Consider the following 55,873-nt stretch of genomic DNA (forward strand, 5'->3'; position numbering starts at 1 on the left):
TGTGGGGGGGGCTTGTTTTTTTTTAAATTACAATTTATTACATGGGGGGCCCCGCGGCGCGCTACCCCCCCCCGGCGTGGGGCGGCCGGCATGCCGGGCCCCACCTTTTTGTCCGAGCATCGGATTGCCAAAACCGCTTTGGACTTGGGTCAGCTGGAAATAACCGGAGACGATCATGTCGCGCATCGGAATCCACTCATTCGTCTGGTCGGCGAGCTCGGCGCAGGGCGACCTCGAGCGGACGCTGGCCAACACCAGGGAAGCCGGCTTCGACCTGATCGAATTCTCCTATCTCGACCCCGCCAATGTCGACATTGACGGCTTGGCCAAGCGGATCGCCGATCTCGGCCTCGGCGTTGCGATCAGCATTGGACTGCCGGCCGACGGCGATATTTCGAGCGCCGACAAAACGATTGCCGCGTACGGCGTCGAAATCCTGGAACGTACGATCGCGCTGACCCGCGATCTCGGCGGCCAGAAGGTTGCCGGCATCCTCAGCACCAGCCACGGCTTGCAGAGCGAGGCGCCGACGCGTGACCAGTGGAACCGCAGCGCCGGCACGCTGGCCGAGGTGGCGGATACGGCAAAATCAGCCGGCGTCACCCTCAACCTCGAAATCGTCAACCGCTTCGAAAGCAATCTGCTCAACACCGCCGCGCAAGGCATGGCCTTCATCGCGGACAGCGGCTCCGACAATATCTTCCTGCATCTCGACAGCTTCCACATGAACATCGAGGAGGCCGATGTCGGCTTGGCCATTCGCAATGCGGTTGGGAAGATCGGCTATGTCCATATCGGCGAGAGCCATCGCGGTTTCCTCGGCACCGGCAATATCGATTTTGCCGCGATATTCGATGCGCTGACCGCCATCGGCTACAGCGACGACCTCAGCTTCGAATCCTTCTCCTCGGAAATCGTCGACGAGAACCTGTCGCGGAAAACCGCGATCTGGCGCAATCTGTGGACCGACAACATCGAGCTGGCCAAACATGCGCGCCGCTTCATTGCGCTCGGACTGGAGACGGCACGGCGCAAGGCCGAGCTTGTTTCCGCAACGCACCGGCCCTGAGCCCTCGCAGTTCCGAAATCGATCTGGTTAGGCCAGAGGCGCTATATTAGCCGGCAAAACGCGGCCCAAGTTCCTCGATGCGGCGGATCATCGCCTGGAAATCCTCCAAGATGCGCTGGTGCAGGTGAACCGCCAGTTCCGGGTATTCCTCGAGGATGCGGCGGAACATCTTGCGGCTGAGCCGCAGCACTTCCGAATCGATTTCGGCGGAGGCGCTGGTCAGCCGGTTGGTGTCGGCGATCAGCGCCAGTTCGCTGAGTATGGTGCCGGGGCCGGCGGTGCCGATCGGGATGCGCTCGCCGTCGTGCTCGCGGTAGAGCACGATGCGGCCGCTGACCACGATGTAGGCTGAATCAGCCTCGTCGTCCTCGCGGTAAAGCTTGTGGTCGGCTTTCAACATGGTGGTTTCGGCGCCGAAGGCGAGCAGACGCAGCTGTTCCTGCGTAAAGCCCTCGAAGAGCCTCACGGTGGACAGGATGCGGATGTCGTCATCCAGCGCCATCTAGCTATGTCCCCGAACCGTCAGTCCGACTCCTCCCCTACGAGGCCGATCCAAAACCACCTCCAGCCTCAGGACCGTACCCGAAAAGCGCCCCGCCCGGATCGCTTATTTGAATAATGAAATGTTTAAGGAACCAGCTTGTAGCCGCCGCTTTCTGTCACGAGAATTTCCGCGTTGGAAGGATCGCGCTCGATCTTCTGGCGCAGCCGGTAGACGTGAGTTTCGAGCGTATGCGTGGTGACGCCGGAATTGTAGCCCCAGACTTCCTCCAGCAGCACGTCGCGGGTCACCACCTTCTGGTCGGCACGGTAGAGATATTTGATGATCGAGGCTTCCTTTTCGGTCAACCGCACCTTGGCGCCGCGCGGGTCGATCAGAAGCTTCTGGCTGGGCTTGAACGTGTAGGGGCCGACCGAGAAAGTGGCGTCCTCGCTCTGTTCGTGCTGGCGCAACTGCGCGCGGATGCGGGCCAGCAGCACGGCAAAACGGAACGGCTTCGTCACATAGTCGTTGGCGCCGGCCTCGAGGCCAAGGATGGTGTCGGAATCGGTATCATGGCCGGTCAGCATGATGATCGGCGCCTTGTAGCCGCCCTTGCGCAATATCTTTACCGCCTCGCGGCCATCCATGTCGGGCAGGCCGACATCCATGATGAGCAGGTCGATGAGCCCGCCACGCGCCGTGGCGACGCCTTTGGCGGCGGTCGCTTCCTGCAGGACATCGAATTCCTCATAAAGCGACAATTGCTCGACAAGGGTGCCGCGCAGGTCGTCATCGTCGTCGACGATCAGAATGGTGCGTGAAGTCATGGATCAATCCGTTGTTTTGAAAAGAGATTTCAGTTGACCGCTGCCTGTATTATGCGGAAGCTGACCGGCACAACAGCCGTTCACAGTGATTTGTTCCGTGCCACGATCATACAAGAAAAAACACGATCGCAATGCAGTCGGCGCAATTTTGCCGAAAGGGCTCACCGTGCTCACCGTGCGCGCGCGCCCCGGCCAACCCAGCCAGGGCTTTCTGCAGGCCGGCAAACTGGTGTTTCCATGTGCGCTGGGGCATGGCGGCATCTCGGCCGGCAAGCGCGAGGGCGACGGCGCCACGCCGCTTGCCTCGATGCGGATATTGTCGGGATATTTTCGCGGCGACCGTTTTGCCGGCGGCCGCCGGACGCGGCTGGCGATGACGCCGATCGGCCGCGACCTCGGCTGGTGCGAAGTGCCTGGGGACCGCAACTACAACCGCCCGGTCAAAATCCCCTATAGCGCCAGCCATGAGCGGATGCTGCGCACCGACGATCTCTATGACGCCTGCCTGGTGCTGGACTGGAACATTGTGCCGCGCCGGCGCGGGCGCGGCAGCGCCATCTTCTTCCACCTGGCGCGCCCCGGCTTAACGCCGACGCAAGGCTGCGTCGCGGTAACGGCCCGCACCATGGCACGGCTGCTGCCGCTGCTGTCGGAGCGGACGGTGGTAAGGGTGGTAAGGTAAGGGAGTAGGGGAATAAGGGAATAGGGGAATAGGGCAGTAAGGGTAAGACAGGCGCGGGCGCGCCGCTTAGCTTTTCCTACTGCCCTACTGCCCTACTGCCCTACTGCCCTACTGCCCTACTGCCCTACTGCCCTACTGCCCTACTCCTTTGCCACCCTATGTCGAGAAGGCCGAGCCGGCCGAGTTCGCGGTCCATGGCGCGTGCGATGTCCTTGCGTTCGCCGCCGATGTCGCGCAGCTGGCGATCGGAGAGATCCTCGACATTCTCGCAGGGGAGATTGAGGGCGATTTTTGCATGGCGAAACCAGTCAAGCACGGCGCGCAGCCAGGCCGGGCGGAGGGTTACCGAGCGCAAGGTGATGTCAGACATGGTGCAATCCGCTTCTCCGGACATCAAATCCGGTTTGATGTTTCTTCGATGCTCAGAGCATGGCGGATTGAAATTCAAACGAGAAACGAGTAGTTTTTTCTGCATCTTCAAGTTTTGTTTGAGGATTGGAATGCTCGACCGAACCCTCCTCGTCTGGCATTAATGGCGCGCCTGCTGCCTGGAACCCGTGCGCTGCGGACGCTGGAGGCAGCGGCGCGGCACCTCAATTTCACCCGCGCCGCCGACGAGCTCGGCCTGACGCCGGCAGCGGTCAGCCATCAGATCAAGGAAATCGAGGATCAGCTCGGCATCGTGCTGTTCACACGCACCAGCCGCACGATCCGGCTGACCGAGGCGGGCGCGGTGCTGTTCGAAGCTTCGACCGATGCGCTCGACCTGCTTGGCCGGGCCGTCTCACGGGCGCAGAAGACGGCGCGCGGATCGGCGCTGCTGAAGGTCACCCTCGATGCGCAATTCGCGACGAAGTGGCTGATGAGGCGCGTCGACGATTTTCGCAAGCTGCATCCGGCAATCGAGCTGCGTTTCGACATCAGTTACGAGGTGCGCGACTTCGATCGCGACGACGTCGATCTCGGCATCCGTTTCGGCACCGGCAAATATCTGGGGCTTCGCTCGCACCGGCTGTTCGAAAACGTCATCATCCCTGTCTGCAGCCCGGCCTTGCTGCGGTCAGGGCCGCCGCTCAAGGAGCCGCGCGACCTGTTCCATCATACGCTGGCCCATATCGAGTGGTCGCGCCAGGGCGTCACCTGGCCGAACTGGAGCATGTGGATGGCGGCGGCGGGCGTCGACGATTTCGACGACAGCCGGACCATCGTGTTCGGCAATTCGACGGATGCCGTCCAGGCCGCGCTCGACGGCAACGCGGTCGCGCTCGCCGATTTCGCCATGGTGGCAAACGACCTTTCGGAAGGTAGGCTGATCCGGCCGTTCGAACTCGGCATCAAGGTCGCGCCCGAATTCGCCTATTTCCTGGTCTATCCCGAAACCGCGGCGAACGATGCGCGCATCGTCGCCTTTCGCGCTTGGCTCCTCGAGGAAGTCGCCAAGACGCCGAGCTGACGGTCAGCCCGCCGCCGCGCCGAACCAGCCGATCACCGCGCCGATGAGAAGCAGCACGCCGAGCCAGTGACCAACATCGATGAGCGTCAGATCCCAGCCGAAACCTTCGTAGCGATGGTTGACCGAAAGCGTGGTGGCGACGAACCCCAGCCAGAGAACGAAGCCGAAGATCACCCCGGCAAGCAGGCTCGGCTCGCCGCCGGTCACGGCGCCGATGATCAGCGACATGACCAGCGCCATGACGATCTCCGCGACGAAGGAGACGACGAAGGGTAGCATCGATTTGCTCATCGTCGCCGGATCAAGCTTGGCGGCCTTCAGCCACGGCTTGCTCAAGCCCATGTACCAGGCCCCGCCGAACAGCCAAGCCACGACGGCGGCGATGATTACCGCCAGCCAATTGATTGCTGAAAAATCCATGGTTCCCTCCGGTCGATTGCGCGATGGAACGCCTGTTCGGCGATGCCGTCAAGCAAGGCGCCAGACGGTGGTGCGCTTGACCTCGGCGTCTTCCAGCGCCCGGGTCACCGCCACTTCATAGACGGCAAGCGGTTCCAGTCCCGCCCTCGGCAGATAGGAACGGCCGGGATCGCCGACGAGGATGTCGCCGCCGCGCACCTTCAGCGCGACGAACCATGGCATCAGCCTGTCGGCGAAATTTTTGTCGTAGAAGACGTCGCCGGCCAGCACCACGTCCCAGCCGGCATCGCTGCCGATGCAGTCGCCGATGAGGAATTTTATCTCGGTCCCATTTGCCTCGGCATTGAGGCGGATCGCGGTCGCGCAGAATGGGTCGATATCGGCGGCGATCACCTCGGCAGCTCCGGCCTTCACCGCGGCAATGGCGACAAGGCCGGAGCCGGAGGCGAAGTCCAGCACGCGCTTGCCGCGCACCGCCGCCGGATTGTCGAGGATGTAGCGGGCAAGGCCTTGGCCGCCGGCCCAGGCAAAAGCCCAGAAGGGCGGCGGCAGGCCGATTTCGGTCAGCTCGTCCTCGGTCCGCCGCCATAGTTCATGTGCCTCGTCGGCCAGGTGCAGGCGGATCTCCGGCACATGCGGCGGCGCCATCAGCGCCGTGTTGTCGAGGATGAATTTCCTGGCGCTGTCCGGCGTCAGCGCCGTCATGGCGCCGGCGTCAGGCCGCCCATGCGGCAAACCTCTTGCCATTCGGCCGGCGTCACCGGCTGCACAGACAGCCGCCCGAGCCGCACCAGCGCCATGTCGGCCAGCTTTGGATTGGCCTTGGCTTGCTCCAGCGTCACCGGCTTCGGCATGGCCTTGAAGGCGCGGATGTCGACGCACTCCCAGCGGGGATCGTCGGTGGTGCTGTCCTGATGGGCCAGAGCGCAGACTTCGGCGATGCCGACGATGTCCAGCCCGTCATTGGAATGGTAGAAGAAGCCGAGATCGCCGATCTGCATCGCCTTCATGTTGTTGCGCGCCGCATAATTGCGCACGCCGTCCCATTGCGTGCCGGCCTTGCCCTTGGCCTTGAGGTCCTCGAAGGAGAAGACCGAAGGTTCGGATTTGAACAGCCAGTAGTTCATTGTGTTGCTCCTCCTCAGGGTGCCGCCGCGACTAAAAGCGCGTCGCGTTCGACCGGCCTCATGCGACGCGCTTTAGGTTCTTGTTGTATGCATGTCGTTATCACAAAACCGCTGCACACTTTTGCGCGACATGCATCAGATATCCGCCGGCTTGTTGAAGCTCCAGTTCCACTGCCGGATTTCGACGCTTTCGAACAGCCCTGCCTTGGTATAGGGATCGGACGCCGACAGGGCTCTTGCCGCAGCCAGATCGGGCGCCTCGACAACGGCGAGAGTGCCGTTCGGCTTGCCGTCGGCGTCGAGGAACGGGCCGGCGAAGGCCAATTTCTTGTCGCCGTTCAGCCCTTCCAGGAAGGCAAGGTGCTTGGGCCGCGTATCGAGCCGCACCTGCAGCCTTCCTGGCTTGTCCTTGCAAATCAACGCAAACAGCATCTTTCCATCTCCGCAATCGTTCGCGATTACATGTCGGTTTCGGTCTTGAGTGGCCTTGTCATCAACGCCGACACAGCCTGGTCTATGGTTATGGTGCCGTCCAGTATGGCGGCGACGGCGGCGATGATCGGCGCGTCGATCCGGCGCTCGCCGGCGATGCGGGCGGCGATTGCCGCCGTCGGCACGCCTTCGGCCAAAGGCAGGCCGGCAAGCGGCTTGCCTTGCCCCAGCGCCAGCCCATAGGCGAAATTGCGCGACTGCGCGGACGAGCAGGTGAGCAGCAGGTCGCCGAGGCCGGAAAGCCCCATCAGCGTCTCCGGCTTGGCGCCAAAGGCGGCGCCGATGCGGCGCAATTCGACGAAGCCGCGCGTCACCATCGCCGCCTGGGCGCTGGCACCGAGCCCGGCGCCGGTGACGGCACCCGCGGCAATGGCAAAGACGTTCTTCAGCGCGCCGCCGATCTCGACGCCGATTAGATCGTCGCTCGAATAACAGCGCAGATTTTCCGCCGAAAAGCGGGCGGCAAGGTCGGTGGCCAGAGCCTCGTCGCGGGCGGCGACCACGACGGCCGTCGGCAGGCCCCTGGCGACGTCGGTGGCAAAGCTTGGGCCGGACAAAGCGGCGACCGGATTTGCCGGCAGTATTTCCTCGGTGATGGACGATAGCAGCGCGCCGGTGTCGCGCTCGATGCCCTTGGCGCAGAGGACCAGCGGGATGCCTTTCGGCATATGGCTGGACGCGGCCGTCAGCATAATCCGCAACGATTGCGCCGGCGCTACCGCCAGAACGCAGTCGGCACCGTCGAGCGCCGCCTCGATGTCGCTCGTCGCCACGATGCCGGGATCGAGCGCGATGCCCGGCAGATAGCGCGGATTTTCGCCACGGTCGACCGCCGCGACGGTCTCCGGGTCGCGCGCGTAGAGGCGGACGAAATGACCGGCGCGCAGCGTGGCCAGCGCCAGCGCCGTGCCCCAGGCGCCGCCGCCGAGCACGGCGACGCGCCAGCCGCTTGGCGCCTTGTGCCCGCTGCCGGTCATGCCTTGGCCCCACGCCGGCCCGAGCCGACCATCGGGGCCGAGACGCTGTCCAGCGGCCAGCGCGAGCGCGGCACGAAATCGGCGGCGTTTTCACCTGATATGCCGGCGCGCAAGCGCTCGATGCCGGCCCAGGCGATCATCGCCGCATTGTCGGTGCAGAGGTTGAGCGGCGGCGCGACGAAGCTGAACCCGGCCTGCTCGCACAGGCCCTGCAATGTCGCCTTGATGGTCCGATTGGCGGCCACGCCGCCGGCGACAACCAATGCAGGCTCGGCCTTGTCCGGGAATTGCTGACGGAACCGGGTCAGCGCCCGCGCAACACGGTCGCCCAGCGCATCCGCCACCGCCGCCTGGAACGAGGCGCAGATATCGGCAACATCCTGGTCGCTCAGCGGGGCGATCGCGGTGGCTGCCTGGCGGACCGCGGTCTTGAGGCCGGAGAAGGAAAAATCGGGCTGCACCGAGCCCTTCATCGGGCGCGGAAAGGCAAAACGGGCCGCATCGCCATTTGCCGCCGCCTTCTCGACATTCGGTCCGCCCGGATAGGGCAGGCCGAGCATCTTGGCCGTCTTGTCGAAGGCCTCGCCAAGCGCGTCATCGATCGTCGTCGCCCAGCGCTGGTAGTCGCCGACGCCGCGTACGGCGACGATCTGGGTATGGCCGCCGGAGACCAGCAGCAAGAGGTAGGGAAAGTCGAGCCCATCGGTCAATCTGGCCGTCAGCGCGTGGCCTTCGAGATGGTTGATGGCGATCAGCGGTTTTTTGGCTGCCGCGGCGATTGCTTTTGCCGTCATCAGGCCGACGATCAGCCCGCCGACAAGACCGGGACCGGCGGTGGCGGCAATCGCATCGATGTCGGCGAGGTCGACGCCGGAATCGGCGAGCGCTGCCTCGATGATGCCGTCGAGCGCCTCGACATGGGCGCGCGCGGCGATCTCCGGCACGACGCCGCCGAAAGCAGCATGCTCCTCGATCTGGCTGAGCACGATGTTCGACAGGATTTGCGGCGTGCTGCGACCGTCCAGCGTCACCACGCTGGCGGCGGTCTCGTCGCAACTCGTCTCGATGCCCAGAACGCGGATCAATTCGTCGCTGTCCAAAAATCGTACAGATTGTACTGTCGGCCTTTCCCCGATAGGAGAAAACCCGAAAACCTGCCGGGGGTTATCACGGACGGCGCGTCATGCAAACAACCTTGAAAATCGGAACACGCGGCAGCCCGCTGGCGCTGGCGCAGGCGCATGAAACGCAGGCGCGACTGATGGCGGCGCATGGCATGCCGGCGGAAGCTTTCGAGGTGGTCGTCATCTCGACCAGCGGCGACCGCATCCAGGACCGACCGCTGTCGGAAGCCGGCGGCAAGGGCCTGTTCACCAAGGAGATCGAGGAGGCGCTGCTGGCGCGCCGCATCGACATCGCCGTGCATTCGTCGAAGGACATGCCGACGCTGTTGCCCGAGGGGCTGGAACTGTCCGCGTTCCTGCCGCGCGAGGACGCGCGCGATGCCTTCATCGGCAAGGCGGCGCGAACGATTGCCGGCCTGCCGCAAGGCGCCAGGATCGGTTCGTCGTCGCTGCGGCGCCAGGCGCTGATCCGGCGGATGCGGCCGGACGTCGAAGTGGTGATGTTTCGCGGCAATGTGCAGACGCGGCTGCGCAAGCTCGACGACGGCATCGCCGACGGCACCATCCTCGCCTATGCCGGGCTGAAGCGGCTCGGGCTCGAAGACGTCGTCACCGACCTGATGCCGCTCGAGGTCTTTCCGCCGGCGCCGGGGCAAGGCGCGATCTGCATCGAAAGCCGCATCGGAGACCGCGACGTGGAACAGATGCTGGCAGCGATCCACGACGGGCCGACCGGCGAGGCGCTGGCCTGCGAGCGCGCCTTCCTGGCGGCGCTCGACGGGTCCTGCCGCACGCCGATCGCCGGACATGCGACGATATCGGGCGGAACGGTTTCCTTTGCCGGGCTGATCATCTCGCCCGATGGCACGCAGTCGCATGAAGTCAGGCTGCAAGGGCCGGCGCAGGAGGCGGCGCGCATTGGCGCGGAAGCCGCGGCGACCGTTCGGGCCAAGGCCGGCGAAACATTCTTCGATGGCTGGACCTGACATGCTCCGCGTCCTTGTGACGAGGCCCGAACCAGGCGCGTCGCGCACGGGGCGCCGGCTTGCGGATGCCGGCTTTCAGCCGATCCTGCTGCCATTGACCGGAACCGTGGCGCTGCCGGTCGATGCCGGCGCGCTCGCTGACGCCGCGGCGGTCGCGGTCACCAGCGCCAATGCCGTTCGCCATGCGCCGAAAGAGGTCATCGCGGCGTTCGCCGGCTTGCCGTGCCACGCCGTCGGCAGGATGACGGCGGAAGCCGCCCGCGCTGCCGGGTTTCTGTCGGTCAGCGAAGGCCCGGGCAATGCCGAGGCGCTGGCCGATGCGCTTGCTGGCGGTTACGCGGGGCAGACGATCGTCTATCTCTGCGGGCGGGTGCGATTTCCCGGCTTCGAGGAAGGGCTGTTGGCGTCGGGCGTTCAGGTCCGCGCCGTCGAGACCTACGACACCGTTGTCCTGGATTACTCCGATGAGGCCGTTCTTGCGCGCCTGTCCGCCCGGCCGGTCGAGGCGGTGCTGCTCTATTCGGCCAAGGCGGCCACCGCTATGCAGGCCCTGGCTAGCCGGCCGGTGCTGCGCGGTGTTTTTGAAAAAACGCGCTTTTTCGGATTATCGGGGCGCATCGCCGCGGCCTTGGGCGATGTCGCCGAGATCCGGATTGCGCCTGAGCCCAGCGAGGACGCGCTGCTGGGACTTTTGCAGGCGTCGCGCTGACCGGCATCCGCCGCTGCTCTGTGCCAGCTTGTTCCAAAGGTTGGCGCCGCCCCTCACCTGCCTGCCGGCATCGTCTCCCCGTATAGTGACGGGGAGAGGGTGCCTTCGCCGAGGATTTCGCCAACCTCCAGCGTTGCAGAAGAAGCGTCTGGACTCGTGAGAGCCCTTCTCCCCGTCACTATACGGGGAGAAGTGCCCGGCAGGGTGATGAGGGGCAGTGCCAACGTGGATGACTGCGCTCGGGCACATTTTGTTCTTGCTTTGTGCCGGCAGCTATGCTACTAATCTAGTTATGGTGCTAATTGGCTCCAACGACCCGCCCGCCGAGGCGGGTTTTTTGTGTGCCGAGCATGGGCCTTGGCTTGAAACGTGGATTCGGCCCTGCGGCGTTTTGCCAAAACTGAACTCCAGGCCGTGGCGTCATCACGCCGCCCCTTTTCACCGCTTGGTGATGTGCTAGACCCTTCAAACCATCCCGAAGCGAATTTTGCGGAGCCCGAGCATGGTCAAGACGCCGAAGATGCGGCATTCCAAGAGCCGCCGTGAGCCGGTGACCATCGAGCTTGAGCCTGGCGCCGTCTCGCGAGTCGCCGACGAACAGGATGCCGTGACCTCGCAGACCGACGAGGCGCGGGCCGAGGAAGCGGCGAACGCCTCGCAGCCGGAGCCACCTGAAGAGCCGGTGCATGCGGACCAGACCGATCTCGAGCCATGGGAACATGCCGACGCAGCCGCGCCGGCCGGCACGCAAGAGCCGGCGGATGCCGGCGTCGATTCTGCCAGGGAAGCGGAAACCCCTTATCCCGCCGGTTCGGATGCGCCGGCCGGGCGCTCCACGGTTTCCGACTACAGTTTCGAAGATGCATCCAGCGGAACCGGGGCCAACGAACCGGGGATCCCAGGTTCCGGCGAGAAGACAGCTGAGACGAGGGACGACCATATGGCAGCGCAGCCGAAGCGAAGCGGCATCAACGGCATCGCCGCCGGTATTATCGGCGGCGTCATCGCCCTCGCCGCGGCCGGCGGGCTGCAATTTGCCGGCCTGCTCGGTGCGCCGGGGTCGGGCGGCGTGTCGCTCGACGCGGTCAATGGTGAGATCGTTTCGCTGAAACGCGAGGTCGCGGACCTCAGACAGGCCGGCGCCAACAATGACGCATCGGCCAAGGTGGACGGGCTGTCGTCGGCGCTGGATCAGGTAAGGGCGGACGTTGCGACGTTGAAGTCGGCCGTCGAGCAAGGCGGTGCCGGCGGCAATGCCGGCCTGGCAGCACTTGGCGACAAGGTAAGGCAGATCGAGACGGCGGTTGCGGCCCTCGGCAAGGCCGGCGGTACGGCGCCGGTCGATCTCGGCCCGCTCAACGAAAGGCTGGCCGCGCTCGATGCGCTGGTGAAATCGGCCGGCGAGACGACAAAGGCGCAGGACAGCCGGCTTGCGGCCCTGGAACAGTCGGTTTCACAGATCTCGGGCAAGGTCGATGCACAGGCTTCGCAGCCGAAGATCGCACTGGCCATTGCCGCTTCGGCGCTCAAGGCAGCGCTCGACCGTGGTGCACCGTTCGGCGCCGAGCTCGAAACCTTTGCCGCGATCTCACCCGATGCGCCCGAGATCGCGACGTTGCGCACCTATGCCGAAAAGGGCGTCCCGATGCGCTCCGAGATCGCCGCCGAAGCGGACGGCGCCGCCAACGCGATGGTCGCTGTCGCGACGCCCATCGACCAGAATGCCGGCATCCTGCAGAAGCTGCTGTCCAGCGCCGAATCGCTGGTCAAGGTCAGGCCGATCGGCGCCGTCGAAGGCACCGGCGTTCCGGAAACCGTCGCGCGCATGGAGGTCGCGGTCAACCAGGGCGACTACGCCAAGGCGCTCAGCGAATACGAAACCCTGCCTGAGGCGGCCAAGGCCGCCGGCGCCGACTTTGCCGGCAAGCTGAAAGCGCGGATGGAGGTCGAGACGCAGATCGATTCGCTCATCGCCGGCGCGATGAAGGCGTGAGGAACCCAATGATCCGCATCCTCGCCTTCCTTGCCGTCGTCTTTGCGCTCGGGCTCGGCTTCGCCTGGCTGGCCGACCGGCCGGGCGAAATGCTCGTCACCTTCAACGGCTATCAATACCAGGTCAGCCTGATGGTCGCGGCGGTGGCGGTCGTTGCCGTGGTTGCCGCGGTGATGATCGTCTGGTGGCTGGTCAAGGCGCTGTGGAACAGCCCCTATACGATCTCGCGCTATTTCCGCGTGCGTCGCCGCGACCGCGGCTACCAGGCGCTGTCGACCGGGATGATCGCCGCCGGCGCCGGTGACGGCGCGCTCGCCCGCAAGAAGACCAAGGAAGCGGCAAAGCTGATCCGCTCCGATCAGGAGCCACTGATCCAGCTGCTCGACGCGCAGGCCTCGCTGCTCGAAGGCGACCATGAAGGCGCCCGCGAAAAGTTCGAGACCATGCTCGATGATCCCGAAATGCGGCTGCTCGGCCTGCGCGGACTTTATCTCGAGGCCGAGCGGCTCGGCGACCGCAACGCAGCCCGCCACTATGCCGGCCGTGCCGCGGCGGTGGCGCCGCAACTGGCCTGGGCGGCCGAATCGACGCTGGAAGACCTGACCGGACGCGGCGACTGGGATGGCGCGCTGAAACTGGTCGACGCCCAGAAGTCGACCCGGCAGATCGAGCGTGACGCCGCCAACCGGCGCCGCGCCGTGCTGCTGACCGCCAAGGCGCAGGCGCTGATCGACAGCGATGCCAATGCCGCAAGGGCGGCGGCGCTCGAAGCCAACCGGCTGCGGCCGGATTTTGCACCGGCGGCGGTCGTCGCGGCGAAATTGCTGTTTAGGCAGAACGACGTGCGCAAAGGCTCGAAAATCCTCGAGGCGGCGTGGAAGGCCGAGCCCCATCCGGAGATCGCCGAGCTCTACAGCCATGCCAGGCCGGGCGATGCCGTGCTCGACCGGCTGAACCGGGCAAAGAAGCTGCAGGAGCTGAAGAAGAACCATGCCGAGTCATCGCTTGCCGTGGCGCGCGCCGCGCTAGATGCGCAGGATTTTTCAACCGCCCGTCGGGAGGCGGAAGCCGCCATCCGCATCGATCGCCGCGAAGGCGCCTATCTGCTGCTGGCCGATATCGAGGAGGCCGAAACCGCCGACCAGGGCAAGGTGCGGCAGTTGCTGTCGAAGGCGGTGAGAGCGCCGCGCGACCCGGCCTGGGTTGCCGATGGTGTCGTCTCCGAACGCTGGGCTCCGGTATCGCCGATCACCGGCAGGCTCGATGCATTCGAATGGCGGGCGCCGATGGAGCGGCTCGGGCAGTTGATCGACGGTCATGAGGATACGCCGGAGGCGCCGGTGCCGGCCATCACGGCTCCAGCCAGGCCGGTACAGGAAAGAGCCGGGACGATCGAGCACACGGCGGAGACACCGGGCACAGCGACCGAGGAGAAGACGGACGACCGTGCCGGCGAGGATCATGTGACACCAATCACTGCGGCGGCGTTTGCCCAAGTGCCGGAAGATGCCGAGGCCGTCGAGCCGGCGCAGGAGCTGACGCGGCTGCCCGACGACCCAGGCGTCGATCCAGACGACGCGGCGGATAAATCGACGCGCCGGTTTCGTTTGTTCTGATCAGGGTCGAGTGGACCCGGGCTTATTGGGAATGATTTGATGTTCGAACGCGTTTTGTCGTTTCTAAGGGATCTGCCGTCCGGTGGTGGCGCCAGCCCCAGCGCCGACGATCCGCGCATTGCCGCGTCCGCCCTGCTTTTCCACGTGATGAACGCCGACGGGGTGCGCCAGGATACCGAATGGGAACGGTTCAAGAAGGTGCTGGCGGAAAGCTACTCGATCAGCGGCGACGAACTCGACGCATTGGCGGCTGCCGGCGAGCGGGCCGACAATGAGGCGATCGACCTCTACGCTTTCACCAGCGTGCTCAAGCGCCATCTCGACGCCGAGGCGCGAAAGGCCTTCATCGGCCTGATGTGGGAGATCGTCTATGCCGATGGCGAGCTGCACGAGCTCGAGGACAATACCGTGTGGCGGGTCGCCGAGCTGATCGGCGTCGAACGTCGCGACCGTGTCGAGGCGCGCCTCAAGGCGGCCGCCGCGGCTCCTGGTGCTGCCGGAACCTCAAGCGACGAATAGACAGGATCCCGCCTTCCAATGCCGCCCAAGCCAAGTCCGAGACCAAAGATCCTGATCGTGCTGCATCAGGAGCATTCGAGCCCCGGACGGGTCGGCCATATGCTTATCGAGGAAGGCTTCGATCTCGACATCCGCCGACCGCCGCTCGGCGAGGCCTTGCCGCAGACGCTGGATGGCCATGCCGGCGCCGTGGTGTTCGGCGGGCCGATGAGCGCCAATGACGGCGACGAGTTCGTCCGCCGCGAGACCGACTGGCTCAAAATTCCGCTCAACGAGAACCGGCCGCTGCTTGGCATCTGCCTCGGCGCGCAAATGCTGGTCAAGCATCTCGGCGGCAGGGTCGAGGGCCATGGCGAGGGCCTCGTCGAAATCGGCTGGTATCCGCTGAAGGCGACCGAAGCGGGCAGCAGGCTGATGCATTGGCCGGAGATGGTCTATCAGTTCCATCGCGAAGGGTTTTCGCTGCCGAAGGACGCGACGCTTTTGGCGACGGCCGAAACCTATCCCAACCAGGCCTTCCGCTATGGCGACAATGCCTGGGGCATTCAGTTCCATGGCGAATTGACCCGGGCGATGATGCAGCGCTGGGTGGTGCGCGGCGCGCACCGCTTCGAACTGCCCGGCGCGCAGCCCGGTCGCGACCATCTCGGCGGCCGGCTGATCTGGGACATGCACCTCAAGCGCTGGCTCGGCGAGTTCCTGCCGATGATTTTCGGCAAGCCGGCGCTGCGGTAATCAGTTTCGCCCCCTGAGATGACGCACCTTGCGCAGCTGCGGGAACAGCACCGCCCACAGGCCGGCAACAGCGATCGCCCCGACACCCCCGACCACCACGGCCGGAACCGTGCCGATCAACGCCGCCATGGTACCGGCGCGGAATTCGCCGAGCTCATTGGAAGCGCCGACAAACACCTGGTTGACAGCGTTGACGCGGCCGCGAACGTCGTCCGGCGTCCACAGCTGGATCAGCGTCTCGCGGATATAGACGCTGAACATGTCGGTGGCGCCGAGCAGCGCAAGGGCCGCAATCGACAGCCAGGTGATGGTCGAGAGGCCGAACAGAACCGTGAACGCGCCGAACAGCGCGACGAAGCCGAGCATGACAAGGCCGGCATGGTTGCGGATCGGGTGTCCGGCCAGCCAGATGGCGACGCAGATGGCGCCGACGCCGGGCGCCGAGCGCAACAGGCCGAGCCCCCATGGGCCGAGTTCGAGGATATCGCGCGCGTAGACCGGCAGCAGCGCCGAGGCGCCGGACAGGAGCACCGCAAACAGATCGAGCGAAATCGCGCCGAGCACGATCTTTTCGCTCCAGATATAGCCGAAGCCGGCGAACAGGGTCTGTACCGTCGGCCTGTCGGTCCGGCTGCGCTGGGCAGGCTTAGGGATGGTGAAGATCAGCACGGCGGCAACCAGCATCAGCACGGCGGCGGTGGTGTACGCGGCTTCGGCTGAAAGCCCGTAGAGCAGGCCGCCGGCGACCGGCCCGACGATGGTTGCCGTCTGCCAGGCGGACGAGTTCCAGGCGATGGCGTTGGCGAAATCCTCGGGCGGCACCAGATTGGCGAACAGCGATGAGGAGGCCGGCCCGAAGAAGGCGCGCGCGATGCCGAACATGGCGAGCACGATGAAGACCGGCATCGGCCCGGAGAGGCCGCGTAGCGTCAGCAGCAGCAGGGCCAAGGCGCAGCCCGCCTCGACCAGCACCGCCAGCGCCATGATCAGCCGGCGCCCGAAACGATCGGCAACGTCGCCGGTGACCAGCACCAGCAGCAGCGAAGGCAGGAACTGGACGATGCCGACAAGGCCGAGGTCGAACGGGTCGCGGGTGAGATCGTAGATCTGCCAGCCGACGGCGACCGACACGATCTGGGTGGAGAATGTCGAGAGGAAGCGCGCCGCCCAGTAGCTCAGGAACGGCCGGTGGCGAAAGGCGGCATAGCGCTGGTCGGATGGTACTTGGGATTCTGTGGTCATGGAATAAGGCCCCGTGGCGGCGATGTCGGCCGGCGGGGCACTTCCACGATGGGCGCTGGTCCGGCCAAAAGAGCCTTTAGCGCAGTTCGGCCGGAGGCGCGCGCAAAAATCCGGCCTGGCTCCAGCTTTTTTCAGGCTGCCATACCAATTGCAGGCGGCAACCACGCTCGGCGGAGATGGAGAGGGTTATTTGGCGCGCAGGTCGAGTTCCTTCGCGCCCCCCTCTGTCCTGCCGGACATCTCCCCCTCAAGGGGGGAGATCGGACGTCGCGACGTCCTTCGCCAGTCTCCGGCTTCGAAGGCAATTTGTACGTTCAAAGATTTGTACGTTTAAAGAGTAGCGCCATCGGCGAGGCAGCTGATCTCCCCCCTTGAGGGGGAGATGTCCGGCAGGACAGAGGGGGGCGCTGTCCCGCCAATCTTCGAGGCTTGCGTTTGCAGGGCTTCGAACGATGCTTTAGGCCGGCGCCTTGGCCTTCCTGCCCCGGCCCTTGACGGGCGCGGGCGGGGCGGCTTTGCGGCCGAGGCCGATTGCCTTGGCCAGCTGCGAACGCGAGGCCGCGTAGTTGGGGGCGACCATCGGGTAGTCCGACGGCAGGCCCCATTTGGCGCGATAGGCGTCGGGCGTCAGCCCGAAATGAACGCCGATATGGCGCTTCAAGGATTTGAACTTCTTGCCGTCCTCGAGGCAGATGATGTAGTCCGGCGTCACCGATTTCTTGGGATTGACGGCAGGCGTCAGCGGCGCGGCGACCGGCACAGCCGGTTGCCCGAGGCCGCCTATGGAAGCGCTGACGCTGGCGATGAGATCGCCGAGGCCGGAAGCCGGCAAGCGGTTCTTCTCGACGTATGCGGAGACGATATGGGCGGTCAGCTCGAGCAGGTCGATGTGTTTGCGAGCGTTGTTGTTGTCGTCGGTCAATCTATCTCTCCGTCCATGGGGGTCGCAGAAATTCCTAGTCGGCAAATCTGCGCAATGCAATGACGCCGCACCACGTCACACATTATTTTGAATAATAATACTAACGGCAGCGCGGGATTAACAACCCTGAGCCGGTGCTCGATAATATCAGACAATCAGCAATATCAAATAATCAGGGATTTGTCGCGCCATAGTCGAAATCCGCCCTCGAAGGCGCGTGTGTTGTCGCCGCGTCTGCAATCGGCGGGCAAGTCGGTGAGTTCGTCGACATTGCCGCCGCCGATGACCACGTAATCCGGCTGCATGGCGGCGCGAAGCCGGTCGACCACGTCGAAGACGTGTTTGCGCCATTTCTTCTTGCCGCGCTTTTGCAGGCCGCGTTCGCCGACATAGTCTTCGAAACTGCCGCGCTTCTTGTAGGGAAGATGGGCAAGCTCCATCGGCTGGGCAACGTTATCAACGATCATCGCGGCCCCCAGGCCGGTGCCGAGGCCAAGGAACAGCATGCGGCCGCCCTCATAACTGCCGATGGCCTGCATGAGCGCATCGTTAACGACCTTGACCGGTTTGCCGAACTCGGCGGCGAAATCGCAGCCGACCCAGCCCTTGCCGAGATTGGCGGGTTCGGTCAGCGGCCGGTTGTGGTGCACCGGGCCCGGATAGCCCATCGAGACGACATCGTAGTGCAGCCCTTCGGCGAGCGTCTTCACCGCCGCGACCATCTGCTGCGGCGTAAGCTCCGGTCCGGAAGCGGTCTTGCGCTCGTCGCCGCCGGCGCTGGTGCGGATCTTGACGTGCGAGCCGCCGATATCGATCGCAAGCACGATCTTTTCTTCCTCCGATGCCGGTTGCTTCATCGCCTTGGCCATCGCTTTCGCCTCCCAGAAATCATTTCGCTGGATTGATCCAGCCGTTCTGCGGCCCGAATCCAGCCATGGCTTCGGCCGGCCCCCAGGTCTTTGGCGCGTAGACAAGGGGCGGCGTGGTGTCGCCGAGCACCGGGCCGACGATGCGCCAGGCGAGCTCGCTGGCGTCCTGGCGGGTGAACAGCTGGCCGTTGCCGTTCATGGCGTCGCCGATCAACCGCTCGTAAGGCGGCATGTCGCCCTTCGAATCGTCCAGCGCGGTGAGCTCGACCTGCTCACCGACCATGTCATCGCCGGGCGCCTTGCGCCGGGCTCCGATCGAGATCGCCACCTGAGGATCGATGCGGAAGCGCACGTGATTGCAGTCGCCGGGCTTGATCGGATCGAAGACGTCGAGCGGCGGCCGCTTCAGCCGCACGATGACCTCGGTGGCGTGCACCGGCAGGGATTTGCCGGCGCGAATGAAGAACGGCACATCCTGCCAGCGCCAGGTATCGACGAAAAAGCGCACCGCCGCGAAGGTCTCGACCGGCGAGTTCGGCGCCACGCCCGGCTCCTTGAGATAGCCGTCGAACTGGCCGCGCACCACATCGTCCCTGGTCAGCGTCCGGATCGCCCGCAGGACCTGCACCTTCTCGTCGATGAGATCGTCGGCCGAGCGGCCGACCGGCGGTTCCATGGCGAGCAGCAAGAGGATGTTGAGCAGATGGTTTTCGATGACGTCGCGAATGCAGCCGACCTCGTCATAGAAGCGGCCGCGGCCCTCGACGCCGAAATCCTCGGCCATGGTGATCTGCACGCTCTCGACGTAATTGCGGTTCCAGATCGGCTCGAGGAAGGAATTGGCGAAGCGGAAATAGAGCAGGTTCTGGATCGCCTCCTTGCCGAGATAATGGTCGATGCGGAAGATCGACTTCTCGTCGAAGACCAGATGCAGCACCCGGTTCAGCCAGCGCGCCGATTGCAGATCGTGGCCGAACGGCTTTTCCACCATCAGGCGCGCGCCCTGGGCGGCGCCCGACTGCTCCAGCCCCTGGACGACCACCTCGAACATCGCCGGCGGCACCGCCAGATAGTGCAGCGGCCGCTCAGCGCTGCCAAGCGCGGTCTTCAGCTTCTCGAAGGTCGCAGGCGCCCGATAGTCGCCGCTGACATAGCGCAGCAGCGATGCAAGCCTGGCAAAGATCTTGTCGTCGATGCTGCCCAAGGCGTTGACGATGCCGTCGCGGGCGCGCGCCTGCAGCTTGGCGAGGTCCCAGGGATCGAAGGCGACGCCGATCACCGGCTCGTTCAGCGTCCCTTTGGCCACCATGGCGTAAAGGGCGGGGAAGATCTTCTTGTGGGCGAGATCGCCGGTGGCGCCGAAAAGCACCAGCGTGTCCGATCGTTCCTGGCTCATGGGCGTGCCTCCCTGTCGCCCGTCACGAGCCGGCTTTGGGTTTTTCGACATGGCCGCCAAAGGCATAGCGCATGGCGGACAGAAGCTTGTCGGCGAATTCGGATTCGCCTTGCGAGGAGAACCTGTCGAACAGCGCCGAGGACAGCACCGGCGCCGGCACGCCGGTGTCGATCGCCGCCTTCAGCGTCCAGCGGCCTTCGCCGGAATCCGAGACCCGCCCGCCGAACTGCGTCAACGACGAATCGGCCTTCAGTACGCCGGCCGTCAGGTCGAGCAGCCACGAGCCGATGACGCTGCCGTGCCGCCAGACCTCGGCCACTTCAGCGATGTCGATGTCGAACTGGTAATATTGCGGGTTTTCCAGCGGGCTGGTTTCGGCGTCGACGGTGCGCTGCCGTTTGCCGGCATTCGCCGACTTCAGGATGTTCATGCCTTCGGCATAGGCGGCCATGACGCCATATTCGATGCCGTTATGGACCATCTTGACGAAATGGCCGGCGCCGCTTGGTCCGCAGTGGAGATAGCCGAAGGGAGCGGTTCCGGCATCCTTGCCAGGGGCGGGCGAAGCGGCGTCGGCGCCCGGCGCCAGCGTTGCGAAGACCGGATCGAGATGCTGGACCGCGCTGTCGGGGCCGCCGATCATCAGGCAGTAGCCGCGCTCGAGGCCCCAGACGCCGCCGCTGGTGCCGACATCGACATAGCTCAAGCCTTTCAAGGCGAGGCGCGCGGCGTGGTCGACGGCCTCGTGATAATAGGAATTGCCGCCGTCTATGATGATGTCGCCCGGCTCCATCAGGGCAGCCACCTGGTCGACGATCTTGCCGGTGATCGCCGCAGGCAGCATCAGCCAGGCGCTGCGCGGCTTCGCCAGCTTGCCGACGAACTCCTCCATCGAGGCGGCTCCGACCGCGCCGGCGCTCACAAGCGCGGCGACGCTCGCCGGGTTGATATCGTAGACGACGCATTCGTGGCCATCACGCAGCAGGCGCCGAACCATGTTGGCGCCCATCCGGCCCAGTCCCATCATTCCTATCTGCATAGTCTCGTCCTGCCTTACTTGAGGGATCGATGATCTAGTGGCGCTGTGATTGAAGCATGATCTTTTCCGAAAACCGGTCTCCACTTTGCGGGATCATGCTCTATCCGGTATCGCCGATGCCGACAGAAAAGTCAGCATTCTCCCAATGGCCGCTATCGGGCCAGAAGAAAGTGAAGACAATGCTATTGCCCGGAGCAATCTCGGCAACCGGCAATTCCGCAAGATGGATGCCGAAAGCATTCGCGGTGGTCTCGGTGTCATGGACGGTTGCCCAATTGTCGCTGCTCCAATGAACCAGCGCCCGGGCCAGAAGTTCGATGCGCAGCGCCTTGCCTGCCGGGATGGTACGGATCTTGTGGTTGAAGCGCCATGCCCTGAAGCGCGACACCGTCCTGCCCTCGATATAGCGCTTGACGCCTTGCGGCGGCATGTCGAACACCGTGCCGTCGCGCAGCGACCGCAGCAGCTTGATGTGCTCGGAATGCGCCCAGACCAGCGGCTTGGCGCTGCCGGAGGGCCCGCCATGCCGCAATTCGCGCTCCGGCATGTCGGGACCGTCCCAGACCTGCTCCGGTAGCAGGCCGCCCGGTCCGGCAGAGTTCTCGAACGTCCTGAGCAGGCTTGCCGCACTATCCCTACGGCCTGCCGCCAGCTCGTAATGAGCGCGCTCGCCGACCAGCAGCGGCCAGGGCCGGCCCCGGCCGGTTCCATCGAAGGGCGCGCCGTCGGCATGCTCGCCATAGCCATCGCCATTGTAGCGGTACCAGAGCGGGCCCTGCGGCAGTTCGCAGCGCAATTGCGCGTCGATGACCTTGACCGTGTCGAGGATGCGCGGATCGTCGGCTGCCCTGAGGCCGAAGCGGACCAGCGCCAGCGCATCCGGGCTGACGATCGCCTTGGCCGGCCGGTCCGTATCCGCCGGCGGGCGGTTCTTGATCGGGACGTAGCCGTCTTTCGGCGATGCCGCGCCGGCTTTATCGGGCGGCGCAATGCGGACATAGTAGCCCTCGACGCCGGCTTCATCGCCCGAGGAGCTACCGGCGACGTAGGTCCAGCGTTCGATCTGATCGTTCCAGACATCGGCGGTTTCGCGCAGATAGTTTGCCGGCTCTGTTTTGCCGGCGGCATCGAAGATGTCCGCAGCCGCTAGCAATGCGGCGATCTCGACGGCAAGCGTGAACGGGCTGTAGCCGGCGTCTTCCTCCCAGCGGTCCTCGCCGGTGACGGGGCCGTTGCGCACGACATAGGCGGCAGCGCGCTCGATCATCGGCATGAAGGAGGAGAGTGCGGCGGGCGGCAAATGGCCGGCGCGGCGCAGTGCGTCGGCAAGCAGCAGCGGGAAGGCGCATTCGTCCATCTGGATGCCCGGCCAATAGGCCGATCCGTCGAGCCAGGCGTTCTGCGGCCAACGGCCGTCCGGCTCCTGGATCGCGCGCAGATAGCCAAGGATGCGCAAGGCTTCCGCCGGGTCGCCGGCGGCGAGGAAGCCGCCGGCGGTTTCGACCAGATCGCGCGGCCAGACCAGGTGATAGCCGCCGAGGTCGTCGTCGCCCTTGTTGAAGCCCCACGGGATCGACAGGCTGGCAACGGCTGCTCCGGCAGACGATCGGTGTGCCGCCAGCACCGCCGTGCTGAGGCGGTAGCTGTTGAGGCCGGACGCCGCATGCCGGTCCAGCGGCAGCAATCCGGCCTGCCATTTGCGCCATTTGTCGACGTAGGATCTGGCTGCGGGCCCAAAACCTTGCTTCAGGCTGGCGAAAGCAGTTTCCGCCGCCTGTTGCGGCGTCGTGCCGAAGCCCAGTGCCAGCAATATTTTGGGGTTCGCAGCCGAAAAGGCGATCTCGCCGGTCAGCGCGACATTGCCGTCCTCGGCCCTGCGGCAGGCCGGATCGAGCCGGCCGCCTTGACGAAGCTGCTGCCAGCCGTCGGAGACGCCGACATAGCCGGCCGAGCACGCCTTCCACGGCAGCGACGAGGCGAGCGCCAGGCAGGTGCCGCGTCCCGATGCAAACAGGACAGGCTGTCCTTCATGGTCGTCGATCCAGGCGGTGTTGCCCATGCCGGCGTTGACGAGGTGCGGTGCCAGCAGCGCGTAGACGCGGTAGTCGGCGGCCGCGCCTTTGAGCGGCGTGAACATAATCTCCTGCAGCAAGACGGGACGTTCCGGATCCGTCAGGATGCGCTTTTCGATCCTGTAGGTTCCATCGCTTGCGGTGTTGACCAGCCGGTAGGCAGGCACCCCGTCCGCCAGGGGTTCGATACTGTGTTCGGCGTCGCGTTTTTCTTCCGAGAAATAGCCGTCGGGTCCGGTGACGATCAGCCCCAGATCGCGGGTGCAGGCGCTATCGAGGCGCGGATAGTAGATTTCGTTGAGGATACCGTGGCTGATGGTGAACCAGATCGGGCAGGCCGGCGACAGCGCGGTGCCGACGCCGCTCTTGGCGCTCGACGTCCAGCGTGCCGGAATGCCGGGTGCACCCGGGGCAAGGTTCGTTGCCATTCAATCGGTCTCCAGTGCCATCCCTAGACCAGGAGTCGAACCGGTTTCAATGATTGCACCGCAAGTTGATCGCCGGCCATGGATTGCTGTTGACAGCTTGCCGCCTATCTGCATTTGTCTGATAATAGATAAAAAACAAGATTGTGAGCGTATCAGCCAATACCCCACCAGCCAGCCATTAACCACCAGTAAGACAGCAACTCACGGGAGGAGTATGACATGAGGAAAATATTCATTTTGGGGGCTCTTGCGGCGATGCTCGCCGCAGGTACCGCGCTTGCCGACACCAGCGGCAAGAAAATCGCCTTCTCCAACAATTACGCCGGCAATTCCTGGCGGCAGGCGATGCTGGACAGCTACGCCATCGTTACCAAGAAGGCGGTTGCCGACAAGGTGGTCGGCGCCGCGGACGTCTTCACGACGGCCGACAAGGAAGTGCCGACGCAGGCAGCCCAGGTGCAGAACCTGATCCTGCAGGGCTATGACGCGATCGTCATCAACGCGGCGTCTCCGGATGCGCTCAACGGCGCCATCAAGCAGGCCTGCGACGCCGGCATCGTCGTCGTCTCCTTCGACGGCATCGTCACCGAACCCTGCGCCTACCGCGTCGTCGTCGACTTCAAGGACATGGGCAAGCAGGAAGTCGAGCAGATGGCCAAGTTCCAGCCCAAGGGCGGCAACCTGCTGGAAATCCGCGGCCTCGCCGGCACCTCGATCGACGATGCCATCCATGCCGGCATCCTCGAAGGCGTCGCTGCCCATCCCGAGTTCAAGATCGTCGGCTCGGTGACCGGCGACTGGGACCAGACCACGGCACAGAAAGCCGTAGCGACGATCCTGCCTTCGCTGCCGGATGTTGTCGGGGTCGTCGACCAGGGCGGTGACGGCTACGGTGCGGCGCAGGCTTTCGCCGCCGCCGGCAAGCCACGCCCGACCATCATCATGGGCAATCGCCAGGACGAGTTGCAGTGGTGGAAGGAGCAGAAGGAAAAGGACGGTTACCAGACCTGGTCGGCATCGATCGCACCGGGCGTATCGACGCTTGCCTTCTGGGTGGCGCAGCAGGTCCTCGACGGCCGCACCGACGTGCCGCACGACCTGCTGGTGCCCTATCTTGCCTTCACCCAGGACGATTTCGAGGCCGCGCTGCCGAAGATTCCGAAGGGCGGCGTCGCCAGCCACGAATACACGCAGGAAGACGCCATCGCGGCGATCAAGGCCAACATCAAGTGAGCATGGCACTATTGTTGCCGCCACGGATAACCGGGTATCGTTGAGGGATGCCCGAGGCCAATGCAGACATCATCATGCCGGACGGCGCCGAAAAGCTTTTCGGCGCCGTCAGTTTGGACATCATAAGACTGGACGGAGCCGAAAAACATTTCGGCGCCGTCAGGGCGCTCGCCGGTGTCGATTTCAGCGTTCGTGCCGGAGAATGCGTCGGTCTCGTCGGCCATAACGGCGCCGGAAAATCGACGCTCATGCATATGGTGGCGGGCACGCTTGCCCCCGACAGCGGGCAGATCGCGGTCCGCGGCGATGTCGAGGCAAGTTATTCGGTGCCGCGCGCGCAGCAGCTCGGCATACGCTGTGTGTTCCAGGAGCTGTCGCTCTGCCCGAACCTCAGCGTCGCCGAGAACACGCGGATCAACCACGCGTCGCTGCATGGCTTCGGCTGGCGGCGCAAGGCGGCCGATCTGATCGCCGCCAAGCTCGACGAGATCTTCCCCGGCCACAGCATCTCGGCATTCGACATCGTCGGTGATCTTTCCATCACCAGCCGGCAGATGGTGGAGGTGGCGCGCGCCTTCACGGTCACGCAGGAGCCGCTCGAGCTGGTTATCCTCGACGAGCCGACATCCTCGCTCGACGCGCATACCGCCGGCCAGCTGCTGGCGTTCGTGCGCCGCTTCATCGCCGCCGGCAAGAGCTGCATCCTGATCTCGCATGTGTTGGGCGAAGTGCTCGGAAATGCCGACCGCATCGTGGTGATGCGCGACGGCAAGGTGGTCGCCGCCGGGCAGGCCGACGCCTTCGACCGCGACAGGCTGGTGACGGCGATGGGCGGAGCGGAGGCGCGCGAGAAGACCGCCGCAGAGATTGCGAGCGGCAAGCCGGAGCCCGGCCCGCTGCGGGTCCGGGCGCGCCCGGCGCGACAGCAGGACGGCAACGAGCTCGTCGCCCGTGCCGGTGAGATCATCGGCCTTGCCGGACTTGCCGGGCATGGGCAGACGGACCTTTTGCTGGCGATCTTTGCCGCGGCTTCCCGTGCCAAGACCGGCATCGAGGTCGCCGCGCCGGTGGCGCTGGTTGCCGGCGACCGCCAGTCGGACGGGATTTTTCCGCAATGGTCGATCGCCGAGAACATCGGCATCCGTTCGCTGGCGCGATTGCGCAACGGCCTCTTGATCTCGCCGCAGCGCGAAGCCGAGCTCGCCGAGTTGTGGCAGCGGAAAATCGGCATCCGTACGCCCGACATGAACAACAACATCTTCTCGCTGTCCGGCGGCAACCAGCAGAAGGCGCTGTTCGCGCGGGCGCTCGGCTCCGACGCCAAGATCGTGCTGATGGACGATCCGATGCGCGGCGTCGACATCGGCACCAAGCTCGAAGTCTACGACCTGGTGCGCGAGGAGGCTCGCCATGGCCGCACTTTCCTCTGGTACACCACCGAAACCGAAGAGCTCGACAATTGCGACCACATCTATGTGTTCAAGAACGGCCGGATCGTCGCCAACCTTCGTCGCGACGAACTGACGGAGGAAAAGATCATCCAGTCGTCGTTCGGCGATGCGGCCTGAGATGACAGCGGTATCCGTCGAGAATGGGCTAAAATCTTCGGCTCGCGCCACGAGGCGGGCGCGCATGCTGCGCAGCCTGCTGCCGGCACTGTCGCTGGCGCTGGTGCTCATCGCCATCGCCTGGCTCAACCCGCGCGCCATCAGCTATTTCGGTTTCAGCCTGATGCTCAATCTGGCGATCCCGATCGCTCTGGCGACGATCGCGCAGATGTTCGTCATCGCCGGCAACGAGCTCGATCTGTCGATTGGCACCTTTGTCGGCTTCGTCGGCTGCGTGACGGCGACATGGCTGAAGGACGCGCCGCTGCTCGGCGTCGTGATCCTGCTCGGGTCGATCGGCGTCTACGCGCTGCTCGGCGCGCTGATCCATCTGCGCAACCTGCCCTCTATCGTGGTGACGCTCGGCATGAGTTTTGTCTGGCAGGGCATGGCCATCCTCATCCTGCCCAAGCCCGGCGGCAAGGCGCCGGACTGGCTGCTGGCGCTGATGGCCTTCAAGCCACCCTTCATTCCGTTCCCGATCATCGCGGCATTGCTGATCGCAGCCGTCGTCCACTTTGGCCTGATGCGCACCTCCTACGGCGTCATCCTGCGTGGATCGGGCGGCAATTCAGCCGCACTCAAACGCGCCGGCTGGTCGCTGCTGCGCACCAAGATCGCCCTGTTTGCGCTGACCGGCCTGTTCGGCGTTTTGTCCGGCATGGCGCTGATCGGCATCACCACCTCGGCCGATGCCAATATCGGCAATGGCTACACGCTGCTTTCGATCGCCGGCGTCATCCTCGGCGGCGGCGAGTTCGTCGGCGGCCGGGTGTCGCCGATCGGCGCCGTCATCGGCGCGCTGACGCTGGCGCTGGCGGCATCGCCCCTCTTGACGTTCATGCACATTCCGCCCGACTGGCAGGTCGCCGCCAATGGCGCCATCCTGATCATCGTGCTGGCGGCGCGGGTGCTGATCAGCCGCAGGGAGAGGTGAGCATGGCATCGCTGCGGACACTGCTCGCCAGACCCTGGATCTGGTCGTTCTTCGGGGCGCTGCTGGTGTGGCTGGCGACCATCGCCTTCACCGGCGGCTATGGCGGCGGCGGCATGATCACGGCGGCGCTGTCGCTCGCCGTCTTCACCGTCATCGTCGGCGTCGGGCAGATGTTCGTCATCACGCTCGGGCCGGGCAATGTCGACCTGTCGCTGCCGGCCAATATCGGCCTTGCCAGCGCCGTCGCCATGAAGGTCATGGACGGCAATGATGCGATGATCGCGGTCGGCCTGCTGGCAGCGCTTGCCTGCGGCATGACGATCGGCGCCGTCAACTATCTGCTGATCTGGGCGCTGCGCATTCCGCCGATCATCGCGACGCTGTCGGCCAGCTTCGTCATCCAGTCGGTCGATATCAGCTATGGGCGGGGCCTGCAGATCAAGCCGCCGCCGGGCTTTGCCGATTTCACCAACTGGCAGATCTTCGGCATCCCGGTGCTGGCGATCCTCACCGTGCTGTTCACCATCGGCGCCGGCATCATTTTGCAGCGCATGATCTACGGACGCTCGGTGCTGGCGATCGGCCAGAACATCCGCGCTGCCTGGCTGGCCGGCGTCAATGTCGGCCGCACCCGCTTCCTCACCTACACGCTGTCGGGCGCGCTCGGCGGCCTCGACGGCGCACTGCTCGCCGGCTATTTCCGCGGCGCCAATGTCGATATCGGCAATGAGTATCTGCTGGCCTCGATCGCGGTCGTCGTCATCGGCGGCACGTCGGTGGCGGGCGGCAAGGCCAATGTGCCGGGGGTCTGGGGCGCGGCGCTGTTCCTGGTGCTGCTGTTGACCATGCTCAACACATTCGGTGTCAGCGTCGGCGTCCGCCTGGTGCTGACAGGGCTGATCATCGTCGGCGTCATCACCGCCGCCGGCGGGCAGAAGGCGCTGCGCTAAGGCAAGGCCACCCGGCGGCGAGGGGATATCGATCCGGCCCGCAAAACACGTGGTTCCCATCCGCATGCCAGCGCTGTAAATCCCGTCGCGCTATTGGCCAACATCATTGCGTGAGGTTTGCGTGTCCGATTTCGTCAGCACTACAAGGCACGGCAACGTCGCGGTGGTGAGCATCGACAATCCGCCGGTCAACGCGCTGAGCTTCCATGTGCGCGAGCCGCTGATGCAGGCGCTCGTTTCCCTGCGCGACGAGCCGTCGGTCCGAGCAATCGTGATAGCATGTGCCGGGCGGACCTTCGTCGCCGGCGCCGACATCACCGAATTCGGCAAGCCGGCGCGGCAACCGGACCTGGGCGCCCTAGTCGCCATGCTGGAAACCATCGCCAAGCCGACGGTCGCGGCCATTCACGGCACTGCGCTCGGCGGCGGCCTGGAACTGGCGCTCGGCTGCCATTTCCGTGTTGCCGACCGAACGGCAAGGCTCGGCCTGCCGGAAGTCAAGCTCGGCCTGCTGCCGGGCGGCGGCGGCACGGTTCGCCTGCCGCGCTTGGTTGGTCCGCTGAAGGCACTCAGCATGATCGTTTCGGGAACGCCGATCGGTGCGGCCGAGGCGCTCGCCGCCGGCCTGGTGGATGCCGTCTTCGATGGCGACCTGACCGCGCAAGCGGTGAATTTCGCCAACGAAACGGCCGCGAAAGGCGGTCCGTTCACGCCGGTGCGCGACCGCAATGATCGCCTCGACCAGGCCGACTTGCCGGCGTTCGACAAGGAAGCGGCAGTGCTTGCCGGCAAAGCACGCGGCCTCGAGGCGCCGATCGCCTGTGCGCAGTCGATCCGCAACGCCCTGACGCTGCCCTTCGACGAAGCGCTGGCGGCGGAGCGCGACCTGTTCGTCAAGCTTGTCGCCGGGGACCAATCACGCGCGCAGCGGCATTTGTTCTTCGCTGAACGTGAGGCGGCAAAGATTGCCGGCAAGGACGTCGTCAGGCGCAAGATCGCCCGGGTCGGCGTCATCGGCGCCGGCACGATGGGCGGCGGCATCGCCATGGCGTTCGCCAACGGCGGCGTCCCCGTGACCTTGCTGGAAGCGACACACGAGGCCTTGCAGCGCGGGCTGGCGACGATCAACAAGAATTATGCCGTTTCCGTCATCCGCGGCTCGCTGAGCGAAGACGCCAAGCGCCAACGGCTTGGGTTGTTCAAGGGTTCCACCGACTATGCCGATCTTGCCGATTGCGACCTGATCGTCGAGGCCGTGTTCGAGGAGATGGCGGTCAAGAAGGATGTCTTCGGCAGGCTCGATGCCGTGGCCAAACCGGGCGCGATCCTCGCCACCAACACCTCCTATCTCGACGTCAACGAAATCGCCGGTTCGACGTCGCGGCCGCAAGATCTCCTCGGCATGCATTTCTTTTCGCCGGCTAACGTCATGAAGCTTTTGGAAATCGTCCGCGCCGACAAGACTTCGCCCGACGTGCTGGCGACCATCGTCGATCTGGCACGGCGGATCGGCAAGGTGCCGGTCGTTGTCGGCGTCTGCCACGGCTTCGTCGGCAACCGCATGCTGGCGGCGCGCGGTGCGGAACTGGAGACGCTTCTGCTGGAAGGCGCAATGCCGCGCCAGGTCGACCAGGTGTTCACCGATTTCGGCTGGCCGATGGGGCCGTTCGAGATGAGCGATCTCGCCGGCCTCGACATAGGCTGGCGCAACCGCAAGGCGCGTGGCCAGACGGCCGTGATCGCCGATGCGTTGTGCGAACAGGGACATTTCGGCCAGAAGACCGGCAGCGGCTTCTATCGCTACGAAGGCGGTTCGCGCACGCCGCTGCCCGATCCCGATGTCGAGGCGCTGATCCGCAACAAGGCTGCCGAGCGCGATATTGCACCGCGCGCGATCGGCGCCGAGGAGATCATCGAGCGGACGCTCTATCCGATGATCAACGAGGGCGCCAAAATCCTCAAGGAAAAGATTGCCGCCCGCGCCTCCGATATCGACGTCGTCTGGGTCAACGGCTACGGCTTCCCGGTCGGCAAGGGCGGGCCGATGTTCTGGGCGAGCCTCGAAGGCGTGGACAAGATCATCCGGCGGCTGGATCACTGGCACCAGCAGACCGGCAAGGATGTCTTTCGAGTGGCACCCCGGCTCAGGCAGATGGCCGAAACCGGTTCCTGGGACGGCGCTGCCGGCTGAACTTGGGACTACCGAATCCGTGCGTCCATGATCTCGACAAAACGCGCGAACAGACCCGCCTGCGACTTTATCTTGAGCTTGCGGTAAATGTTGCGGCGATGAACTTTTACGGTTCCCGGCACGATGCGCATCGCCCTGGCAATCGATTCCGTGGAATGGCCCTGAAGCACCAGATCGACGACATGCTGTTCGCGCGGCGTGAGTGAAAGGCTCTTCCAGATGTGAGCACGTTCGAAGTCACTGACCGGAGCAATCGCCTCGTCTTGCTTCGTCCCAACCGGTCCGTCAGCCGGAAGGGTAGGCCAGCGCAGCCTGACGAGGCTGATCACCGCAGGCGCCATGTCGCGCAGCAACCTGGCATCGGCGGTTCCGAACGGCCCCGAAGCGCGCAATCGCATTAGCGAGACCACCAGCGCGTCCTTTCCCGGCAGCGGCACGAAAAAGCCGACCTCCTCCGCAAGCCTGGTCTGGCTGTAATAGGAGCGGTAATATTCGCTGGCATAGAAGCGATCCGGCGCCAATTCGCGCATGCGCCAAAAGCCTTCCTTGCGCTCGACTGCCGCATGGTGGAACGGATCGAGCAGATAAGGCCCTTCCTGATAGAGCGCGACGAAGACGTGGCTTTCGGCCGGCGAGAATGTCTCGAACAGCAGCGGCGGGCGTGAGGCGCCGCGATAGCCGAAGATCACGCAATGATCGAAACTGACATGCTGGCGGAGCCAGGCGACCATCGCCTTGCCGAAAAGCTCGCCGCTCGTCTCCCGCGTCGCTGCGATGAGCGCAGCGAGCCGGCTGTATTCATCGCTGCGTGAAACGCCCAATTCATACCCCTCCAGACGAGAAAATAGACGAAATATACCACCTGGGAGGTATATACTAGCCGCCATTGGCTCTGATAGCGTTTCGAGACCAACTAGCCGCTGGAGCCCGCAGCTTTGACCGCAGTGCCCGACATCGAGTTTCGCGGGGTCACCAAACGCTACGGCAGCGTGATCGCGGTCAGCGGCATCGATCTTGCCATCCCGCCGTCTGCCTTTGTCGCGTTGCTCGGGCCGTCCGGCTGCGGCAAGACAACCTGTTTGCGCATGATCGGCGGTTTCGAACAGCCAAGCGAAGGTGTGGTATTCATCCGTGGCCGCGACATGGCCGGCACGCCGCCCTATCGGCGGCCGGTCAACATGGTGTTCCAGCAATATGCGTTGTTTCCGCATCTGGATGTGGCGGACAACGTCGCCTATGGCCTACGCCAGGCGCGGCCGCGCCTGTCGTCGCGGGAGATCAGCCTGAAGGCAGGCGAGGCGCTCGCCATGGTTCGGCTCGCCGGCTATGGACGCCGCAAGATCCATGAGCTTTCCGGCGGCCAGCAGCAGCGTGTCGCCCTGGCGCGGGCGCTGGTCAACAAGCCGGCGGTGCTGCTGCTCGACGAGCCCCTGGCGGCGCTCGACAAGAAGCTGCGCACCGACATGCAGATAGAGCTGCAGAACCTGCAGCGCGAGATCGGCATCACCTTCGTCCTGGTCACCCACGATCAGGAAGAGGCACTGTCGATGAGCGATTTCGTCTGCGTCATGAATGGCGGGCGCATCGTCCAGCTTGGGCAGCCGAGCGAAATCTACGACGAACCCGCCGACCTCTTCGTCGCCGATTTCGTCGGCAAGACCAATCTCTTGAGCGGCAAGGTCGTCGGGCTCTCGGGCAAGCTCGTCGAGGTAGCGCTTGCCGACGGCACCGTCATCGCCGCGCGCAAGCGCACTTCGCTAGCCCAGGGCGAAGCCGTCTCGGTCAGCCTGCGTCCTGAATCCTTAAGTCTCGGCGCGCCCGGAAGCGGCCGGCTGAACGGGCTTGTCCGCAACCGGATCTTTCTCGGTTCCACCGCGGAATATGCAATCGAGGTCCAAGGCATCGGGACACTGCTCGCCAAGGCCGACCATCTGGTTGGCGGTGGAAATCTCTTCAAGCCGGGTGAACCCGTCGCCGTCGGCTTTACAGCCGGAACGCCGCTGGCGTTTCCGGAGAATAACGGGACCAACCAGAGGGAAAACAAAAATGTCGAAATCGTATCGTGACGGACTGCCGATAAGCCCTGAAAAATTCATCGACCAGTTGATGCGCCTCAAGCGCGGTTCCATCGGCCGCCGCGAGTTCCTTGGCCTCACCGGCCTAGGCATCGCAACGGCAGTAATGGCCCGCCAACTCGGCATCATGCCGTCGCCGGCCTTCGCCCAGGAGGGGCTTGGCGACCGCATGTCGATTGCCACCTGGCCCAATTATCACGACCCGGCGACGTTCGAGAATTTCAAGGCCGAAACCGGCGTTGCCGTCGAGGTGAACGTGTTCGGGTCAAACGAGGAGATGCTGGCCAAGCTGCAGGCCGGCGCCTCGGGCTGGAGCCTTTTCGTTCCGACCAACTACACGATCTCGACTTACAAGAAGCTTGGCATCATCGAAGCGCTGGATATGGCCAAGCTTGCCAATTATGACGGCTCGCAAGAAGACCCGCGCTTCACTGGGGAAGGCACCATCGACGGGGTGACCTACGCTGTGCCGAAGAATTGGGGCACCACCGGATTTGCCGTCAACACCAAGAAACTGACCAAGCCGATGACGAGCTGGAAGGAATTCTGGGACACGGCCATGGCGGAGGGTGACGGCCGGACCATGGTTCATGATTACCAACTGACCACGATCGGCAACGCGCTGAAATATTTCGGCTTCTCGTTCAACTCGCTGAAGCCGGACGAACTCGCCAAGGCGGAGGAATTGCTGCTGAAGGTCAAGCCGCATCTGTTCGCGGTCTCCAGCGACTACCAGCCGTCGATGCGTGCCGGCGACGCCTGGATGACGATGTGCTGGACCAATGACGGGGCGCAGCTCCACCGCGACATCCCCGAAATCGCCTACGTGCTTGGCAAGGAAGGCGGCGAGATCTGGACCGACTTCTACGCAATACCCAAGGATGCGCCGAACAAGCCTGCCGGCTATGCCTTGCTCAACTATTTGATGAACCCGAAAGTCGCGGTCAAGGAGCACCTGGCCAACGGTGCGCCTTCCACCGATGCGCGGGTCAATGCGCTGCTGCCCAAGGAGGTGCTGGACAATCCGATCCTCTATCCGGCGGCGGATCTGCTGAAGCCGCTCGAATTCGGTGCGGCTGCAACGCTAACCGATCCGGGCCGGGCCGAATTGATGGCACGCTTCAAGTCGGCTTGAACCGGGCAGGCCACAGGCTCGATGCAGGCAACTCACCCGGCGGGCAGATGTCCGCCGGCACCGGGCGGCTTTTTCAATGCGCAGCAATGTCCTTCGTCACAATCTCCTGACCGCCCTGCTGCTCGGTCCAGCAACGGCGTGGCTGGTGGTGTTTTTAGTTTTGCCGTTCGTGGCGATCGCCGTTTTCAGCGTCGGCGAGCGGGCGCCGGAAGGCGGCTATCAGGCCGCTTTCACCTTGGCGCAGTATGCCAATCTTCCGGCGCGGGCGACTGCCTTCTGGAACACCATGGTGCTGGCGCCGGCGGGCGCACTGGCCTGTCTTCTCGTTGCCTATCCGGTCGCCTATTACCTCGCTTTGCGCGCGCCGGAACGGTGGCGGCTGATCCTGCTGGCGCTTGTCGTCATCCCGTTCTGGACCAGCCTGCTGATGCGAACCTATGCCTGGATGTATGTGCTTGGCGGGCGCGGCATCCCAGCTCTGCTGGCCTATGTCGGGCTGGAGGACGTGCGGCTGATCAACACGCCGGGAGCGGTTCTGCTCGGTATCGTCTATGGTTATCTGCCGCTGATGATCCTGCCGATCTATGTCAGCCTCGAGCGGCTCGACCGCCGGCTACTGGAGGCCTCCGCCGATCTCGGCGCGACGCCGATCTCGACATTCCTCGGCGTGACGCTGCGGCTGTCGCTGCCAGGTGTGATGACCGGCTTCTCGCTGGTCATGATCCTGCTGCTCGGCGAATATCTGATCCCGACGCTACTCGGCGGCGGCAAGGTCTTCTTCATCGGCAACGCGCTGGTCGATCTGTTCCTGCAATCGCGCAACTGGCCATTTGGATCGGCAATCGCCATCACACTTGTGGCGGTTTCAGTGGTCGTGCTGCTTGCCGCGAACCGCATTTCGACCCGGCTTTCGGGTGCCCGCCGGGTGGACCTGATCTGATGCGTGCCTTCGTCGTTGCGGTCTTTGCCTTTCTCTACCTGCCGATCGCGCTGGTGGTGCTGTTTTCGTTTAACGCCGGCCACCACGCCAGCGAGTTCACTGGCTTCTCGGTGCAATGGTACGGCAAGGCCCTGGCAAACCCGTTCCTGGTCGAAGCGCTGAAGAACAGCCTGTTCATCGCCACGACCAGCGCCTTGCTGGCGGCGCTGTGCGGCACGGCGGCCGCGCTTGGCCTGGCGCGTGTCGGCGCGCGGACGCGAGCCGTCTTCGATGCGCTTTTGGGTGCTGCGATCGTCGTTCCTGGCGTCGTCATCGGCATCTCGACGCTGGTCGCGCTGGTCCAGCTATTCGGGGTGGTCAACCCGTTTGTCGCTTCGCTGTGGCCGAACGACCAGCCACCGCGCCTGGCGCTCGGCTATGGCTCGATCATCGCCGCGCACGGGCTGTTTTCGATGGCGCTGGTGGCGATGATTGTCGGCACGCGCCTCGGCAGCCTCGACCGCAATCTGGTCGAGGCCTCGAGCGATCTTTACGCTACCCCGCTGACGACGTTCCGCAGCATCGTGTTGCCGCAGATCATGCCGGCGGTGATCGCCGGCTTCCTGCTCGCCTTCACATTCTCCTTCGACGATTTCATTGTCGCTTTCTTCGTCGCCGGCGCACAGACGACATTGCCGATCTATGTCTTCGCCTCGATCCGGCGCGGGGTCACGCCGGAGATCAATGCCATCGCGACGATCGTGCTCGTCGCCTCCGTTTTGCTCGTGGTGCTTGCCCAATGGCAACTGCGCCAACGAAAACCATCACACTGAAAGATAAAAAAACATGATTCTGAGAGATCGCATCGCCGTGGTGACGGGTGCCGGGTCGGGGATCGGGCGTGCCGGCGCCATGATGATGGCCAGGGAAGGCGCGCTCGTGGTGATCGCCGACAGGGACCAGGCGGCGGGGGAAGCAACCGCTTCCGACATTCGTGCGGCCGGCGGTCGGGCCGAGGCCGTCGCCACCGACGTCGGCGAGGATGCGGCGGTCGAGCAGCTCATTGCGGGAACGCTGGGCCGGCATCGGCGGATCGACATCCTGCACAATCATGCCGGGATCCAGGTCGGCGGCACGCTGACCGAAGTCGGCGCCGACGGCATGGATGCCTCCTGGCGGATCAATGTGCGGGCGCAGTTCCTCGCGGCCAGGCTGGTCATGCCGTCGATGATCGCGCAAGGCGGCGGGGTGATCCTGAATACCGCCTCGAATTCGGGTGTGTTCTACGACCGCGAAATGATCGCCTACGCAACGTCAAAACATGCAGTGGTGGCGATGACCCGGCAGATGTCGCTCGACTATGCCAAACACAATGTCCGCATCAACGCGCTGTGCCCCGGCTGGGTCGATACGCCCTTCAACGAGCCGTTCATCGCGCAGATGGGCGGGCGGGCGGCGATCGAGAACTATGTCCGCACCAAGATTCCCATGCAGCGCTGGGCCAGCGCGGAGGAAATCGCCGAAGCGATCCTGTTCCTCGTCTCCGACCGCTCGTCCTTCATGACCGGTCAGGCGCTGGTGATCGACGGTGGAGAAAGCATCGGCTGATCCGCCGCTCCCGGCGGGCGGCAGCTGAAATTCTCTTTGGACTAACGGCCGGCGGCGAGATGTGCTTTCGTCTCAAGGAGAATGCGGCCAACATGGCTGGGTCGGGAGCAGAAATCATCAGCGCAAACGGGAAGGCTGCATAATGGCCGAGGCCTATATCTGCGACTACATCCGCACGCCGATCGGACGCTTCGGCGGTTCGTTGTCGGCGGTCCGTACCGACGATCTCGGCGCGATACCTCTGAGGGCGCTGATCGAGCGCAATCCAGGCATTGATTGGGCTGCCATCGACGACATCGTCTATGGCTGCGCCAACCAGGCCGGCGAGGACAACCGCAATGTGGCGCGCATGGCGCTGCTGCTGGCCGGCCTGCCGAAGGAGGTTTCGGGCTCGACCGTCAACCGTCTCTGCGGTTCGGGCATGGATGCGGTGATGATTGCTGCCCGCGCCATCAAGGCCGGCGAGGCGGAGCTGATGATATCAGGCGGCGTCGAATCGATGAGCCGCGCTCCGTTCGTGCTGCCGAAGGCAGAGACCGCCTTTTCGCGCAATGCCGAGATTTACGACACCACGATCGGCTGGCGCTTCATCAATCCGCTGATGAAGAAGCAATACGGCGTCGATTCGATGCCGGAGACCGGCGAGAACGTGGCGGAAGAGTTCGCTGTCTCCCGCGCCGACCAGGACGCATTTGCCGTGCGCAGCCAGGACAAGGCTGTAGCCGCACAAGCCAGCGGCCGGCTGGCAAAGGAAATCACGCCGGTGACGATCGCGCAGCGCAAGGGCGATCCGGTCGTTGTCGACAGAGATGAGCATCCCCGCGGGGGCACGTCGATCGAAGCGTTGGCCAAGTTGCCGACGCCGTTCCGGCAAGGCGGCACGGTTACGGCCGGCAATGCTTCGGGCGTCAATGACGGCGCCGCGGCGCTGATCGTCGCCTCGGAAGCAGCCGCGAAAAGATACGGGTTGACGCCGATCGCCCGTATTCTGGGCGGTGCCACCGCCGGCGTCGCTCCGCGCATCATGGGCATCGGTCCGGTGCCGGCCACGCAGAAGCTGTGTGCCCGGCTCGGCCTGGAGCCGCAACAGTTCGACGTCGTCGAGCTCAACGAGGCCTTCGCCTCGCAAGGCATCGCCGTGCTGCGCCAGCTCGGCATTGCCGAGGATGCGGAGCACGTCAACCCGAATGGCGGTGCCATCGCGCTCGGCCATCCGCTCGGCATGTCGGGTGCGCGCATATCAGGCACGGCGGCGCTGGAGCTGCGTGAACGCGGCGCCAGATACGCGCTCGCCACCATGTGCATCGGTGTCGGCCAGGGCATCGCCGTGGCGCTCGAACGCGTTTGATCTTTTGGCCGCCCTGGGGCAGAGCCCTGGCGCCGCCTATCTCGTTTGCCCGATATGCGAAAGACGCTCTGGTCAATGGGCGATCCTTGCGAAATGATGGACACCGTTGCGCCTAGGCCGGGAAAGTGTGGCCCTTGCAAGAAAGCTGTTTGAATTGAGCGATCCTCAACCCATTACCAACGATACAATCCTCATAATTCTGCATTATGTTCTCGTCGAAATTCGAGGGACTGACAAACCGGAAAAGGCACGGATGCTCGCGGACGCCTTTCACAACGCGCCGAGCTTGATCGCAAATGGCCATGAACCGCAAAAAACGTGGGAAAGCATTCTTTCAACCGCGCGAAGGCTTGAAATAGAGCCTTACGTCCTTCGGCTATTGCGGCACGTTCAATCGCGTCAAATTTCAAACTGAGACATTACCCGAAATTTGACCATGTGGACAAAGGTCCGGCGTCGTTCCATAGTTCCCTGTCTTTATATTTTCCGAACAGCCGGCTCGACATGGCTGTCGAACAGAGGGGCATGCAATGGACAACAAAAAGAGCAGAATCCAATCGAAACGCGAAGGGCTTTCGCGCCGCAACGTGCTGGAGTTGGGCGCGCTCGGCCTGGCGGCGGCGATGCTGCCGGGCAGCGCCTTTGCCAAGACCAAGAAGCTGAAAGTGGCGGCGATCTTCGCCACGCCGATCGAGGAGCCGTGGGACAACCAGATCCACGTTGCCCTGCAGAAGGCCGAGAAGGAACTCGGCATCGAATACAAATGGTCGGAGAAGGTGCAGACGGCCGATTTCAGCCGCGTCATGCGCGAATATGCGCAGGGCGGCTATGAGCTGGTGCTGGGCGATGCCTTCGCCGCCGAGCGCGAATCGCGCAGGACCGCCAAGCAGTTCCCGAAGACCGCCTTCCTGTTCGGCTCCGGCGCCGGGCCGGCCGAGCCGAATTTCGGCGTCTTCGACAACTGGATTCACGAGCCGGCCTATCTGTCCGGCATGATCGCCGGAAAGATGTCGAAGTCAGGCACGGTCGGCGCCGTCGCGGCGATGGGCATTCCGGAAGTGAACCGGCTGGTCAACGCTTTCTTTGCCGGCGCCAGGGAGGTCAATCCCGACATCAAGAAGAAGGTCGCCTTCATCGGCTCGTTCTTCGATCCGCCAAAAGCAAAGGAAGCGGCCGTCGCCCAGATCGATGCCGGCGTCGACGTCATCTATGCCGAGCGCTTCGGCGTCATCGAAGCGGCGGCGGAGAAGAAGATCCTCGCCATCTCCAACATGTCGGACCAGTCGAGCCTCGGCCCCGACACCGTGATCACCGGGCCGGTCTGGGACATGTATCCGACCGTCGAGCAGGCGATCAAGCTGGTCAAGGCCGGCGTCTTCACCGCGCAGGATTACGGCGATTTCTCGCGCATGGCCAAGGGCGGCTCCTACCTCGCGCCCTACCACAAGTTCGACAAGACGCTGCCGGCCGAGGTCAAGGAACTGGTCGAGAAGAAGAAGGCAGAGATCCTCGACGGCAATTTCCGCGTCGACGTCGATGAGAATACGCCGGTCTCGGATTAGGGCTCTGTCTTTTGGGGTTGGTGCTTGTCGCACCCCCCTCTGGCCTGCCGGCCATCTCCCCCTCAAGGGGGGAGATTAGCAGCTTCGCCGACAGCGCCCTCCTCTTCAGCGCTGACGATTTGCGAAAGCCGAAGTGACATCCGATCTCCCCCCTTGAGGGGGAGATGGCCGGCAGGCCAGAGGGGGGTGCAGCGCATTCCCGTCGATCAAAGCTGAATCGTAAAGCCAATTCCGATCGGGAGCACCCTTGTCAACGCCTGCCCCTCTCATCGAAATGCGCGGCATCTCCAAGAGCTTTGGCGCCGTCAAGGCGAACGAGGCCGTCGATCTCAGCGTCGCGCCGGGTGAAATCCTCGGGCTGCTCGGCGAAAACGGCGCCGGCAAGACGACGCTGATGAACGTGCTGTTCGGCGCCTATGCGCCCGATGCCGGCGAGATCCTGGTGCAGGGCCGGTCGGTGGCGATCAACAGTTCGGCCGATGCGCTGGCCGCCGGCATCGGCATGGTGCACCAGCATTTTCATCTCGCACCGCGGCTTTCGGTGCTGGAGAACCTCTTGATCGGCATTCCCGGCAGATCGGGCCGGATCGACCGCGCCGGCGGGCTGGCGCGGCTCGCCGAGATCGGCCGCCAGCACGGGCTGACGCTCGACCCGGACCTCCCCGTCTCGGCGCTGTCGGTCGGCGAGCAACAGCGGCTCGAAATCGTCAAGGCGCTGTTTCGCGGCGCAAGGCTGCTGATCCTCGACGAGCCGACGGCGGTGTTGGCACCAACCGAGGTCGACGGGCTGTTTTCGGCGCTGCGCTCGATGGCGGCACAAGGGCTCGGCATCATCTTCATCTCGCATAAGCTCACCGAGGTGCGGGCGCTGACGCATCGCTGCGTCGTGCTCCGGCATGGGCGCGTTGCCGGCCGCGTCGATGCGCCGGCCAGCACCACGTCCTCGGAGATGGCGCGGCTGATGTGCGGCCACGAGATCGTGCCTCCGGCCAGAGGACCGTCGATGCCCGGTGCGGCCGTGCTGACCCTCGACGGTATCTCGACATTGCATCATTCCGGCATGGCGCTGCGCGATGTTTCGCTGTCGGTTCGTGGCGGCGAGATCCTTGGCATCGCCGGCGTCTCCGGCAATGGCCAGCGCGCGCTTGCCGAGGTCATCTCCGGCGTGCGTGCGCCCGATGCCGGGAAGATGACCATAGCCGGCAAAACGGTTTCGCGGTTCTCGCCGAGCACAGTCCAGGCGCTCGGCCTCGGCCGCATCCCGGAAGACCGCATGACGACCGGGCTGGTCACCAATCTGCCGCTTGCCGATTCGATGGTGCTGCCGCGCATCGGCACGGCGGCGTTCAGCCGCAACGGCCTGCTCAAGCCGGATGCGATCCGCGCCTTCGCCGAGGCGCAGATCAAGGCCTACGATATACGTTGCCCCGGGCCGATGACGCGCGCCGGGGCGCTTTCCGGCGGCAATCTGCAAAAGGCGCTTCTGGCGCGCGAACTCGCTTTCGATCCGAAGGTGCTGATCGTTTCGCAGCCGACTCGCGGCCTCGACATCGGCGCTGCGCGCTTCATCCACGAAAAATTCCTCGACATGCGCGCCAAGGGCTGCGGCATCGTCGTCATCGGCGAGGATCTGGAAGAGTTGCTGATGCTCTCGGATCGTATCGCGGTGATGTATGAGGGCCGCATCGTCGGCACGCTGGACAGCGCCGACGCCAGCATCGCCAGACTCGGGTTGATGATGACCGGCGCGGAGGGCCATGCCTGATGTTCCGTCTCGAGGCCCGCACCTCAACGCCCGCCTGGTTCAATCTGGCGCTGCCGCTGCTCGCAATCGGCGCGACGCTGATCCTGTGCAGCGGCCTCATCGCACTGGCCGGCGCCGGCGTCGTCGAGGCCTATGGCGTGATGTTTTCGGCGTCGCTGGGCGACAGCTACGCCGTCACCGAAACGCTGGTGCGTGCCGCGCCGATGATCTTCACCGGACTGGCCGTGGCGGTCGCCTTCCGCGCCAAATTCTGGAACATCGGCGCCGAAGGGCAATTGCTGGCTGGTGCGGTGGCGAGCTGTGCCGTCGGTGCAATCCCGATGCCGGGGCCGCTCGCCATGCTGCTGATGGCGCTGGCGGGCGCTGCCGCCGGCGCGGCCGTCGCCCTGATCCCCGCCACGCTGCGGGTAAAATTCAGGGTCGATGACGTGGTCAGCTCACTGCTGCTCAACTCGGTCATTTTCTATGCATTGATGGCGCTGATCGAGGGGCCATGGAAGGACAGTTTCAGCGGCTACCCGATCTCGCCGCCGATCGAGGATACGGCCAATTTTCCGGTGCTGCTCGAAGGCACGCGGCTGCATCTCGGCGTCGTCGCGGCGCTGGTCGCCGCACCGGTGATCTGGTTCGTGGTCGCGCGCACGACGCTCGGCTTCCGCATCAGGGTCACCGGCGAAAACCCCGAGGCGGCGCGCTATGGCGGCATCAATGTCGAGCGGGTGCTGATTTCGACGGCGCTGCTGTCTGGCGCATTGGCCGGCCTTGCGGGCGTCGGCGAGGTCGGCGGCGTGCATTTCCAGGTGATGAGCGACATCTCGCCGGGCTATGGCTATTCCGGCATCGTCGTCGCCATGCTGGCGAGGCTCAATCCGCTCGGCGTGGTGCCGGCGGCGATCTTCCTTGCCGCCGTCATGACCGGCGCCGAGGCGATGTCGCGGGCGACCGGCGTTCCGGCCTTCCTCAGCGATGTCATCCAGGGAACTGCGCTGCTCGCCATGCTGGTGGCGCTGCTGTTCACCGCCTATCGCATCCGTCGCGTGGGAATAGCCAAATGAGCGTGGTGCTGGAACAGATCTTCCAGGTCGGCTTCCTTGCCGCGATCATCCGCATCGCCACGCCGCTAGCCTTCGCGACGCTGGGCGAGATGTTCTCCGAGCGCGCCGGGGTGCTCAATCTCGGCATCGAAGGCATCATGCTTTTGTCGGCGATGACCGGCTTCACCGCGGCGAGCCTCAGCGGCAGCCTCTGGCTTGGCGTGCTAGCGGCGGTGCTGACCGGGGCGCTGATGGGCGCCGTGCACGCGCTGTTCACTGTAGCGCTCGGCCTCAGCCAGCATGTCTGCGGCATCGGCGTGACGCTGTTTAGCTCCGGCCTTGCCTATTTCCTCTACCGGCTGATCTTCGGCCAGCAATCGGTACCGCCGAACATCAAGGGATTCGAGACGCTGCCGATCCCGATCCTGTCCGGCATTCCGGTGCTTGGGCCGGCGGTGTTCAACCAGTTCTCGCTGGTCTACATGGCGATGCTGGCCATACCGCTGGCCGCCTTCGTGCTCTACCGCACGCCGTGGGGCTTGTCGGTCCGCATGGTCGGTGAAAACCCGCGCGCCGCCGATTCGGCCGGCGTCAGCGTCATTGCAACACGCTTCCAGGCGGTGATCCTCGGCGGTGCCTTGATGGGGCTGGCCGGTGCCTTCCTGTCGATGGCGCAATTCAACGCCTTCACCTTTGGCGTGGTTTCGGGGCGCGGCTGGGTGGCAATCGCGCTCGTCGTTTTCGGCCGCTGGGATCCGTGGCGATCGGCAGGCGCGGCATTGCTGTTTGCTTTCGTCGATGCCTTGCAGTTGCGCATGCAGGCGAGCGGGCTTGGCCATATCCCCTACGAGACGTTCCTGATGCTGCCGTTCATCTTCACCATCGTCGCTATGGCGGTGATGTCGCGCAATGCGGTGGCCCCGTCGGCGCTGCTCAAGCCGTTCCGGCGCGAAGAGCGGTAGCGGCGCTTCGCCTTTCACATCGCGGTGAAGCCGTTATCGACGAACAGATGGGCGCCGTTGACGAAGCTGGCCTCGTCGCTGGCCAGGAACAGGGCTGCCTTCGCGACCTCTTCCGGCTCGCCGATCCGCCCTTGTTGCGCCGCCATTGCCGCGTCGGAGACATCGACGCCGAGTTTGTCGAGATCGGCGACCTCGCGCAGGCCATGCGGTGTCCTGATGAAGCCTGGACAGACCGCATTGCAGCGGATGTTGCGGTCGCGGAACTCGACGGCGATGGCACGCGCGAACATATGGCAGGCGCCCTTGGTGGTGTCGTAAAGCACCTCCATCGGCGTCGCCGCCACCGCCGAGATCGACGAGGTGCAGACGATGGAACCGCCGCCGGCGGCGATCATGCCGGGCAGCACGGCACGCGTCATCAGGAACATCGAACGCACATTGACGGCATGCAGCCAGTCCCATTCCTGCAGCGTGGTCTCCAGGAAGGGTTTGATGACGAGGGTGCCGGCGTGGTTGAACAGAACCGTGACCGGGCCGAATTTTTCCGTCGCGCCCTTCACCGCCGCTTCGACCTGCGCCTCATCCGATACGTCGGCGACCCAGTGCTCGGCGACATGGCCGCGTTGCCTGATCGCCGCTGCGGTGGCCGCCGCCGCTTCGCCGTTGCGGTCGACGATCGCCACCTTGGCGCCCTCGGCCGCGAAAAGCTCCGAGGCCGCACCGCCCATTCCCGTCGCGCCGCCCGAAATGATGGCGACCTTGCCGGCCAGTCTTGTGCCCATGGTTTGCTCCCTGCTGCCTTGCCGTGACGTCGCGGCTTTCCGCTGAAGCGATGCTATCCCTCATCCATTGGATGGCCAAGGAGCCACAGACACATGGACCTGACGTTTCCTGCCGTCACCCTGGCATGCCTCGAAAGGCAGCGCTAAGCAGTAAAAGCACTAATGTGTCTATCATTTGGAGAAAATTGTTCTAAGGATCGCGCGAAAATAGCACTCGACAAAGTCTACTGATTTTATAGATTAAGCGCCGAGACGGAGGTCGATATGTCCTATAGCCAGAACGCTCAGACTGCCCGCAAAGGCCAAAGGCTGGGTTCCGACCAGGTGTGGCGGCCGGCCTATGCCGGCGCTTTCGCCTATCTCGTCTTTGCCCTTGCGTTTGTATTCACCGGGGCAGTGGTACTGGGGCTGATCCCCTGATTGTCAAGGCTCTGATCATCGAGGCTTCCTCGGGACAGCGGCCTGCCGTTTGCAGAAATTCCGGAGTTGATGAACCGAATGTCGGTGCGCTTTTGCGCGCCCTGATTCCAACGTGATGGAGGAGATGGCAATGCCAATCGAGTTCACGCATGTTCCCGGTAAGATCCACGCCACCAACGCCAGCTTTTTCTACGACTTTGTCGAGACCGCGACGAAGCTGTCACTGATCGAGGATGCCGGATTCCGGAAGATCGTCATCGACGACCAGGCCGGGCTGCTGACCAATATGGACCTTGCCGCCCAGACGCTGGACCGGACCTCGTCCCTGGAGGTCGTGCTCACGCATTGGGCAGGCGTGATCGAACCAACCGTGGCGGCGCGGCAGCTCGCTGCCCTCGACGCGAGAAGCGGTGGCCGGCTGTCGCTCAGGATGCTCAGCGAGCCGCTGAGCGACGACGATGCCGAGGCACGTCCGGCCGGCCATACGGTGGTCTGGCAACGCATCGACGAATATCTGGTGCTGCTGAAGCGGTTGTGGTCGAACGACAGGCCGTTCGACCATGAAGGCACCTTTTACAGCATCAAAGGCGGCTATGTGCCGCGCAAGGGGCCGCATGGTGCCGATGTGATCATCCGCATGGGCGGGCAGTCGGGCACTGCGCTCAGGGTCGCGGGCAGGCATGCGGACGTGTTCGAGCTGGCGCCTGGCTCACTTGCAGAAATCCGCCAGTCAATGGAGCGCGTACGCGGCGCTGCTGCCGAACACGGCCGGGCCGGCAAGCTGCGTTTCGCGCTTCCCGTCCGAATCCGTTCGGAAGACAAACCGGCCGCTTCCTGCCAGAAGGCGCTCGAACTTGCCGGGCCGCCGGCGCAGGTCGCGCTTTCGCTGCTTTCCTACGCCGCTTTGGGGATCAAGGAGTTCATGATCGTCGGCATCGACAGGCCACGCGAGATTGCGACCGCCAGCCGCGAGGCGATCGCACTGCTGCGCAATTCGCTGGCACGGCGCGAGGCCGATGTCCCTCAGCCGGGGGCGTTTGCGTCACGCGCGACACAGGGAGCACGCGCCGGCTGCTGAAGAGCCTCCGTCGTCCCGCGCCTTGGTGACAGGTCTACCACCATTCCGGGAAAGCCGCGTGAGCCGCCCTGGCCAGCGTCGGTATTTCCTGATCGGGAACGGAGCTGTAGGGCCAGAGCAGTCGTGGGCCGAGCGGCGCCCAGCCGCCGGCCGCCGCCATCGCCTTATCGAGTGCTGCATCACCGACATTGTAACGGGTGCGAAACGGTAGGACATGTGCGGCGAGGAAGGCCTTTGTGCGGGCCTCGACCTCGGCAGCGGCGGCCATGTCGGTGCGGATTATCTGCCACCACATCATCGCGCCCTTCGGGTTGAGGCAGGCAACGTTGGAATAGCTGCCATGGGCCCCTCCAGCATAGCCTGCTGCCAGCGTGTGGCCGGGGACGAAGACGGAAAATCCGTCCAGTTTGCGGCGCATGTCGGCATACCAGCCGGCGTCGCCGCCCGGCAGCTTGGCGCCGACCAGCGATGGCAAGGCCGCACGCAGACTGGCGATGCCGTCGAGCGTCAGGTGGCGCTTGGCGTGCGGCGGATTGTAGAGCACCAGCGGCGTTTCAGGCGCGGCGTCGCACAGGCCGCCGGCAAAGCGCATGACCTCGTCGTCGCTGGGCGGCCACCAGTCGGGCAGCGTGAACTGCACCGCCGCCGGGCGAAGTCCGGCGACCCGCGTCAGTCGCTCCAGCGCAACGCGCGGATTGGACTGGCTGATGCCGATCTGGAAAGGAAGGCGCGCGCGGCCGGCTATGGTTGCGACCAACTCACAAAGCCGGTCGAATTCGGGCTCGGTCTGGCAATGGAATTCGCAGGCCGTGCCATTGGAATAGACGCCGTCGACGCCTGAGGCGCAGAGTCGGGCGATCGTCTCTTCCGTCGCCTGCCAGTCGATCGCTCCGCGATCGTCGATGGCCAGCATCACCGCGCCCCAGATGCCGCGCGGTGCGTGTGCGGGCAAGCGGGCCAGATGGTCGTCGAGGTCAGCGTCCACCGGCGATCTCGTGTTCGCGGCGGGTTTCGTTCGACGCGAAGGCAGCCTCGATAATAGCGATGATCTTGCGCGCATAGATGCCGTCGACCGGCACAGGCGTGTCATCGGCAATGGCATCGCGCATTGCGTTCCATTCGCGCACCAGCGCGTTATGCATCCAGTTCGGCTCAAAGGAACCGGGCAGCTCGGTCCAGACCGTCTCGCGGCCAAGCATGGTGCCGCGGTCCATGTCGATGCGCAGCGTTCCCCGCTCGCAGACCAGATCCATGGCATAGGTGGTGGCGCCGGTGCGATAGCCGACGCTCTGCACCTGGCCGATGCCGCCGCCGGCGAAGCGCAATCCGAGCAGAGCGCTGTCGTCTGCTTCCTGGTCATGGAACTTGGCGCCGAGCATGCCGCTCACCGACACGACATCGTCATCCATCAGCCAGACCAGGCGATCGACCGCGTGGATGCCGGCCGTCAACAGCATGCCGCCGCCGGTCGCCTTGCGCAGATGCCAGTCGCGGCGATTGTGCTCCATCCACAGCTTGATGATCCAGCTCGATCCGGCGAGCGGCCGGCCGAGCGCTCCTTCCTCCAGAATTTGCCTGGCCGCCATGCAGGGCAGGGCGAAATGCATAAGGTGGGCGACCATCAGCTTGACGCCGCTATCGGCCACGGCGGCGTTGATCGCATCGCAGGCGGCCACCGTCGGCGCCATCGGTTTTTCGAGCAGGATATGCTTGCCGGCCTTTGCCGCGCCGATGGCCATTTCGGCATGGAGATGGTGCGGGCTGGCAATGAGGACCGCATCCACCTCCTTGTCGTCCAGCAGCTTGCGCCAATCAGTGTAGCCGCGGCCGCCATATTCGGCGGTGAATCGCTCCAACGCATCGGTATTTCCCCGGCAGGACGCGACGAGGCGAATATTTCCAACCTCGCGGATTGCCCGCGCATGGGCTGCGCCGAAATCGCCGGCGCCGATAATTCCTATTCCAATCATGGTCCTGCCTTTTGATAAGCGGCGTCGATCAGCGACATCGCCGCAACATAATCTTCGATGGACACCGGCGGAGGCGCCTTTCTGGCCAGCCGGTCAAGCGTATCGCGCATGAACAGACGATAGCGCGTTGCCGGCAGTTCGACCGGCAAGTCGACGATTGCCGCGTCGTCGAGCGTTGCGCAGATAACATGGTCGCCATGATCGATGAGGGTGGCATTGGCACTGACGATGCGCCACTCGAAGTCACCGCCGGGGCGCATCGAAGCAAAGGTGTAACCGGCCTCGACGATGAACAGCGCGCCGGCCTCGTCTTCCAGCACCAGAAGTGCGTGATCCTCGACCGGGCCGGGATGGATGCGGTTCGCGATCGAAACGCTTTTCAGGCCGAGCTTGCCGGTTGCGAGGCTGAGTGCCGCGTCGACGCCGTGTATGCCGAGATTCCTCAACGCACCCCCGCCACCAACCGCCGGGTCGAGCACCCAGGCGACACCGTCGGCGATGTAGCGTTGCGGCGGGCCGTTGACCAGCCGGAACTGGCAATGCGCCACGGGGCCGGCGCGACCTTGCCGGCGCAGCCGTTCAAGGCCGGCAACGGCCGGCCCGAAACGGTTGGGCAGGGGAACAGCGACAAAAGCCTGGTGCTGCCTGGCAAGGTCGCGCAGCGCCATCAGTTCCCTCGTATGGCTGGCCGCCGGCTTCTCCAGGATCAGCGGTATCCTTGCCGCGATGATCGCACGTGCCCGCGCCGGCACCATCGAAGGGTGCCCCATCAACAGGATCACATCCGGCGGGCTGGAGAGTATCTCCTTGAAATCTTCGATAAACGGCAGGTCGTGATGCGCGGCGAACGCTTGCGCTTGGCCAGGATCCTCGTCCCAGATACCGGTGATCTCCGTGCCGTAAAAGCGTGCGGCGTCGAGGTGTATTTCGGCGTGCCAGTGGCTCGAGCCGGCGAGGGTAATCTTCATTCGGAGGCAGCAGCTTTGTTATGGGCTTGCAGGATATCCTACAAGTGGCTATACGACAAGCGGCGGGCAAGCTTCAGCGGATGATGAAGGCAGTGGGATGGCGGAACTGAAGTCGATCGAACCGTTGAGCAGACCGCCGCTGCTTTACGTCACCGTGCAGGAAAGCCTCAGGGCCTATATCGAAAGCAACCAGCTCAAGGCAGGCGATCCCCTGCCGCCGGAGACGTTCCTGGCGCAGCGGCTCGGCGTCGGCCGCAACTCCGTGCGGGAAGCCATCAAGGCGCTGGAATCGATCGGCATCCTGGAGACGCGACGCGGCATCGGCGTGTTCGTCAAGGAGTTCTCGTTCAAGCCGCTGCTGGATAACCTGGCCTACGGTTTGCAGGATTCGCTGCGCGATGTCGAAGAGCTGCGCGAAATCCGTCGCGTGCTGGAAACCGGCCTCATCGCCAAGACGATCGAGATGATCAGTGCCGAGGACATCGAGGCGCTGCGCCAGTTGACCGAGCGCATGCGGCAACGTGCCGAGCGCCATGAGAGCTTCGCCGAAGAGGACCAGCAATTCCATCAGCTGCTGTTCCGCTGCCAGAACAATCACATGCTGAGCGCGCTGATCGACATCTTCTGGACGGCGTTCAACAAGGCCTCGAATTTCACCAATCTCGATAATCCGACGCCGCTGGCGACATGGCGCGACCATCACGAGATCGTCGAGGCTGTCGCCGCCAAGGACGTCGACCAGGCGCGTCGGCGGCTCGACGACCATTACCGGGGGATCCAGCAGGTTATCGCAAAAAACCGAACAAGCTGAAGAACAACCTGACTATGCCAAGGGAGGAAACCATGCGTATCAGGACCATCGCATTCTCAGTCGCCGGGCTGCTGCTCGCCAGCATTGCCCCATTGACCAGTGTCCAGGCACAAAGCGCCAAGACCATTGCGGGCGGCTTCGACGTCGGTCCCGGCGGTTTTCCCAAGAACTTCAACCCGCTGGTGGCGACCGGCGGCTACACCTGGATCAGCACCTATTTTGAACCGCTGGTCATCTACAATGCCGGGCTGGCCGATATCGAAGGCGACCTCGCCAAGGACTACAAGATCAGCGACGACCAGCTGAGCTATACGTTCAACCTGGTCAACGAGACCTGGCATGACGGCAAACCGTTCACCTCGAAGGACGTCAAGTTCACCCTCGAGCTTGCCAAGAACAAGGCCTCCGGCAGCCTGTTTGCCGCCCGCCTCGCCAACATCGCCTCGGTCGATGCCCCGGATGACCACACCGCAGTGGTGAAGCTATCGAAACCGAACGGCTCGTTTCTATCCATCCTCTCGCAGCTGATGATCCTGCCGGAGCATGCCCTGGCCGCTCTGCCGCCGGAATCGCTGGCGACAAGCACCTGGTGGTCGACCACTCCGGTCGGCACCGGCCCGTTCAAGTTCAAGCGCTACGTGACCGACCAATATGTCGAACTGGCAGCCGATGACGATTATCGCGGCGGCAAGCCGAAGGTAGACGTGCTCATCAACCGCTATTTCGAGTCGCCGGCGGCGGCCGTTGCCGCACTCCGTGCCGGCGAAATCCAGTTCACCTATGTCGAGCCCGACGATGCGGCATCGTTCAAGAGCGACAGCAATTTCAAGGTGATCGAAGGTGCCTCGTACGTGGTCAACTATATCGGCCTGAACCAGAAGGTCGACCTGTTTAGGGATATCCGTGTCCGCCAGGCGATCATGTACGCGATCGATCGCAACGCCATCATCGACAGCCTCTACGGCGGTGCCGCCGAGCCAGCCAATTGCGGCTATGTCGCGCCGCATCTCGTTCCCGCAGGCCTCGAACCCTATGCCTACGATCCGGCAAAGGCCAAGGCGCTGCTGAGCGAGGCCGGCTGGGACAAGATCAACGGCGACAAGCCGATCACCTTGCTGACCTATTACGGCTCGCCGCAAGCGGCCAATGTGATGGCCGCTGTCCAGTCGATGCTGGCCGAGGTCGGCATCAATGTGGTGCCGCGGGTCGTCGATACGCCGACCTACAACGGCATCGTCTACAAGCAAGGCACGCCGGACTGGAACGCCTTTCCGATGGTCTATGCCGGCCTGCAGAACGGCCCCAACCCGGCCGGCCTCAATCCCGGCCTCAACAAGTCGCAGATCCCGCCGGCAGGCTTCAACACCATGCGCATCGAGTTCGACGATCTGAGCACCGCATTGGACGCCGCGCTAGGCCAAACCGATCCGGCCAAGCTCGATCAATCCTGGCAGGGGGTCTGCAAGGTGATGAACAAGGAGCTACCCTGGGCGACGTTGTGGGTGGCCAACCGCTATGGCGTAGCCTCCAACAAGCTGCATGACTTCGTCTGGACGCCGGCGCCGGGCGGCGGCCCCTACGCAGCTCACCCCGAGCGCTGGGACATCCAGTAAGAAACCCGCAACCGAGCGAGCAGGCGGGACCACTTTGGCGCCGCCTGCCACCGCCACGGAAAGCCCATGTTGAGCTTCATCGCCCGCCGCAGCGCCACAGGATTGCTGATGCTGGTCGCGCTCAGCGTCCTCATCTTCATCCTGTTGCGGCTGGCGCCGGGCGATCCGATCGACGCCTATATCAACCCATCGGTCCCCATGTCGGCTTCCGACCTCGAGGGCCTGCGCGAACGGCTCGGGCTCGATCGGCCGCTTCCCGTGCAATATCTCGCCTGGCTGCGCGCGGCGCTGAGCGGTGACTTCGGCTATTCGATCCAGCGCAGCGGCGTTGCCGTGCTGCCACTGGTCATGGAACGCATCGGCCCGACGGCGCTGCTGATGGGTACGGGCCTGGCGATCGCCATCGTGCTCGGCATTTCCGCCGGCATTTTCAGCGCGGTGCGCCGTAACGAACCATCCGACATCGCGCTGTCGGTGCTGTCGTTTATCGGTATCTCCAGCCCGGCTTTTCTGACAGCGCTGCTCGGTCTCTATTTCTTCTCGGTGCTGCTGCGCTGGGCGCCGTCCGGCGGCATGCAGACCGCGGGTGCGCCGTTCTCGGCGACGGATGTGCTTGCGCACCTCGTCCTGCCCGCCTGCCTGCTGTCCGTCGGCCATGCCGCGCTGATCATGCGTTACATGCGCGCCTCGCTGCTGGAAGTGCTCAACCAGGATTACGTGCGGACGGCGCGTGCCAAGGGCGTGCGCGAGTTCTGGGTTATCATCAAGCACGCGACCCGCAATGCGCTCTTGCCGGTCATTACCTTGATCGGCTCGACTGTCGGCATCGCCATCGGCGGCGCCATCTTCCTGGAAAGCGTGTTCAACTGGCCGGGCATGGGACTGCTTCTGGTCAACGCCGTCGGCACCCGCGATTACCCGGTGATCATGGGCGCTACCCTGGTGATCGGCGTTTGCGTCATCCTGGTCAACCTCTTGACCGACGTCGTCTATGCCGTCGTCGACCCGCGCATTCAGGTGGCATGATGGCAATCACGGCGCCAGATCCTACAGTTGACCCGACAGCCGTGCCGCAAACCAAAGGCCCGCTTCGCCGCGCGCTCGACCGCTTTTTTGAAAACCGCGCGGCGCGTGCCGGGCTTTTGATCGTCATCCCGATCCTGCTGGCGGTTTCGACGTATCCTTTGTGGTGGCCGTTCGGTCCTAACACCATCGACCTCCGAGCAATGAACAAGGCGCCGTCGGCCATTCATTGGCTGGGCAGCGACGGCGTCGGGCGCGACGTCATGGCCCGGTTGCTGCAAGGCGGGCGGATCTCATTGCTGGTTGCCGTCAGCTCGGTCGCCATCTCCACCGTCATCGGCTTCCTGGTCGGCGCCGTCGCCAGCTTTGGCGGGCGCCTCGTCGACGGCACGGTGATGCGCCTGGTCGATCTGGCGATGACGCTGCCGCCGGTGATCTTCCTGCTGGTGCTGGCTTCGATCGCCGGCACCGGCATCGCGCCGACCATACTGGTGATCTCGCTGCTCTCCTGGCCGGTGCTGTCGCGCATGGTGCGCGCCCGGCTGCTCGAACTGCGCGAGCGCGATTTCGTCGTTGCCGCCCGCGGCATGGGGGCAGGGCTGCCGCATCTGCTGTTCCGGCACGGCCTGCCCAATTGCATCGATATCCTGGTCGTCTACGCCACCTTGCAGATCGCCAACGCCATCCTGCTCGAGGCCGGCCTGTCCTTCCTCGGCCTCGGCATCGCACCGCCCGAAGCCAGCTGGGGCAACATGCTCAATCTCGCCCGCTCCACCGTCGTGCTTGAAAATTACCCCTGGCAATGGATGTTCCCGGGCGCCGCACTGGTGCTCACCGTGCTCGCCATCAACTTCATCGGCGACGGCTTGCGCGACGCATTCGACCCCCGCTCCGATCTCAACTGACCTCAAAGGTTCATCAAAATGCCCCTGTTTACCGGCGTCGTGCCACCTGTCGTCACCCCGCTCAATGCCGATTTCAGCATCGACTTTCCGTCGTTCACCCGCACCATCGAGAACCTGCTCGACGGCGGCGTTCACGGGCTGTTCGTGCTCGGCTCGACCAGCGAGGTGGTCTTCCACGACGAGGCGGGCCGCAGGGCCGTCCTCGAGCACGCGGTCAAGGTCAATAACGGCCGGGTTCCGATCTTCGCCGGGGTCATCGACCCGACGACCGACCGCGTCATCAACCACGCCCGGATCGCCAGATCGGCCGGCGCCGACGCCATCGTCGTCACCGCGCCGTTTTATACCCGCACCAGCCAGCCGGAGATCGGCGACCACTTCCGCTATATCAAGGATGCGATCGACATTCCGGTCATCGCCTACGACATCCCGGTCTGCGTCCACGTCAAGCTGGAGCGCAAGACCACGGTCGGCCTCGCCAGGGAAGGCGCCATCGCGGGCATCAAGGATTCCAGCGGCGATGACGGCAATCTGCGTTACGTGCTCAAGGACATGGCCGACGACCCCGGCTTCTTCGGCATGACCGGCTCCGAGATACTGGTCGATAGCGTGCTGGCGATGGGTGCGCATGGCGTCGTGCCGGGGCTCGCCAATGTCGACCCGCATGGTTATGTCAGGCTGTGGAAGCTGACGCAGGCGGGCCAGCATGCCGAAGCCCGCCTGGAGCAGGAGCGGCTGTTAAAGCTGTTCGAGATCGTCTGGATCTCGCTCGGCAGGACAAGCGCCGGCTCGGCCGGCGTCGGCGCCTTCAAGGCGGCGATGAAGAGCCTCGGCATCATTGCCTCCAACACCATGGCGCGGCCGCAACGCAGCCTGAACGAGGAGGAAACCGCGAAGGTCGACATGATCCTTCGCGACGTGGGGCTGCTCCGCTGAGTGTCGCGCCGATCCTCTCGATTTCCGGCCTGCGCGCGGTGTTCCGCATCGCGGGGCGCGACATCGCGGCGGTAACGGATGTCGACCTGACGATCGGCTCCGGCGAGACGGTGGCGCTCGTCGGCGAATCCGGATCCGGCAAGTCCGTCACCAGCCTGTCGATCATCGGCCTCTTGCCGAAAAGGGTCGGACATATCGCAGAGGGGTCGATCGCGCTGCGGCGCAAGAACGGCACGGTCACCGAACTGACCAGCCTCGATGCCGAGTCGCTGCGCAAGATACGCGGCAACGAGATCGGCATGGTGTTCCAGGAGCCGATGACCAGCCTCAACCCGGTCTACACGATCGGCGAGCAGATCGCCGAACCGATCCGCATCCATCTCGGCAAGTCGCACCGCGAAGCAGCAGCAGACGCGGTGCGGCTGCTGGCGCAGGTCGGCATTCCCGATCCGAAGCGGCGGGCGCGGCAATATCCGCACGAACTTTCGGGCGGGATGCGCCAGCGCGCCACCATCGCCATGGCCCTGTCCTGCGATCCGGGCTTGCTGATCGCCGACGAGCCGACGACCGCGCTGGACGTCACCATACAGGCCCAGATCCTCGATCTTTTGGCCGACCTGCAGGCGCAGCGCGGCATGGGCATCCTGTTCGTCACCCACAATCTCGGAGTCGTCGCCGAAATCGCCGACCGGGTGGCGGTGATGTATGCCGGGCGTATCGTCGAAACAGGTCCGGTGAGCGAAGTGTTCACCCGTCCGCGTCATCCCTATACCGCAGGGTTGATGCGCTCGGTGCCGCGGCTCGGCCAGGCCACGGCGCTGAAGGCGGCGGGGACGCCGCTCCCCACCATTGCCGGAAATGTTCCGTCGCTCGCCTTGCTGCCCAAGGGCTGTTCCTTCGCGCCGCGTTGCCCGATGGCTATCGCTGCCTGCCGCGCCGCGGTCCCGCCCTTGTTTGGGGCGACGCCGACCCAGCAAAGCCGCTGCCTGCGTTGGGAGGAGCTCTGATGGCCGACGCCCCTTTCCTCGCTGTCAAAAACCTGGCCAAGCATTTTGCGCCGACAGCGTTCTCGCGCGGACCCGTCGTAAGGGCGTTGGAGGATATTTCCTTCGATATCAGGCGTGGCCAGGTGGTCGGCCTGGTCGGCGAATCCGGGTCCGGCAAGACGACGATCGGCCGCTCGGTGCTGCGTCTGATCGAGCCGACATCCGGCCAAATCAACTATGACGGCACCGACATCACCAGGCTGGGTGCCGCCCAGTTGCGCCGCCAGCGCCGCAAGATGCAGTATATTTTCCAGGATCCCTTCGCCAGCCTGTCGCCGCGCATGACGATAGGGCAGATCCTCACCGAAGGCCTGGACATTCAAGGCATCGGCAAGAAGTCCGAGCGGCGGGCGAAGGCCGAGAAGGCACTTGCCGCGGTCGAGTTGCCGGTCGACGCCTATGACCGCTACGCCCATGAATTTTCGGGCGGCCAGCGCCAGCGCATCGGCATCGCCCGGGCGCTGACGCTCGAGCCGGAATTCATCGTTGCCGACGAGCCGGTCTCGGCACTCGACGTCTCGATCCAGGCGCAAATCATCAATCTGTTGCGCGACCTGCAGCTCCGGCTCGGCCTGACCATGCTGTTCATTTCGCACGATCTGGCCGTCGTCGAGTACATCTGCGACACGGTCATCGTGCTCTATCTCGGGCGCATCATGGAAGTTGCGCCGGCGGCCGAGCTTTATGCCCGGCCGCAGCATCCCTACACGCGCGCGCTGCTGTCAGCCATTCCATCGCTCGATCCGCTGGCCAGGCAAGACCGACAAGTGCTCAAGGGCGATATTCCAAGCCCGGCAAACCCGCCGTCGGGCTGTGTTTTCCGAACCCGTTGCCCGTTTGCGGTGGAAGCTTGCGCCGGGGCTGTACCGCCGCTGAGGGCGACAGCCGAGGGCCATCTGAAGGCCTGCATCCGCGACGACATCGCTTAGGTTTTCTGCCCTCGGCCTACGGGAGAACGTGGGCGAGATGGACAAGGTCGTCGGCCACAAAGTCCCAGCTCTCAAGAGGCGAGAGATCGGTCGTCTGCGCCGGGCCATGCTCTTTTGGCCGAGCAACAAAGGCGGTTCCGATACCGCACCTTCGCGCCGCAGCCAGGTCGTCATTATGCGCGGCGACTAACACGGCCTCCGAAGGTCGCACCCCCAGGATCTCCACTGCACGGAGATAAGCCTGCGGCGCAGGCTTGTAGGTGCCGAACACATCCGAGCCAAGGACGGTGTCCCAAGGCAGGCCGGCGCGCTTGGCCATATCCAGCAACAGCCGGGTATTGGCCCCTGACAAGGGCACGATGATGAAGCGTTCCTTCAGCCTCGCAAGGCCTTTCAGCGAATCGGGCCACGGCTCCAGCCGGCGCCAGGCGAGGTTGAGTTCCTCAAGTTCGGCGGTCGGCAGCTCGGATGGGGCCAGCCCGAACTGGACGAGGGTGGCGTCCAGATTCTCCCTGTTGATCACGTCGAGTGAAACGAAAGGCCGGTGCCCCGTCCGCACCGCCTCGGTCGAGGCGTCATAGCGCGACGCCCACGCATCGGCGAATTCACCGGGATCGACCTGCTGTGCACCGTTTCGCGCCAGGAAGGAGCCGGCCTCCCTTGCGATACCGCTGCGCCAATCAACGACGGTTCCCAGAACATCGAAGAATAGGACTCGAGTGGCGGTCATATTGAGCTTTCGGGCGGGGTTGCGGTTGGTGTCCTGCCGCATCGGTCGCGATAGGACGGATCGACCGCGTCGAGCTGCTGATCAGATAGTCGAAATGTTTAAAAGCCTGTTCGCGAAGGTGGTTCCCCCGACCTCATTGAAACGTCGTCGACGCC

The 55,873-nt window shown here is 64.4% G+C and carries 54 protein-coding genes; 33 read left to right on the plus strand and 21 right to left on the minus strand.

The window, feature by feature from the left end:
• Positions 1-175 precede the first annotated feature (175 nt).
• Positions 176-1,069 (plus strand): sugar phosphate isomerase/epimerase family protein, encoded by an 894-nt coding sequence (locus NKJ73_RS11385; RefSeq protein WP_352569449.1) that lies wholly within the window; start codon positions 176-178, stop codon positions 1,067-1,069.
• Positions 1,070-1,115: 46 nt separating this feature from the next.
• Here the strand turns inward: NKJ73_RS11385 and NKJ73_RS11390 are convergent, their stop codons facing one another.
• Both NKJ73_RS11390 and NKJ73_RS11395 read right to left on the minus strand, forming a co-directional pair.
• Positions 1,116-1,571 (minus strand): Crp/Fnr family transcriptional regulator, encoded by a 456-nt coding sequence (locus NKJ73_RS11390; protein ID WP_023680480.1) that lies wholly within the window; start codon positions 1,569-1,571, stop codon positions 1,116-1,118.
• A gap of 125 nt (positions 1,572-1,696) precedes the next feature.
• A complete protein-coding gene (locus NKJ73_RS11395; protein ID WP_023680479.1) occupies positions 1,697-2,380 on the minus strand; it encodes a response regulator transcription factor in 684 nt (227 codons plus the stop codon).
• Between the two features lie 145 nt (positions 2,381-2,525).
• Between NKJ73_RS11395 and NKJ73_RS11400 the strand changes: the two genes are divergently transcribed.
• The gene (locus tag NKJ73_RS11400) at positions 2,526-3,062 is read left to right on the plus strand and encodes a L,D-transpeptidase family protein (protein ID WP_352569614.1); all 537 of its coding nucleotides are present in this window, start codon (positions 2,526-2,528) and stop codon (positions 3,060-3,062) included.
• Between the two features lie 124 nt (positions 3,063-3,186).
• Here the strand turns inward: NKJ73_RS11400 and NKJ73_RS11405 are convergent, their stop codons facing one another.
• Positions 3,187-3,432: a hypothetical protein gene (locus NKJ73_RS11405; protein WP_352569450.1), complete on the minus strand. Its 246-nt coding sequence runs from the start codon at positions 3,430-3,432 to the stop codon at positions 3,187-3,189.
• 162 nt (positions 3,433-3,594) lie between these two features.
• Here NKJ73_RS11405 and gcvA point away from each other — a divergent pair, with 162 nt between their 5' ends.
• Positions 3,595-4,515, plus strand: a complete 921-nt coding sequence (gene gcvA / locus NKJ73_RS11410) for a transcriptional regulator GcvA (protein ID WP_352569451.1) — start codon at positions 3,595-3,597, stop codon at positions 4,513-4,515.
• A 3-nt stretch (positions 4,516-4,518) separates the two neighbouring features.
• Here the strand turns inward: gcvA and NKJ73_RS11415 are convergent, their stop codons facing one another.
• From NKJ73_RS11415 to tsaD, 6 genes are all read right to left on the minus strand, one after another.
• On the minus strand, positions 4,519-4,935 hold the full coding sequence (locus NKJ73_RS11415) for a DUF1761 domain-containing protein (protein WP_352569452.1): 417 nt from the start codon (positions 4,933-4,935) through the stop codon (positions 4,519-4,521).
• 48 nt (positions 4,936-4,983) lie between these two features.
• Positions 4,984-5,640 carry a class I SAM-dependent methyltransferase gene (locus NKJ73_RS11420; RefSeq protein ID WP_352569615.1) on the minus strand — a complete coding sequence of 219 codons (657 nt, stop codon included), beginning with the start codon at positions 5,638-5,640 and terminating at the stop codon, positions 4,984-4,986.
• Positions 5,637-6,062 carry an EVE domain-containing protein gene (locus NKJ73_RS11425; RefSeq protein ID WP_023680473.1) on the minus strand — a complete coding sequence of 142 codons (426 nt, stop codon included), beginning with the start codon at positions 6,060-6,062 and terminating at the stop codon, positions 5,637-5,639. The genes NKJ73_RS11420 and NKJ73_RS11425 overlap by 4 nt, the downstream gene beginning before the upstream one ends.
• A 135-nt stretch (positions 6,063-6,197) precedes the next feature.
• Positions 6,198-6,494, minus strand: coding sequence for a YciI-like protein (locus NKJ73_RS11430; RefSeq protein ID WP_023680472.1), 297 nt, complete (start codon positions 6,492-6,494; stop codon positions 6,198-6,200).
• A 26-nt stretch (positions 6,495-6,520) separates the two neighbouring features.
• The gene (locus NKJ73_RS11435) at positions 6,521-7,531 is read right to left on the minus strand and encodes an NAD(P)H-dependent glycerol-3-phosphate dehydrogenase (RefSeq protein WP_352569453.1); all 1,011 of its coding nucleotides are present in this window, start codon (positions 7,529-7,531) and stop codon (positions 6,521-6,523) included.
• Positions 7,528-8,613: a tRNA (adenosine(37)-N6)-threonylcarbamoyltransferase complex transferase subunit TsaD gene (gene tsaD, locus NKJ73_RS11440; protein ID WP_031212083.1), complete on the minus strand. Its 1,086-nt coding sequence runs from the start codon at positions 8,611-8,613 to the stop codon at positions 7,528-7,530. The genes NKJ73_RS11435 and tsaD overlap by 4 nt, the downstream gene beginning before the upstream one ends.
• Before the next feature lie 101 nt (positions 8,614-8,714).
• Here tsaD and hemC point away from each other — a divergent pair, with 101 nt between their 5' ends.
• The 6 genes from hemC (at position 8,715) to NKJ73_RS11470 (ending at position 15,213) form a co-directional block, all read left to right on the plus strand.
• Complete coding sequence (hemC, locus tag NKJ73_RS11445; RefSeq protein WP_023678204.1) at positions 8,715-9,641, plus strand: hydroxymethylbilane synthase; 927 nt, start codon at positions 8,715-8,717, stop codon at positions 9,639-9,641.
• Between the two features lies 1 nt (position 9,642).
• A complete protein-coding gene (locus tag NKJ73_RS11450) occupies positions 9,643-10,350 on the plus strand; it encodes a uroporphyrinogen-III synthase (RefSeq protein WP_023678203.1) in 708 nt (235 codons plus the stop codon).
• A 502-nt stretch (positions 10,351-10,852) separates the two neighbouring features.
• A complete protein-coding gene (locus NKJ73_RS11455; RefSeq protein ID WP_352569454.1) occupies positions 10,853-12,343 on the plus strand; it encodes a COG4223 family protein in 1,491 nt (496 codons plus the stop codon).
• Positions 12,344-12,351: 8 nt separating this feature from the next.
• Positions 12,352-13,959, plus strand: a complete 1,608-nt coding sequence (locus tag NKJ73_RS11460) for a heme biosynthesis protein HemY (protein WP_352569455.1) — start codon at positions 12,352-12,354, stop codon at positions 13,957-13,959.
• Positions 13,960-13,998: 39 nt separating this feature from the next.
• Complete coding sequence (locus NKJ73_RS11465) at positions 13,999-14,478, plus strand: tellurite resistance TerB family protein (protein WP_023678200.1); 480 nt, start codon at positions 13,999-14,001, stop codon at positions 14,476-14,478.
• Between the two features lie 18 nt (positions 14,479-14,496).
• A complete protein-coding gene (locus NKJ73_RS11470; protein ID WP_292657163.1) occupies positions 14,497-15,213 on the plus strand; it encodes a glutamine amidotransferase in 717 nt (238 codons plus the stop codon).
• Here NKJ73_RS11470 and NKJ73_RS11475 read toward each other — a convergent pair whose 3' ends face one another.
• The 6 genes from NKJ73_RS11475 to NKJ73_RS11500 all read right to left on the minus strand — a co-directional run bounded on the left by NKJ73_RS11475 (position 15,214) and on the right by NKJ73_RS11500 (position 23,181).
• A complete protein-coding gene (locus NKJ73_RS11475) occupies positions 15,214-16,455 on the minus strand; it encodes an MFS transporter (RefSeq protein ID WP_023678198.1) in 1,242 nt (413 codons plus the stop codon).
• 457 nt (positions 16,456-16,912) lie between these two features.
• Complete coding sequence (locus NKJ73_RS11480) at positions 16,913-17,377, minus strand: Ros/MucR family transcriptional regulator (protein ID WP_352569456.1); 465 nt, start codon at positions 17,375-17,377, stop codon at positions 16,913-16,915.
• Positions 17,378-17,541: 164 nt separating this feature from the next.
• Positions 17,542-18,246 carry an ROK family protein gene (locus tag NKJ73_RS11485; protein ID WP_352569458.1) on the minus strand — a complete coding sequence of 235 codons (705 nt, stop codon included), beginning with the start codon at positions 18,244-18,246 and terminating at the stop codon, positions 17,542-17,544.
• Positions 18,247-18,265: 19 nt separating this feature from the next.
• Positions 18,266-19,642 carry a glucose-6-phosphate dehydrogenase gene (gene zwf / locus NKJ73_RS11490; protein ID WP_352569459.1) on the minus strand — a complete coding sequence of 459 codons (1,377 nt, stop codon included), beginning with the start codon at positions 19,640-19,642 and terminating at the stop codon, positions 18,266-18,268.
• A gap of 22 nt (positions 19,643-19,664) precedes the next feature.
• Positions 19,665-20,681 carry a phosphogluconate dehydrogenase (NAD(+)-dependent, decarboxylating) gene (gene gnd, locus NKJ73_RS11495; RefSeq protein ID WP_352569460.1) on the minus strand — a complete coding sequence of 339 codons (1,017 nt, stop codon included), beginning with the start codon at positions 20,679-20,681 and terminating at the stop codon, positions 19,665-19,667.
• 100 nt (positions 20,682-20,781) lie between these two features.
• A complete protein-coding gene (locus NKJ73_RS11500; RefSeq protein ID WP_352569461.1) occupies positions 20,782-23,181 on the minus strand; it encodes a glucan 1,4-alpha-glucosidase in 2,400 nt (799 codons plus the stop codon).
• A 219-nt stretch (positions 23,182-23,400) separates the two neighbouring features.
• On the opposite strand from NKJ73_RS11500, the gene NKJ73_RS11505 reads away from it, so the two are divergent.
• From NKJ73_RS11505 to NKJ73_RS11525, 5 genes are all read left to right on the plus strand, one after another.
• Positions 23,401-24,414, plus strand: a complete 1,014-nt coding sequence (locus tag NKJ73_RS11505) for an ABC transporter substrate-binding protein (protein ID WP_352569463.1) — start codon at positions 23,401-23,403, stop codon at positions 24,412-24,414.
• Positions 24,415-24,488: 74 nt separating this feature from the next.
• Positions 24,489-25,982, plus strand: coding sequence for a sugar ABC transporter ATP-binding protein (locus NKJ73_RS11510; protein WP_352569616.1), 1,494 nt, complete (start codon positions 24,489-24,491; stop codon positions 25,980-25,982).
• A gap of 1 nt (position 25,983) precedes the next feature.
• Positions 25,984-26,958: an ABC transporter permease gene (locus NKJ73_RS11515; protein WP_023678190.1), complete on the plus strand. Its 975-nt coding sequence runs from the start codon at positions 25,984-25,986 to the stop codon at positions 26,956-26,958.
• A gap of 2 nt (positions 26,959-26,960) precedes the next feature.
• On the plus strand, positions 26,961-27,908 hold the full coding sequence (locus NKJ73_RS11520) for an ABC transporter permease (protein WP_352569465.1): 948 nt from the start codon (positions 26,961-26,963) through the stop codon (positions 27,906-27,908).
• A gap of 121 nt (positions 27,909-28,029) precedes the next feature.
• A complete protein-coding gene (locus tag NKJ73_RS11525) occupies positions 28,030-30,099 on the plus strand; it encodes a 3-hydroxyacyl-CoA dehydrogenase NAD-binding domain-containing protein (protein WP_352569466.1) in 2,070 nt (689 codons plus the stop codon).
• Positions 30,100-30,107: 8 nt separating this feature from the next.
• Here NKJ73_RS11525 and NKJ73_RS11530 read toward each other — a convergent pair whose 3' ends face one another.
• Positions 30,108-30,920 (minus strand): helix-turn-helix domain-containing protein, encoded by an 813-nt coding sequence (locus NKJ73_RS11530; RefSeq protein WP_023678188.1) that lies wholly within the window; start codon positions 30,918-30,920, stop codon positions 30,108-30,110.
• A 114-nt stretch (positions 30,921-31,034) separates the two neighbouring features.
• Here NKJ73_RS11530 and NKJ73_RS11535 point away from each other — a divergent pair, with 114 nt between their 5' ends.
• From NKJ73_RS11535 to NKJ73_RS11580, 10 genes are all read left to right on the plus strand, one after another.
• Positions 31,035-32,165 (plus strand): ABC transporter ATP-binding protein, encoded by a 1,131-nt coding sequence (locus NKJ73_RS11535; protein WP_023678187.1) that lies wholly within the window; start codon positions 31,035-31,037, stop codon positions 32,163-32,165.
• Positions 32,146-33,309 (plus strand): ABC transporter substrate-binding protein, encoded by a 1,164-nt coding sequence (locus NKJ73_RS11540; RefSeq protein ID WP_352569467.1) that lies wholly within the window; start codon positions 32,146-32,148, stop codon positions 33,307-33,309. Before NKJ73_RS11535 ends, NKJ73_RS11540 begins: the two co-directional genes overlap by 20 nt.
• A 76-nt stretch (positions 33,310-33,385) precedes the next feature.
• On the plus strand, positions 33,386-34,249 hold the full coding sequence (locus NKJ73_RS11545; RefSeq protein ID WP_023678185.1) for an ABC transporter permease: 864 nt from the start codon (positions 33,386-33,388) through the stop codon (positions 34,247-34,249).
• On the plus strand, positions 34,249-35,061 hold the full coding sequence (locus NKJ73_RS11550) for an ABC transporter permease (protein WP_292657203.1): 813 nt from the start codon (positions 34,249-34,251) through the stop codon (positions 35,059-35,061). The genes NKJ73_RS11545 and NKJ73_RS11550 overlap by 1 nt, the downstream gene beginning before the upstream one ends.
• A gap of 13 nt (positions 35,062-35,074) precedes the next feature.
• The gene (locus tag NKJ73_RS11555; protein ID WP_023678183.1) at positions 35,075-35,836 is read left to right on the plus strand and encodes an SDR family NAD(P)-dependent oxidoreductase; all 762 of its coding nucleotides are present in this window, start codon (positions 35,075-35,077) and stop codon (positions 35,834-35,836) included.
• Positions 35,837-35,978: 142 nt separating this feature from the next.
• Positions 35,979-37,184 carry a 3-oxoadipyl-CoA thiolase gene (gene pcaF / locus NKJ73_RS11560; protein WP_023678182.1) on the plus strand — a complete coding sequence of 402 codons (1,206 nt, stop codon included), beginning with the start codon at positions 35,979-35,981 and terminating at the stop codon, positions 37,182-37,184.
• Between the two features lie 530 nt (positions 37,185-37,714).
• Positions 37,715-38,746 (plus strand): BMP family protein, encoded by a 1,032-nt coding sequence (locus NKJ73_RS11565; protein ID WP_023678180.1) that lies wholly within the window; start codon positions 37,715-37,717, stop codon positions 38,744-38,746.
• Between the two features lie 274 nt (positions 38,747-39,020).
• Positions 39,021-40,511, plus strand: coding sequence for an ABC transporter ATP-binding protein (locus NKJ73_RS11570; RefSeq protein ID WP_502896697.1), 1,491 nt, complete (start codon positions 39,021-39,023; stop codon positions 40,509-40,511).
• Positions 40,511-41,566 (plus strand): ABC transporter permease, encoded by a 1,056-nt coding sequence (locus tag NKJ73_RS11575; protein WP_352470745.1) that lies wholly within the window; start codon positions 40,511-40,513, stop codon positions 41,564-41,566. Before NKJ73_RS11570 ends, NKJ73_RS11575 begins: the two co-directional genes overlap by 1 nt.
• Complete coding sequence (locus NKJ73_RS11580) at positions 41,563-42,507, plus strand: ABC transporter permease (protein WP_352569468.1); 945 nt, start codon at positions 41,563-41,565, stop codon at positions 42,505-42,507. Before NKJ73_RS11575 ends, NKJ73_RS11580 begins: the two co-directional genes overlap by 4 nt.
• Before the next feature lie 14 nt (positions 42,508-42,521).
• Here the strand turns inward: NKJ73_RS11580 and NKJ73_RS11585 are convergent, their stop codons facing one another.
• The gene (locus NKJ73_RS11585) at positions 42,522-43,289 is read right to left on the minus strand and encodes an SDR family NAD(P)-dependent oxidoreductase (protein WP_352470743.1); all 768 of its coding nucleotides are present in this window, start codon (positions 43,287-43,289) and stop codon (positions 42,522-42,524) included.
• 264 nt (positions 43,290-43,553) lie between these two features.
• Here NKJ73_RS11585 and NKJ73_RS11590 point away from each other — a divergent pair, with 264 nt between their 5' ends.
• Positions 43,554-43,709: a hypothetical protein gene (locus NKJ73_RS11590; RefSeq protein WP_023678176.1), complete on the plus strand. Its 156-nt coding sequence runs from the start codon at positions 43,554-43,556 to the stop codon at positions 43,707-43,709.
• A gap of 130 nt (positions 43,710-43,839) precedes the next feature.
• Positions 43,840-44,787, plus strand: coding sequence for an LLM class flavin-dependent oxidoreductase (locus tag NKJ73_RS11595; RefSeq protein WP_352569470.1), 948 nt, complete (start codon positions 43,840-43,842; stop codon positions 44,785-44,787).
• A 34-nt stretch (positions 44,788-44,821) separates the two neighbouring features.
• Here the strand turns inward: NKJ73_RS11595 and NKJ73_RS11600 are convergent, their stop codons facing one another.
• Genes NKJ73_RS11600 through NKJ73_RS11610 form a run of 3 tightly spaced genes read right to left on the minus strand, consistent with a single transcriptional unit; the run spans position 44,822 to position 47,725 of the window.
• Positions 44,822-45,772: a dihydrodipicolinate synthase family protein gene (locus NKJ73_RS11600; protein WP_352569471.1), complete on the minus strand. Its 951-nt coding sequence runs from the start codon at positions 45,770-45,772 to the stop codon at positions 44,822-44,824.
• Entirely contained in the window at positions 45,762-46,757 is a 996-nt protein-coding gene (locus NKJ73_RS11605; protein ID WP_352569472.1) for a Gfo/Idh/MocA family protein, read from the minus strand. Before NKJ73_RS11605 ends, NKJ73_RS11600 begins: the two co-directional genes overlap by 11 nt.
• The gene (locus tag NKJ73_RS11610) at positions 46,754-47,725 is read right to left on the minus strand and encodes a Gfo/Idh/MocA family protein (protein WP_031212079.1); all 972 of its coding nucleotides are present in this window, start codon (positions 47,723-47,725) and stop codon (positions 46,754-46,756) included. Before NKJ73_RS11610 ends, NKJ73_RS11605 begins: the two co-directional genes overlap by 4 nt.
• Positions 47,726-47,822: 97 nt before the next feature.
• Between NKJ73_RS11610 and NKJ73_RS11615 the strand changes: the two genes are divergently transcribed.
• From NKJ73_RS11615 to NKJ73_RS11645, 7 genes are all read left to right on the plus strand, one after another.
• A complete protein-coding gene (locus NKJ73_RS11615) occupies positions 47,823-48,536 on the plus strand; it encodes a FadR/GntR family transcriptional regulator (protein ID WP_352569473.1) in 714 nt (237 codons plus the stop codon).
• A gap of 32 nt (positions 48,537-48,568) precedes the next feature.
• Positions 48,569-50,149: an ABC transporter substrate-binding protein gene (locus tag NKJ73_RS11620; protein ID WP_352569474.1), complete on the plus strand. Its 1,581-nt coding sequence runs from the start codon at positions 48,569-48,571 to the stop codon at positions 50,147-50,149.
• A 66-nt stretch (positions 50,150-50,215) separates the two neighbouring features.
• Positions 50,216-51,175, plus strand: coding sequence for an ABC transporter permease (locus NKJ73_RS11625; RefSeq protein ID WP_023678169.1), 960 nt, complete (start codon positions 50,216-50,218; stop codon positions 51,173-51,175).
• On the plus strand, positions 51,172-52,077 hold the full coding sequence (locus NKJ73_RS11630) for an ABC transporter permease (RefSeq protein WP_023678168.1): 906 nt from the start codon (positions 51,172-51,174) through the stop codon (positions 52,075-52,077). The genes NKJ73_RS11625 and NKJ73_RS11630 overlap by 4 nt, the downstream gene beginning before the upstream one ends.
• An 18-nt stretch (positions 52,078-52,095) precedes the next feature.
• Complete coding sequence (locus tag NKJ73_RS11635) at positions 52,096-53,013, plus strand: dihydrodipicolinate synthase family protein (protein WP_352569475.1); 918 nt, start codon at positions 52,096-52,098, stop codon at positions 53,011-53,013.
• Complete coding sequence (locus tag NKJ73_RS11640) at positions 53,010-54,020, plus strand: ABC transporter ATP-binding protein (RefSeq protein WP_352569617.1); 1,011 nt, start codon at positions 53,010-53,012, stop codon at positions 54,018-54,020. Before NKJ73_RS11635 ends, NKJ73_RS11640 begins: the two co-directional genes overlap by 4 nt.
• Positions 54,020-54,988: an ABC transporter ATP-binding protein gene (locus NKJ73_RS11645; RefSeq protein WP_352569476.1), complete on the plus strand. Its 969-nt coding sequence runs from the start codon at positions 54,020-54,022 to the stop codon at positions 54,986-54,988. Before NKJ73_RS11640 ends, NKJ73_RS11645 begins: the two co-directional genes overlap by 1 nt.
• A gap of 16 nt (positions 54,989-55,004) precedes the next feature.
• On the opposite strand, the gene NKJ73_RS11650 is transcribed toward NKJ73_RS11645, so the two are convergent.
• On the minus strand, positions 55,005-55,760 hold the full coding sequence (locus tag NKJ73_RS11650) for a haloacid dehalogenase type II (RefSeq protein WP_352569477.1): 756 nt from the start codon (positions 55,758-55,760) through the stop codon (positions 55,005-55,007).
• Positions 55,761-55,873: the final 113 nt, after the last annotated feature.

Source organism: Mesorhizobium sp. M0074 (genome assembly GCF_040322975.1).
GTDB lineage: Bacteria > Pseudomonadota > Alphaproteobacteria > Rhizobiales > Rhizobiaceae > Mesorhizobium.

Excerpts from the sequence above, each read along its gene's own strand:
- NKJ73_RS11385 (WP_352569449.1), top strand. The coding sequence starts at position 176 with ATGTCGCGCATCGGAATCCACTCATTCGTCTGGTCGGCGAGCTCGGCG.
- NKJ73_RS11390 (WP_023680480.1), bottom strand. The coding sequence starts at position 1,571 with ATGGCGCTGGATGACGACATCCGCATCCTGTCCACCGTGAGGCTCTTC.
- NKJ73_RS11395 (WP_023680479.1), bottom strand. The coding sequence starts at position 2,380 with ATGACTTCACGCACCATTCTGATCGTCGACGACGATGACGACCTGCGC.
- NKJ73_RS11405 (WP_352569450.1), bottom strand. The coding sequence starts at position 3,432 with ATGTCTGACATCACCTTGCGCTCGGTAACCCTCCGCCCGGCCTGGCTG.
- gcvA (WP_352569451.1), top strand. The coding sequence starts at position 3,595 with ATGGCGCGCCTGCTGCCTGGAACCCGTGCGCTGCGGACGCTGGAGGCA.
- NKJ73_RS11415 (WP_352569452.1), bottom strand. The coding sequence starts at position 4,935 with ATGGATTTTTCAGCAATCAATTGGCTGGCGGTAATCATCGCCGCCGTC.
- NKJ73_RS11420 (WP_352569615.1), bottom strand. The coding sequence starts at position 5,640 with ATGACGGCGCTGACGCCGGACAGCGCCAGGAAATTCATCCTCGACAAC.
- NKJ73_RS11425 (WP_023680473.1), bottom strand. The coding sequence starts at position 6,062 with ATGAACTACTGGCTGTTCAAATCCGAACCTTCGGTCTTCTCCTTCGAG.
- NKJ73_RS11430 (WP_023680472.1), bottom strand. The coding sequence starts at position 6,494 with ATGCTGTTTGCGTTGATTTGCAAGGACAAGCCAGGAAGGCTGCAGGTG.
- NKJ73_RS11435 (WP_352569453.1), bottom strand. The coding sequence starts at position 7,531 with ATGACCGGCAGCGGGCACAAGGCGCCAAGCGGCTGGCGCGTCGCCGTG.
- hemC (WP_023678204.1), top strand. The coding sequence starts at position 8,715 with ATGCAAACAACCTTGAAAATCGGAACACGCGGCAGCCCGCTGGCGCTG.
- NKJ73_RS11450 (WP_023678203.1), top strand. The coding sequence starts at position 9,643 with ATGCTCCGCGTCCTTGTGACGAGGCCCGAACCAGGCGCGTCGCGCACG.
- NKJ73_RS11455 (WP_352569454.1), top strand. The coding sequence starts at position 10,853 with ATGGTCAAGACGCCGAAGATGCGGCATTCCAAGAGCCGCCGTGAGCCG.
- NKJ73_RS11460 (WP_352569455.1), top strand. The coding sequence starts at position 12,352 with ATGATCCGCATCCTCGCCTTCCTTGCCGTCGTCTTTGCGCTCGGGCTC.
- NKJ73_RS11465 (WP_023678200.1), top strand. The coding sequence starts at position 13,999 with ATGTTCGAACGCGTTTTGTCGTTTCTAAGGGATCTGCCGTCCGGTGGT.
- NKJ73_RS11470 (WP_292657163.1), top strand. The coding sequence starts at position 14,497 with ATGCCGCCCAAGCCAAGTCCGAGACCAAAGATCCTGATCGTGCTGCAT.
- NKJ73_RS11475 (WP_023678198.1), bottom strand. The coding sequence starts at position 16,455 with ATGACCACAGAATCCCAAGTACCATCCGACCAGCGCTATGCCGCCTTT.
- NKJ73_RS11485 (WP_352569458.1), bottom strand. The coding sequence starts at position 18,246 with ATGGCCAAGGCGATGAAGCAACCGGCATCGGAGGAAGAAAAGATCGTG.
- zwf (WP_352569459.1), bottom strand. The coding sequence starts at position 19,642 with ATGAGCCAGGAACGATCGGACACGCTGGTGCTTTTCGGCGCCACCGGC.
- gnd (WP_352569460.1), bottom strand. The coding sequence starts at position 20,681 with ATGCAGATAGGAATGATGGGACTGGGCCGGATGGGCGCCAACATGGTT.
- NKJ73_RS11500 (WP_352569461.1), bottom strand. The coding sequence starts at position 23,181 with ATGGCAACGAACCTTGCCCCGGGTGCACCCGGCATTCCGGCACGCTGG.
- NKJ73_RS11505 (WP_352569463.1), top strand. The coding sequence starts at position 23,401 with ATGAGGAAAATATTCATTTTGGGGGCTCTTGCGGCGATGCTCGCCGCA.
- NKJ73_RS11510 (WP_352569616.1), top strand. The coding sequence starts at position 24,489 with ATGCCGGACGGCGCCGAAAAGCTTTTCGGCGCCGTCAGTTTGGACATC.
- NKJ73_RS11515 (WP_023678190.1), top strand. The coding sequence starts at position 25,984 with ATGACAGCGGTATCCGTCGAGAATGGGCTAAAATCTTCGGCTCGCGCC.
- NKJ73_RS11520 (WP_352569465.1), top strand. The coding sequence starts at position 26,961 with ATGGCATCGCTGCGGACACTGCTCGCCAGACCCTGGATCTGGTCGTTC.
- NKJ73_RS11540 (WP_352569467.1), top strand. The coding sequence starts at position 32,146 with ATGTCGAAATCGTATCGTGACGGACTGCCGATAAGCCCTGAAAAATTC.
- NKJ73_RS11545 (WP_023678185.1), top strand. The coding sequence starts at position 33,386 with ATGCGCAGCAATGTCCTTCGTCACAATCTCCTGACCGCCCTGCTGCTC.
- NKJ73_RS11550 (WP_292657203.1), top strand. The coding sequence starts at position 34,249 with ATGCGTGCCTTCGTCGTTGCGGTCTTTGCCTTTCTCTACCTGCCGATC.
- NKJ73_RS11555 (WP_023678183.1), top strand. The coding sequence starts at position 35,075 with ATGATTCTGAGAGATCGCATCGCCGTGGTGACGGGTGCCGGGTCGGGG.
- pcaF (WP_023678182.1), top strand. The coding sequence starts at position 35,979 with ATGGCCGAGGCCTATATCTGCGACTACATCCGCACGCCGATCGGACGC.
- NKJ73_RS11565 (WP_023678180.1), top strand. The coding sequence starts at position 37,715 with ATGGACAACAAAAAGAGCAGAATCCAATCGAAACGCGAAGGGCTTTCG.
- NKJ73_RS11570 (WP_502896697.1), top strand. The coding sequence starts at position 39,021 with ATGCGCGGCATCTCCAAGAGCTTTGGCGCCGTCAAGGCGAACGAGGCC.
- NKJ73_RS11575 (WP_352470745.1), top strand. The coding sequence starts at position 40,511 with ATGTTCCGTCTCGAGGCCCGCACCTCAACGCCCGCCTGGTTCAATCTG.
- NKJ73_RS11580 (WP_352569468.1), top strand. The coding sequence starts at position 41,563 with ATGAGCGTGGTGCTGGAACAGATCTTCCAGGTCGGCTTCCTTGCCGCG.
- NKJ73_RS11585 (WP_352470743.1), bottom strand. The coding sequence starts at position 43,289 with ATGGGCACAAGACTGGCCGGCAAGGTCGCCATCATTTCGGGCGGCGCG.
- NKJ73_RS11590 (WP_023678176.1), top strand. The coding sequence starts at position 43,554 with ATGTCCTATAGCCAGAACGCTCAGACTGCCCGCAAAGGCCAAAGGCTG.
- NKJ73_RS11595 (WP_352569470.1), top strand. The coding sequence starts at position 43,840 with ATGCCAATCGAGTTCACGCATGTTCCCGGTAAGATCCACGCCACCAAC.
- NKJ73_RS11605 (WP_352569472.1), bottom strand. The coding sequence starts at position 46,757 with ATGATTGGAATAGGAATTATCGGCGCCGGCGATTTCGGCGCAGCCCAT.
- NKJ73_RS11610 (WP_031212079.1), bottom strand. The coding sequence starts at position 47,725 with ATGAAGATTACCCTCGCCGGCTCGAGCCACTGGCACGCCGAAATACAC.
- NKJ73_RS11615 (WP_352569473.1), top strand. The coding sequence starts at position 47,823 with ATGGCGGAACTGAAGTCGATCGAACCGTTGAGCAGACCGCCGCTGCTT.
- NKJ73_RS11620 (WP_352569474.1), top strand. The coding sequence starts at position 48,569 with ATGCGTATCAGGACCATCGCATTCTCAGTCGCCGGGCTGCTGCTCGCC.
- NKJ73_RS11625 (WP_023678169.1), top strand. The coding sequence starts at position 50,216 with ATGTTGAGCTTCATCGCCCGCCGCAGCGCCACAGGATTGCTGATGCTG.
- NKJ73_RS11630 (WP_023678168.1), top strand. The coding sequence starts at position 51,172 with ATGATGGCAATCACGGCGCCAGATCCTACAGTTGACCCGACAGCCGTG.
- NKJ73_RS11635 (WP_352569475.1), top strand. The coding sequence starts at position 52,096 with ATGCCCCTGTTTACCGGCGTCGTGCCACCTGTCGTCACCCCGCTCAAT.
- NKJ73_RS11645 (WP_352569476.1), top strand. The coding sequence starts at position 54,020 with ATGGCCGACGCCCCTTTCCTCGCTGTCAAAAACCTGGCCAAGCATTTT.
- NKJ73_RS11650 (WP_352569477.1), bottom strand. The coding sequence starts at position 55,760 with ATGCGGCAGGACACCAACCGCAACCCCGCCCGAAAGCTCAATATGACC.